The organism is Methylophilus sp. TWE2, assembly GCF_001183865.1.
Classification (GTDB): Bacteria; Pseudomonadota; Gammaproteobacteria; order Burkholderiales; family Methylophilaceae; genus Methylophilus.
Map to the genome: position 1 here is coordinate 2,061,347 of NZ_CP012020.1, position 57,671 is coordinate 2,119,017.

Consider the following 57,671-nt stretch of genomic DNA (forward strand, 5'->3'; position numbering starts at 1 on the left):
GCATATTGCATGGCAATCGCCGCGGTCAGCGCTTGCACGCAGCCTAACCACATTGCTTGCTGACTATTACGGGCAAAATCCTGCCACTCAATATCTTCAGGATAACTGTAATCCAGTTGTGCAGCCCCCTGCTGCAAACTTTGCCACATCAGCCGCAAGCCTGGCTGGATGCTGCCACCCAGAAAATCTGCTTCATGATTGTTGACCAGCAAGGCATCTATCGTCATGGCGGTGCCTGCGGTGACCACCAACGCAGACTGGCTGAATTGCCGCCAGGCTGACAGCAGGCTACACCAGCGGTCACTGCCTAATTGTGCCGGGTGGCTGTAATGGTTTTTTAAACCCAACGCAGAACCTACTGCCTGAATCACATGCAAAGACTTCACCATGGCTGGCAATCCCTGCAACCAGCGTTCACCGGCGACATTGCTGAGCCAGACCTGATCTGCCTCTAATACTGCCTGACGTAACAACCCCGTTTCACTGCTTGCAGCAAACCAGTGCGCATTTTCCAGCGTATGAATCTGCCAAGAAGTATCGTCATCTGCCGCGGGACACCATGCCCATTTGGTCCGGCTATTGCCCGCGTCTATCAATAATTTCACGCTGCGCTCCGCAGACTGATTTCACCGGCATTGAAGCGCTGTTGACCAGCTGCCGTTTCTACCAGCAGACTGCCCTCTTCTGCAACGCCTAACACTTGTCCTGGCACCACCTGCCCGCTTGCCAGCAACAGATTGACTGGTTGTTGATGAAACGCATGATAGGTGGTCCACTCAGACTGAAAATAGGCAAACCCGTGTTCCGCGAACTGGTTTAAATGCATGGCAAGCTGGTTCAGGCAACGGCCCAGCAACAAATTAGGATCCATCGCCTGTCCAAACAACGCATTGAGGCCCATCACAGGCTGGTCAATCTGCTGGCGCATGTCAGTTTCCATTTCCAGGTTCAGGCCTATGCCAATCACCGCCGCACTCGGACCTTCCATATCGCCTTGCAATTCAATCAAAATGCCACCCAGCTTATGCCACTGCCCTTGGTGCTTCACCAGCAGGTCATTCGGCCACTTGAGCTGCACATCCGTCAAGCCCAAGTCATGCAAGGCGCGCACCAACGCCAAGCCCACAACGAGGCTCAGGCCAGATAAACCAGCCGCTCCACATTGAAACCGCCACAGCAGCGAAAATGTCAGGCTACCGCCCAATTGCGACAACCAGCTGCGACCACGACGGCCACGGCCCGCAGTCTGGATCTGCGCTGCCACACAAGTGCCATGGGCGACACCTCGGGCACTTTCCTGCATCAGGTAACGGTTGGTCGAATCCACCTGTGCCATCACCTGCACATGAAACCATGGCGCATATTCGCCGCAGGCATGCACAATCTCATCCACATCTAGCAAGGTCACAGGCTTAGGTAAGCGGTAACCGCGTCCGCGTACTGAGAATACCGTGATCCCCAGCATTTCAACCGATTGCATGGCGTTATAGACTGTGGCGCGCGTCACCCCGAAGCGCTGTGCCAATGCCTCGCCAGAGTGAAATTTGCCATCGGCCAACACCGCCAATATCGGGAATGCTAATTTGTTCATTAAATACAGTTTTAAAGGAAACAGGATGCGTGAATCATAGGCCGCAGTGTAGCATATCGGCCTGGTAAGCCAGGCCGATAAAAGCCATAAAAGGCGTGCATTAAGCGTTTTGGTCAGGTCGTGAAGCGTGTAAAATAGACCATACTTTAGAAACCTCAAGAATCGCCATGTCGACAGAAAAAGAACCCATCCCCGCTGCCTCCAACTTTATCCGCGCCGTCATTGATAAAGACCTTGCAGAAAACAAATACGCGAACAAAAAATGGGCGGGCAGCCCAGGCGATGCAGCGCACCAGGCCACTGGCCAAGTAGACTTTGCCAAAATCCGCACACGCTTTCCGCCCGAGCCTAATGGCTATTTGCATATCGGCCATGCCAAATCCATCTTTTTAAACTTTGGCCTGGCACGTGATTACGGCGGCGTCTGCCATTTGCGTTTTGACGACACCAACCCGGAAAAAGAAAGCCAGGAATACGTAGACAGCATCTCTGACATGGTGCAATGGCTGGGCTTTGGCTGGGACAACACCACGCCCAATGGCAGCAAAGAGAGCAATCTTTACTTTGCCTCTGACTATTTCGGTGTCATGTACCAAGCCGCAGAAGCGCTGATCACTAATGGTCATGCCTATGTCGACGAGCAAACGGCCGAAGAAGTGCGTATCAACCGTGGCACGCTGACTGAGCCAGGCAAGGATTCGCCTTATCGCAACCGCAGCGTAGAAGAAAACCTGCGTATTTTCCGTGAAATGCGCGATGGCAAACACCCCGATGGCAGCATGTTGTTGCGTGCCAAAATCGACATGGCCTCGCCTAACATCAACATGCGCGACCCGGCCATTTACCGTATCCGTCGCGCGCATCACCATAATACGGGCGACCAATGGTGCATCTACCCGATGTATACCTTCGCCCACCCGATTGAAGATGCGCTGGAGCAAATCACCCACTCCATCTGTACGCTCGAATTTGAAGATCAACGCCCGTTTTATGACTGGCTGATGGCGCGTCTGGTAGAAGCTGGCCTACTGGCTAATCCGGTGCCTTACCAATATGAGTTTGCACGCCTGAACCTTACATATGTCGTACTCTCCAAGCGCAAGCTGATTCAACTGGTAGAAGAAAAACACGTCAGCGGCTGGGATGATCCCCGCCTGCCAACCCTGGCGGGTGCCCGCCGCCGTGGCTATACGCCAGAAGGTTTCAAGCTGTTTACTGACCGTATCGGCGTTTCCAAAGCAGATTCCTGGATCGACTACAGCATCCTAGAAGACTGCATGCGCGAAGTGCTCAACGAATCCGCACCCCGTAAAATTGGCGTGCTTGACCCGATCAAACTGGTCATTGATAACTACCCAGAGGGCCAAGACGAAGACTGCTACGCCCCTAACCACCCGCAAAAGCCAGACTTAGGCAAACGAGTGGTCAAACTCTCCAAAGAGTTATGGATTGAGCGTGAAGACTTTATGGAAGAACCTTCCAAAGGCTACTTCCGCTTATTCCCCGGCAATATGGTGCGCTTGCGCTATGGCTACGTGGTCAAATGTATCAGCTGCGAAAAGGATGCGGCTGGCAACGTGATTACCGTGCATTGCGAATACCTGCCAGACACCAAATCCGGCACACCTGGCGCTGACAGCGTCAAGGTCAAAGGTAATATCCACTGGGTCAGCGCCAACCACGCTTACACCGCCGAAATCCGCCTGTACGACCGACTGTTTAAAGACCCACATCCAGGTAGCGGCGACAAAGACTTTTTAGAAGATATCAACCCGGATTCAGTCAAAGTCATTACCGCCCAACTGGAACAAAGCGCCCAGGAAGCACAACCGGGTGACAGCTACCAGTTTGAGCGTCACGGGTATTTTGTCGCAGACAGAAAAGACAGCGTGGCTGGTAAACCGGTGTTTAATAGAACAGTGACGTTGCGAGATAATTGGCAGAAGTAATGGACAAGAGCCACGCCGATCATTCATCGTTCACTAATAATCGGGAACGTAGCTTGAATGAGCAAGCGTGGCTAAATGTTGCTAATCAATGTCTGGACGACATCCTTTTCAAAAAGGTAGAAATCATCCCAGCAGAAGTCGTTTTTGAAAGAACTGACCAAGTTCTAGACCAATGAAAAAAGTCATCATTATCGCAGGTCCAAATGGTGCAGGAAAAACCACTTTTGCCCGGGAATACTTGCCTAATGAGGCTAATTGTCCAATCTTCATTAATGCCGACCTCATTGCAGCTGGGTTGGCGCCCTTTTCCCCTGAAACGGCTGCGGTAAAAGCGGCAAGACTGATGCTGAAAGAAATTGAGTCAAATGTAAAAGCTGGAAATAGCTTTGCTATTGAAACAACGCTTTCAGGAAAAACTTACGCAAGAGATATTATCGAATGGAAAAAGGTTGGCTATCACATCACGCTTGCTTTTCTAAGCTTACCTGATCCAGAAATCGCGATAGCCAGAGTTGCCGCAAGAGTAGCCGCTGGTGGACACAATATCCCAGAAGGCACCATCAGGCGTAGATTCAAAGCAGGTTTAGAAAACTTTCATCAGCTTTACAGTCCTCTAGCAAATTCATGGTCTTTGTATGACAATTCAGGCGACGAACCTAAATTAATATCACGAGGCGTAAATCTATGACTGAAAAAGAAAAGTTGATAGAAAAAGAGTTTAAAGATATTGACCAAGCTCTTCGCCGTGCAGCTCAAACTGCAAAAAAACTGGCAGAGCAAACTGGTACACCTTATGTAGTCACAAAAAATAATACTGATAGCTTGCAACAACCTGTCATTACTTACAAAGAGTAATTTACAGTTGACTCTAGACTAGACCTTCCTAATCAGCTGACTCTTGAGCTATGACAACTGAAAAAATAAAACTCCACCAAGGACAAATAAACTGCCTTCGAGACTTCATAAAATCATTTGAATTCAAAAATGAAAGCCTAACTTCAAATGATTATTTAAGTTTCCAAAACTTGGAAGAAAGCCTGCTCAAAAACAAGGTATTACAGGAGCATTTTGACAAACATGAACTGGGCTTTTTTATCCAAAGGATAGCTGATGACTTTGTATCTGAAAAAACTGATAACTTAGATGAAAAAAAGAAACTTTATCAATCAGATGATTGGCTCAATTTATGTTTAGAAAGAGTTGTAAATCTAATTCAGTCAACTCCATTAGAGTACACGGGGTCCATTAGTTTCCCAGCATGTAGAACAAGATTTCCAGTGAATATATCTCTAAATTCACGATTATCCATAGATACCCCTCACAATATATCTTACCCAAACAGTTCACTCGTTACGGCTCTGCTTAAAATCAGTGAACATAGTATTTGGCAAACGGATTTGCTAAATGAAAAAACGTATCTTAATCTGAAAGTTCATGGATATTGCGACGGCAGCATAAACTGTACAGCTAGCATTGAATTTCTTTCATTACTTAAACAGTTTTTGGCCTTAGCTATGATTCAGAACCTTTTAGTGGCGGATAAATGGAAGTTGAGTTTACAAAATTGGCAGGAAATTGAAAAATCTGATAAAAAGGTAACTCCTCACTGGGTAATGAAAACTACAAACTCAGATCAGCAAAAACCATGGCATATGGAGGTTCCTCCTGAGCTAGCGGCCTTTATTAACGTAATAAATTTTAACTCTAATGATTTATCGATTTTAAGTGATTGCAAAAACACAAAATCAGCGTCTATAACTGTATTAGGTTCATTAGTTCAGAGAGAGCCTGAGAATGCATTGGAATTCAACGAGGCACTGCTTAATAAATTCAAGATAATATCTACGTTTTTTAGTACTGAAACATCTTTTGACAAAGAAAGAATATCAGCCGCCCTTGAATGGTATTTAGAGGCAAAGTCATCTAATAATCAATCTGTTTCACTTATTTATTTTTGCATAGGGCTTGAAGCTATTTTGAGTGACGGCACTAAATCTCGCGAACTTGGATTGAAAGAGAAGTTAGGTGATCGTGTCGCTTATATGATTGGCAACACACAAGAAGAACGAAAAAAATGGAAAGATAAATTTGAAAAAATATATGAGGCGAGAAGTAATCTTGTGCATGCTAAGCAGCCACGATTATCGAAACACGATCAAGAACTACTACGCTCAGCGGAAGTGATCCTTGAGTATTTGATAGAAAGAGAATTAAATGGATTATTGAAATCGCTTCAAAAAAAGAAGCCGTCTAACCATTAATAAAGCATTCGTAACATAATTAAGTTGATTTAAGTGACCAAAAATATTTCTTTGCTGCATTCTTATCGATTGCTAAATCACGGCTCGACAACCGTCATCACCTCCGCTCACGCTGGTCAACGAAACATTATGGCCGCCGCCTGGGTCTGCGCTTTAGACTTCAATCCACCCAAAGTCACTGTCGTCATTGATAGCAAAACCTACACCCGCGAACTGATGGAAGCCGAAGGCACATTTGCCATCAACCTGCCCTGTGTCAAACAAATTGAAATGGTGAAAAAAGTTGGAGGTATTAGCGGTCGTGATTTGCCGGGCACAGACAAATTTGTTGAATACGGCATTGAGACCTTTGCCGCACAGGAGATCAGCGCGCCGCTAGTGAAAGATTGCGTGGCGTGGCTGGAGTGCAAAATTATCCCCGAGCCGCATAATCAGAACACTTATGACCTGTTTATTGCCGAGGTGGTTGCGGCGCATGCCGATGAGCGTGTGTTTAGTGATGGCCGCTGGCATTTTGAAGGCCATGATGAGTTGCGCACCATTCACCATGTTGCGGGAGGCGTGTTCTACGCGACCGGCCAGCAATGCTAATTTACTAACCTTGATACTCTCTACAAAGCCCCGCGAATCACGCGGGGCTTTTTATTTTCAGACAATTCCTACACTGCAAAACTAAACTTATGCCTAGGCTGAATGTCAGGTTTATTGGGTTCTAAGAATTTTGTAAGTGAGCGGCACTGAGACCTGGAATTGAATCCTGTCATGAAAAGTCTTTCATCGTGAAAGCTGACACGGGCGTTGATGCCTCAGAATAAATCAAACAATGTTGCATTACGTTGTCTTCATTGTCGCGACCTGCGGCTAGCATTTGGCAATCGGCAGACCGGTCGGTTGCCCTCACGGTTCTCTTTGGTAGTAAGGGTAAACATGCGTACACAACATCAACAAAAAAATGATCAGCTCTATGTGTTACTGATCAGTGTTCACGGTTTAATCAGGGGCGAGCAGCTTGAACTTGGCGTCGACGCTGATACTGGTGGCCAATGCACCTATGTGCTGGATTTGGCGAGAGCTTTGGCTGAACACCCGCAGGTGGGTAAGGTTGAATTAATGACGCGCCTGATTGAAGATCCTAACATCTCGCCTGACTATTCCCTGCCTCAAGAGCAGCTCAGTGAAAAAGCCCGCATTATCCGCTTCCCGTGTGGGCCCAAGCGTTATTTGCGCAAGGAAACTCTATGGCCGCATCTGGACCAGATGGTAGACCGTTGTCTCCATTATTTGCGTCAGCAAGGCCGTTTGCCGGATGTGATTCACTCCCATTATGCCGACGCAGGCTATGTGGGCCGTCAGTTGTCCATGCTATTGGGTATTCCGCTGATTCATACCGGGCATTCGCTGGGTAAGCCCAAGCAGGATCGCCTGCTTTCAAGTGGACGTAAAGCTGCGAATATTGAAAAACAATTTAATTTTGAGCGGCGGATTGCCGAGGAAGAAGCGCTGATCCAACATGCTTCCATGATCGTCACCAGTACCCGGCAAGAAGTGGAATTGCAATATGGCATGTATTCGCAGCCAGACCTCAAGCATTTCCGCGTGATTCCTCCGGGTACAGATACTTCACGTTTTTCACCGCCTGGCAGGCGCCCGATTTCAGACACGGTAGAACACAGCATCAACCGTTTTTTGGAAAACCCCAAGAAGCCGATGATTTTGTGTATCTGCCGCCCGGAAGTACGAAAAAACATCAAAGGCCTGGTCGCTGCCTACGCCAATAACCAGGCACTGCAAAAACGTGCCAATCTGGTGCTGGTAGCAGGGAGCCGCGAGAATATCCGCGACCTGGAAAAATCGCAGGCAGCTGTGCTCAATGACCTGCTGCTGGACATTGATACCTATGACTTGTGGGGCAAGGTGGCGATTCCTAAAAACCATGCCCAGGAAGACGTGCCTGAAATGTACCGCATGGCAGCAAAAAGCCGCGGTATTTTTATTAATGCCGCCTTTACCGAACCGTTTGGATTAACCTTGTTGGAAGCTGGTGCTTGCGGTTTACCTGTCATTGCACCGGATGATGGTGGTCCGCGGGATATTTTAACGAACTGCCATCACGGCTTGCTGGTCGACACCCTCAGTAGTGAAGCCATTGGTGAGGCATTACTCTCTGCATTGACGGATAAAGCCCGCTGGCGCAAATGGGCTAAGAATGGCGTGCTAAACGTCAAGCGTCACTACACCTGGGAGGGTCACGTCAGCAAATATGTGAAAGAGGTAAATGCATTATTGCGCAAGCAGCGTAAAAACTTGCGTAAGCAACAGATTGCCCTGCATAGCGGGAAGTCTCCGATTCCTCTGGCACAGCATGCTTTTATCACCGATATTGATAATACCCTGCTTGGCAACCGTGCTGGACACGAAGCGTTGACCGAGTGGCTAATTGCCAACGGCAGTTATACCGTTTTTGGTATCGCCACCGGGCGCCCGCTCGAAAGCGCGATTGATATCTTGCGTAAAAACCGCATCCCAATTCCCGATGTGTTGATCACTTCGGTCGGCTCCGAAATTCATTATGGCATACGTCAGACTCCGGATATTGGCTGGGCTAACCATATCCGCCACTTATGGCGGCGTGACGATGTGTTGAAGGCCATGCAGGAAATCCCCGGCATACGCTTGCAGACACCTGAAAACCAACGTGAATTCAAGATTTCTTATGTGGTAGACCCAAAAAAAATGCCTGGAGCGGACAAAATCAACCAGCATTTACGTGGCCATGGTTTGCATGCGCAGGTGATTTACTCTCATGGCGAGTTTCTAGATATTTTGCCGATACGTGCTTCCAAAGGTCACGCTATCCGTTACCTCTCCTATAAATGGGGGTTGCCATTAACCAACTTCCTGGTTTCTGGTGATTCCGGCAATGATATTGAAATGCTCATCGGCGACACCATGGCGGTGGTAGTAGGGAATTACAGTGAAGACCTCTCTCACCTCAAGGGCATCCCCCGTATTTATTTTGCCGAAGCCACTCATGCAAACGGCATCCTGGAGGGCATGCAGCATTACAAATTTGGTAAGCCTATCAGCAAGGATCATGGTGGAACCCCAGACCACAAAAGTGAAACAGTTGTTGAAGGAGCCTAAGGCATGTATGAGCAAATCTCACATTCTTTGTTGAATGACATCCTGACCCAATTCAAACAACCCAAAGGCGAAGATTGGCAACATTTTTATACCCGGCTGGGGGCTAATTTCTATGCCATCCACTCGCTATTTCAGCACTTATACGGACAACGCGCCGACTTTAAAGAACAGCTTGGCAAGCTGGTGAATGTGCTGGCACAGCAATATGCGCAACGCGCTCCCCATTTAAGAGCCAAGGACCTGGAGCGCGAAAAAAACCATGACTGGTTCATGCAGCAGAAATGGGTCGGGATGGCGCTGTATTGCCAGGGCTTTGCCGGCAATTTGGCCAATATGCGCGACAGATTACCCTACATACAAGAGCTGGGCGTGAATCTGGTGCATATCATGCCACTCTGCGATTGCCCGGAACTACAGAACGATGGCGGTTATGCCGTGCGCGACTTCAGGAAGGTAGATGCACGTAATGGCACCATGGAAGATCTGGAACAGTTGATTGCGGCCATGCAACAGAGTGATATGTTGCTGACGCTGGATGTGGTCGTCAACCATACCTCGGACGAGCATGAGTGGGCCCTTAAAGCCAAGCAAGGTGACCAGCAGTACCAGGATTACTATTATATGTACCCTGACCGGACCCTGCCGGATATGTTTGAGGCTGCTATGCCTGAGGTTTTTCCCGAACAGGCACCCGGAAGCTTCACGTTAAACCCCGACACTGGCAAATGGGTGATGACAGTGTTCAACCATTATCAATGGGACTTGAATTACAGCAACCCGGCGGTATTCATCGAAATGGTGGATATTGTCCTGTTCTGGGCCAATAAGGGCGTGGATATCCTGCGGCTGGATGCGGTTGCCTTTTTATGGAAAAAAATAGGCAGCAGTTGCCAGAATGAACGGGAAGCCCACCTGATTCTGCAACTGTTGAAAGATTGTTGCCAGGTGACTGCACCAGGCGTCATCTTTATCGCAGAAGCCATTGTGGCGCCTACCGAAATCATCAAATATTTTGGGGAAGATGCGATTAATGCCAAGGAATGCGAAATCGCCTACAACGCCACCTTCATGGCCCTGCTCTGGGATGCAGTGGCGACCAAACAGACGGTGCTACTGACCAAAGGCGTGGAAGATTTGCCGGAAAAACTGGACCGCGCCACCTGGTTGAACTATGTGCGTTGCCATGATGATATCGGCTTAGGCTTTAGCGACAAAGCCATTATTGAGGCGGGTTTTGATCCAGTCTCACATCGTCGCTTCCTGGTGGACTATTACACGGGACGCTATCCTGAATCCAATGCCAGGGGCTTCGCTTTTGGCGTCAACAAGAAAACAGGGGATGCCAGAATTTCTGGTGCGCTCGCATCCCTGGCCGGCCTGGAAACTGCGCTTGCCACTCAGGATCAGTCAGCCATTGAAAATGCGATGATGACGATCATCCTGCTGCATAACTTGATCATGTCGTTTGGCGGTATTCCATTGATTTACTATGGCGATGCAGTGGGCACACTGAACAATGACAGTTATTTGCAAGATGAAAACAAAATGCATGATAACCGCTGGGTGCACAGGCCAACGCTGGATTGGGAGGTGATGGCGCTCAGGAATGAGCCCGGCACCGTTCAACAACGCCTGTTCAGCCAGATCAAGCAATTGATCGCCATCCGCAAGGAGATTTCTGCGTTTGCGGATTTAAATAACCGCGAATTGATTACCCTGGAAAACCCGCATTTGTTTGCCTTCCACCGTTTTGTACAAACCGGCATGCATTCCAAAGTAGTGGTGGTCGCCAATTTTGATACCTCACCACAATCCGTCCCTTTACAATCGTTCCGGCAAAAAGGCCTGTTTAAAGGCGCTGTACTGACAGAGTTATATAGCGGTCAGCAAATCATCCCGGAATCAGACTTCCTGACCATCCCTAAACTCACGGCTTACTGGCTATCTACCTAACCACTCATTTGAAAGGAATATTCAACACAATGTCTTGGTTTACTTATTTAGGCATCGAAAATCCAGCGGAAATGTTGGCACTGATCAAAACCCTGTTACGCATTTTCCTCATTATGGGGGTTGCCTACTTTCTCAATCGCCTTAGCAAAAAACTGATTGTTAAATTACGGGATAAGTTGAATGCCAGACAAGTGGACAACCTCGAAGAGATCAAACGCCTGAATACACTGAGCATGGTGCTGCGCTATATTGTCACTACGGTAATCCTGGCCATTACCGTGGTAGAAATCCTGCATGAGCTGGGCATTTCGATTGCCCCGGTACTGGCAGCAGCCGGTGTCGTAGGTTTAGCTGTCGGCTTCGGTGCACAAAGCCTGGTCAAGGATTACTTCAACGGATTCTTTTTATTGCTGGAAAACCAGATTCGCAAGGATGATGTGGTAGAGATTGCTGACAAAGCCGGGCTGGTCGAAGAAATTACCTTACGCTATATCAAAATGCGCGATTACGAGGGCAATGTCCATTATGTGCCTAATGGCCAGATTACGACTGTCACCAACCGCTCACGCGATTTTGCTTATGCGGTGATGGATATCCGCGTGGGCTATGATGAAAATATCGCCAAGGTCATGCAGATCATGCATGAAGTGGGGGCTGCTATTGTGCAAGATGAGGCATTGCAAAATAAGGTGCTCGACAAGCTAGAAATTGCCGGTGTCGATAACCTGGCGGAATCTGCTGTCATTATCCGTTGCCGTATCAAAGTCCGACCACTGGAACAATGGACAATTAAGCGTGAATACCTCAAACGTATTAAAAACGCATTTGATGCCCAACAGATTGAGATTCCTTTCCCTCACCTCACCGTTTATCAAGGTCAGGGGCAACTGGCTGCTTAATAAAAAACGGGCGATAAGCCCGTTTTATTTATGGCTGGCGTAATGCCCTGCGCTTTTGCCTGTCACGATAAGCCAGCAGGATAATGATGCCTGCAACATTTGGAAACCAGATGTACCAGTGCGACCATGGGATGCCGTCCATCCTGAAATCTGACACTGGCCAGAACATGGGCGTTGGAAAGTATTCCAGGCTATGGAAAGGAAAGTCCAGCGTAATATGGAATGGCCAAGCCAGCATGGCAAAGGCAATCTCTTTGCGCCAGATGGCTACCAGGCCAATCACGGTGAATGCAACCACAAAACTGTGTCCAACGTGATAGGCCGGGTAAATCCAGGCAGGCAAGCTTGCTAGCGCTGGTTTTCCCCACGTATAGCTGCCATCAATCACACGCATGAAAAAAAGCGCACCAAAGGAAATCAGATCTGGCATGGCACCCATCAGCGCGGCAAACTTTGGATAAGCTAATCGGGTAGATTTACGGAATCCAAACAGGCCGTAACCCCACAACGCGTGGCTAAAGGTGTCCATGATCGCTCCTGGAAGATTTAGGCAGCCAGCTGACGGATCACGTCTGCCAATTGCTCCGCCTGAGTTTGTACCAGGGTTGGATTAAGACCTTCGACCATGACCCTGATTTTAGGCTCGGTGCCAGAGGCACGTAACAACACACGCCCTTCACCATTGAGTGCCTGTTCTGCTTGCTGCACAGCGTTCTGCACGGCATCCTGGTTTAAATCCAGTTTTTGTTTGGTAGTCACGTTGATCAGCACTTGCGGATACAGGGTCAAATCAGCCCCTAACTGTTGCAAGGTTTTCCCGCTTTCACGCAAGGATTGTAGCACTTGCAAGGCGGCAATAATGGCATCGCCACTGGTGTGTTTGTCCAAGGTGAGGATATGGCCGGAGTTCTCGCCACCCAATTTCCAGTTTTTATCCTGCAGCAGTTCAAGGACGTAACGGTCACCTACTTTCGCCCGTGCAAACGGGATCTGGTGTTTCTGCAAGGCGTGCTCAAGGGCCAGATTGGTCATCAGGGTGCCTGCAACACCGCCTTTGAGTTTACCTTTGGCATACAGGCCCATGGCGATGATATACAGCAACTGGTCGCCATCCAGCAAGTTGCCTGCACCATCAACCATCATGACGCGGTCACCGTCGCCATCAAAAGCAATACCCAGGTCTGCGTGATGCTCGACCACGGCTTTTTGCAGGGCCTGCGGATGGGTGGAGCCTACATTTTCGTTGATATTGAGACCATCTGGCTGGTGACCGATGGTAATCACCTCGGCACCTAACTCATGAAACACATCGGGCGCAACGTGGTAAGTCGCACCATGGGCGCAATCGAGCACAATTTTCAAGCCACGCAGATCCAAGTGGTTAGGGAAAGTGCTTTTACAGAATTCGACATAACGGCCTGCCGCGTCGTCTACACGCTTAGCCTTGCCTAACTGTGCAGAATCCATGACCTGCATAGGCTTGCCTAGCTCGGCTTCAATCGCATGCTCAATGTCATCAGGCAATTTAGTACCTTGTGCTGAAAAAAACTTGATTCCATTGTCATAATAAGGGTTATGCGAAGCTGAGATGACGATGCCAGCCTGTGCACGCAAGGCGCGTGTTAAATAGGCAACGGCGGGCGTTGGCATAGGACCTGTCAGCAACACATCCACACCTGCTGCTGACAAGCCAGCCTCCAGCGAAGCTTCCAGCATATAACCTGAAATACGGGTATCTTTCCCTATGAGTACCGTTGGCCTTTTACCTGCAGGTAAATGCTCGTGATTGGCTAATACGCGTCCGGCAGCATAACCCAGCTTCATCACAAACTCCGGGGTAATGACAGATTCGCCGACACGGCCGCGAATGCCATCGGTGCCAAAATACTGTTTACTCATCGCTCTTATCCTTTACAATTTTTCTTGCTCTAATTTGTTGTGCTTGCTTATTTTTATCTGCTATTTAAGCGCAGCAACGACTTTAAGCGCTTCGACTGTCGCCTTGACATCGTGCACTCTCAGCAAATGCGCGCCATGCATGGCGCTAATCACCGCCGCAGCCACACTGGCATGCAAACGGGCATCGACATCGTTGCCAGTCATTTGTCCCAGGACAGACTTGCGGGATAACCCCACCAATAACGGGCAACCCAACTCCAGCAACTGCGGTAATGCTTTGGCCAGTGCGATATTATGCGCCCGGGTTTTGCCAAAGCCAAAACCGGGATCCAGCATGATGCGCTGAGGGGCAATGCCTGCCGACAAACAAGTATCGCGTTGTACACGCAAAAACTGCTTCACTTCGGCGACCACATCTTCATAGTGCGGGGCTATTTGCATGGTTTGCGGCGTGCCCTGCATATGCATGATGCATACGCCAGCATCGCTATTAGCCACAGCCTCCAGTGCGCCCTCTTCCTGCAAGCCTCGTATGTCATTCACGATGCTGGCACCAGCAGCAATCGCAGCACGCATGACAGCGGGTTTATAGGTATCAATTGAAATCGGGACTGGAATATCTCGTGCTATCAGTGCTTCAATCACTGGAATGACACGTCGCAATTCTTCTTCAAGGGGCACAGGCGTGGCATTTGGCCGAGTAGACTCACCACCAATATCCAATACGTCTGCGCCTTGTTCGATCAGCTCCAGCGCATGCGCGAGAGCTGCATCTCGATGGTCAAACTGGCCACCATCCGAAAAGGAATCAGGCGTGACATTGACGATACCCATGACTTTGGGTGACTCAACATTGAGATGAAAACGTCCACAGTGAAACAGCATGTCATTGAATTCCACAAAAACAAAAAGGCTGGCAACTGCCAGCCTTGTTATTTTAACTGAATGCCGGGGGATAAAACACCCGGCACATCATTCTAGACATTACTTTCGGTGCCATCACCTTTCGCCGTCGGTTGTGGCGTAGGGTTGACGATGGTACCGGTGCCGCTACCACCAGAAGTCATGGTTGGGCCATTTTTCTGTTTAGGCGCACGGACTGGTAAACCAGCCATGATGTCGTTGATCTGGTCAGCATCAATGGTTTCAAATTCCATCAACGCCTTGGTCATGGCCTCTACCTTATCACGGTTATCTTCCAGCAATTTACGCGCAATCGCATATTGCTCGTCGAGGATACGGCGGATTTCAGCATCCACTTTTTGCTGTGTCGCCTCAGACACGGTACGGGAAGACATGCTGCCCATCCATGAATCCTGTTCACTACCCGCGTAAACCATGGTACCCAAGGTGTCAGACATACCAAACTTGGTGACCATGTCACGTGCCATTTTTGTCGCACGTTCAAAGTCATTCGACGCACCAGTAGACATTTGATTCATGAAAATCTCTTCGGCAATACGGCCGCCGAACAAAATCGAAATGTCTTCCAGCATCTTGTCTTTGTAGTTGCTGATACGGTCGTGCTCAGGCAACTGCCAGGTCAGGCCTAACGCCCATCCGCGCGGCATAATGGTCACTTTGTGTACCGGGTCAGCCTTGGGCAACAGCTTGGCGACTACGGCGTGACCAGATTCGTGATACGCCGTATTCAAGCGCTCTTCCTCACGCATGACCATAGACTTGCGCTCAGGGCCCATGAAGATTTTGTCTTTGGCATCTTCAAAGTCCTGCATGTCTACGGTGCGCTTATTGCGGCGCGCTGCAAACAGGGCAGCTTCGTTCACCAGGTTGGCCAAGTCAGCACCACTAAAGCCTGGTGTACCACGGGCCAAGATATCGGCTTTGACGTCCGGGTCAATTGGTACTTTACGCATGTGCACGTTTAAGATCTGCTCGCGGCCTTTGATATCTGGCAAGCCAACCATCACCTGACGGTCAAAACGGCCTGGACGTAACAACGCTTTATCCAGCACATCAGCACGGTTAGTAGCCGCAATCACGATGACGCCTGAGTTTGCTTCAAAGCCATCCATCTCAACCAGCATCTGGTTCAGGGTTTGTTCACGTTCATCATTACCGCCACCGGTACCGGCACCACGATGACGACCGACGGCATCAATCTCGTCAATAAACACGATACAGGGCGAGTTTTTCTTGGCGGTTTCAAACATGTCACGCACACGTGCAGCACCCACGCCGACAAACATTTCAACAAAGTCTGAACCGGAAATGCTGAAGAATGGTACCTTGGCTTCACCCGCAATCGCACGAGCCAGCAAGGTTTTACCAGTCCCTGGTGGGCCTACCATCAATACGCCACGTGGAATGCGGCCACCCAGTTTCTGGAACTTGCTTGGGTCTTTCAGGAATTCGACCAGTTCAGCCACTTCTTCCTTGGCTTCGTCACAGCCTGCCACATCGGCAAAGGTTGTACTATTGTTAGACTCGTCCAATTGACGCGCCTTGCTCTTGCCAAATGAGAATGGACCACCGCCCTTGCCACCACCTTGCATCTGGCGCATGAAGAAAATCCAGACGCCAATCAGCAGAATCATCGGGAACCAGGACACGAAAATGCTCATGAGCATGGATTCATGCTCTTCTGGTTTGGCTTCCACAATCACGTTATTTTTGAGCAGGTCAGAAACCAGCCATGGATCTGAAGGCGAAAATGTATCGTAGGCTTTACCTTCATTGGTTGTCACATGCAGTGAGCGGCCATCAATTTGTACTTTTGCAACACGGCCATCTTTGACCTCTTGCATAAACTGCGAGTAAACCACCTGACCGCTACTCCTGCCCGTGCCGTTGAATTGATTAAATACCGTCATCAGCAACAAGGCGATAGCTACCCAAATCGCGATATTCTTCAGTAGATTATTCAAAGTGGTTCCTTAACTTTAAAAACAAAAGGCAGGGAGAATCCCTAAGAAAACAATGGAGGCAAAACCAAAGATTTCAAGCCTTGATGGCATTGTATACCCAATTTTTTGCTTGTGCGACGAAAACTAAACGTGTAAAAGCCCTGCATTTCAAGGTTTTCGATTTTGCCCCAGCAAATAGACTTCGCTGCTGCGATCACGTGAAGCTTTTGGCTTGCGCGTGACCACTTTTTCAAACTGGCCGCGCATCTGTTTCACAATTTCCTCAAATCCGCTGCCAATGAAAACTTTGACCAGAAAATTGCCGCCCGGTTTCAACCATTGCTGACAAAAATCGAGCGCGAGCTCGGTCAAATATGTTGCACCGGCCTGGTCCACATCCTTAACGCCGCTCATATTCGGTGCCATATCGGCAATGACCAGGTCCACTAGTTTGCCATTGAGTGAGGATTCGAGTTTTTTCAGCACCTCTTCTTCGCGAAAATCACCGCAAATAAAGTCCACCCCAGGGATAGGATGCATGTCCAAGATATCAAGTGCGATGACTCGCCCTTGACCCTTGATACGTTGCACTGCCACCTGTGACCAACTGCCAGGCGTGGATCCCAGATCCACCACCGTCATCCCTGGTTTGATCAGTTTGTCTTTATCGTCAATCTCCAGAAGTTTATAGGCGGCACGGGCGCGGTAACCATCTTTTTGTGCGCGCTTCACAAACTCGTCATTGAGATGCTCTTGCATCCATGCCTTACTGGTTTTGGAGGGTTTCATAGGGGGAATTCCTGCTTCATGCTAAAATGCGAACTGTTTTCAAGGAATATTTTTGCATGCAATTAAACAGCAAACAAATCGCTTATTTACGTGGCCTGGCACACAATTTAAATCCTGTGGTCATGATAGGCAACAATGGCTTGACCGAAGCCGTGTTAAAAGAAATTGATGTCAGCCTCAATGCCCATGAACTGATTAAAGTCCAAGTCGCAGGAGATGACCGCGAACTGCGCAAATCCCTGCTGGAAGAAATTGCCGACAAGGCGAATGCGATTGCGGTACACCATATTGGCAAACAACTGGTATTTTACCGTGCTAGCGAAACCGTTAAAGCTTCTGCCAAGATCGTCATTCCAAAACTGTAAATTCAGCGTCAATCAATAAAAAACGCGCATTTAATTGCGCGTTTTTTATTGGCCTTATCTGGATTTCACCACCAGCCAGACTCCCAGTAAACACTCTACCAGGTAAGCAATACTGGCAACGCCATGCCAAGTCCTGAATCGGCTGGCAAATACGCTTTGCATCACGTCATTAGGCAGGGCGCTGGCTTTCAATTGTGCCAGCAAGGGTTGAATGCCAAACTCACCAATCAGCACCAGCACCCACATCACGAAAACCACCCAGAACAACCCTTGCTTGAAGGCAGAAAAGCCTTCACTTGCCAAACGCTGCACTAGCAACCATAAGCCACTGCCCAGGCCGATATAGCTGACGATCGTAAACAATCTGCCAGCCACCTGCCCGGCAAGCTGGCGGTCAGGAATGGTCTGGAACAATACGCTGGCAGTGATGGCGGTCATCCATAAAGCACCAACCCAAAATGTTAGCAGCAAGGGATTCAACCAACCTGTCAGTCCTGATTGCCTGGCCATGCTTATGCACTCCTAAACAACATACGCTTAAACGTAAAGTACTTCGATAATTTCGTACTCTTTGATACCACCAGGTGACTGGACTTCCACCACTTCACCTTCTGATTTGCCAATCAGGCCACGTGCAATCGGTGAGCTAACTGAAATTTTACCATTCTTGATATCAGCTTCATCCTCACCTACGATCTGGTAAGTTTTGGCATCCCCTGAATCCAGGTCTTCAAAACGGACAGTGGCGCCAAACACCACGCGACCTTCAGCGTTCAAGGTGGTCGGATCGATGATCTGCAAATTGGACAGCTTTGCTTCTAGCTCAGAGATACGCCCTTCAATAAAACTCTGGCGCTCTTTGGCGGACTCATACTCAGCATTTTCAGACAAATCCCCCTGCGCACGCGCCTCTGCAATCGCCTGGATGATATTGGGTCTGTCCACAGCTCGTAAACGTTGTAATTCTTCCTTGAGCAATTCTGCACCTCTCACGGTGACAGGAATCTGATGTACTGCCATGTTGAAATACCTTCAAAAAATGAGTATAAAAAAAATAAACCACACCCGGATGAGCGTGGCTTATTTCAAATATCAATTAAGCCTAGTGTATGTTAAGCAAGGCGTTTGTGCAAGTCTTGCACCGAATAGACATCCATGTCCTTGCTTTGAGCCATCCCGATACACGCCGCACGTGCACCCGCCAATGTCGTGTAGTAAGTCACCTTGTTTTGCAAGGCACTACGGCGGATTTCGTACGAATCGGTAATCGCTTTTTTGTCTTCAGTCACATTGACAATCAAACTGATCTCATCGTTCTTGATCATATCGACAATATGCGGACGACCTTCGGCAACCTTGTTTACCGGCGTCACATCCAGGCCCTGTTCAGCCAGCGCCCGAGCCGTACCTTTGGTGGCCACCAGTGTAAAGCCCAGCTTGACCAGGTCTTTAGCAATATCGATCACTTTTTTGTGGTCTTCATTACGCACGCTGATAAAAGCCCTGCCGCCAGTAGGCATTTTGACAGATGCCCCCAATTGCGACTTCACGAATGCTTCTGCAAAGGTATTGCCAACCCCCATCACTTCGCCGGTCGATTTCATTTCCGGGCCCAGGATAGTATCCACACCTGGGAACTTGATGAATGGGAACACGGCTTCTTTGACAGAGTAATAAGGCGGAATCACTTCCTTGGTCACGCCTTGTGATTTCAGGGTCTGACCCGCCATACAACGCGCAGCAATCTTTGCCAGTTGCAAACCACAGGCTTTGGACACAAACGGGACTGTCCGTGATGCGCGCGGGTTGACCTCCAGCACATACACCACTTCGCCCTGCTCTGTATTCTGCACGGCAAACTGTACATTCATCAGACCTTTAACGCCCAACGCTTTGGCCATTTGCACGGTTTGTCTGCGTAATTCATCTTGCAGGCTATCGCTGAGGCTATAAGGTGGTAATGAACAGGCGGAATCACCGGAGTGCACACCGGCTTGTTCCACGTGCTGCATGATGCCGCCGATCAACACATCTTCGCCATCGCTGAGCGCATCCACATCCACCTCGATCGCATCATTGAGGAAGCGGTCCAGCAAGACTGGAGACTCGTTTGAAACCTTCACGGCCTCACGCATGTAGCGCTCAAGCTGGCTTTGCTCATGCACGATTTCCATCGCACGGCCGCCCAATACATAAGAAGGACGCACCACCAGTGGATAACCGATTTCGGTTGCCAGGCGGATCGCTTCTTCAGGTGCACGTGCCGTGCGGTTAGGCGGCTGCTTGAGGTTCAGGCTATGCAGCATCTGCTGGAAACGCTCACGGTCTTCAGCACGGTCAATCGCATCTGGGGTCGTGCCAATGATAGGCACACCGGCTTTTTCCAGGTCACGCGCTAGCTTGAGTGGCGTTTGACCCCCGTATTGCACGATCACGCCAACCGGTTTTTCGATGTTCACAATTTCCAGTACATCTTCCAATGTCACTGGTTCGAAGTACAGACGATCAGAAGTATCGTAATCGGTAGAAACAGTTTCCGGGTTACAGTTAACCATAATGGTTTCGTAACCATCTTCGCGCATCGCAAAAGCGGCATGTACGCAGCAATAGTCAAACTCAATACCCTGGCCGATACGGTTAGGGCCACCGCCCAATACCATGATTTTTTTCTTGTCGGTCGGATTGGATTCGCACTCTTCTTCATAAGTGGAATACATATAGGCCGTATTAGTCGCGAACTCAGCCGCACAGGTATCCACGCGCTTGTATACCGGACGCACATTCAGTGCCTGACGGAAAGCACGCACGGCATGCTGATCGGTATTCAGCAATTTGGCCAGACGGCGGTCAGAGAAGCCTTTACGCTTCAAGCGGAACAACGTGTCTTTATTGAGGTCAGCTAGGGACTTGGTAGACAAAGAAAGTTCAAGCTTGATGATTTCTTCAATCTGCACCAGGAACCAGCGGTCGATTTTAGTGATATCAAAAACTTCATCTACACTCATACCCAGGCGGAATGCGTCAGCCACATACCAGATACGCTCTGGCCCCGGCTCGCCCATTTCCTTGACGATACGGTCTTTGTCATCGGTGAGGGGATCCAGCCCATCCACGCCGACTTCCAGACCACGCAAAGCCTTTTGGAAAGATTCCTGGAAGCTGCGGCCCATGGCCATCACTTCACCCACAGACTTCATCTGCGTGGTCAAGCGGCTGTCCGCCTGCGGGAATTTTTCAAACGCAAACCGTGGCACTTTGGTGACCACATAGTCAATTGAGGGCTCGAATGAAGCCGGGGTCTGTCCACCGGTAATTTCATTACGCAACTCGTCCAGCGTAAAGCCGACGGCCAGCTTGGCAGCGACTTTGGCAATCGGGAAACCGGTCGCTTTGGAAGCCAACGCAGATGAGCGCGACACACGCGGGTTCATCTCAATGACAATCATGCGGCCATCATTCGGGTTAATGGCAAACTGAACGTTGGAACCACCGGTATCGACACCGATCTCGCGCAACACTGCCAAAGAAGCATTACGCATGATCTGGTACTCTTTATCAGTCAGGGTTTGTGCAGGCGCAACGGTAATACTGTCGCCAGTGTGCACACCCATAGGGTCCAGGTTTTCGATCGAACAGATGATGATGCAGTTATCCGCTTTATCACGGACCACTTCCATCTCGTATTCTTTCCAACCCAGCAATGACTCTTCAATCAATAATTCATTGGTTGGGGAGGCATCCAGGCCGCGCTCGCAAATGGCGATAAATTCTTCACGGTTATAGGCAATACCACCACCGCTGCCGCCCATGGTGAACGAAGGACGGATAATCGCTGGGTAACCAATCGTCGCTTGTACCTGCAACGCCTCTTCCAGGCTGTGCGCGATGGCAGAGCGTGCAGAACCCAGACCAATTTTGGTCATGGCTTCTTTAAACTTTTGGCGGTCTTCGGCTTTATCAATCGCCTCTTTGGTCGCACCAATCAGTTCTACATTGTATTTCTGCAACACGCCATGCTTGTCCAGATCTAAGGCACAGTTCAGTGCAGTCTGGCCGCCCATGGTTGGCAGCAACGCATCAGGGCGCTCTTTTTCAATAATCTTCTCGACAATTTGCCAGGTAATCGGCTCGATATAAGTCGCATCTGCCATTTCCGGGTCAGTCATGATGGTGGCCGGATTGGAGTTCACCAAAATGACACGATACCCTTCTTCGCGCAGGGCCTTACACGCTTGCGCGCCAGAGTAGTCAAACTCACAGGCCTGACCAATGACAATCGGACCTGCACCGATAATCAGGATACTTTTAATGTCGGTTCTTTTTGCCATTAGATGGACTTTCTTTCTTGCATTAACTGGATAAAGCGGTCAAACAACACGCTCATTTCTTGCGGACCCGGGCTGGCCTCAGGGTGCCCCTGGAAGCTGAATGCTGGTTTGTCAGTACGTGCAATGCCTTGCAAGCTACCGTCAAACAGCGACACATGCGTCACTTTCACATTCTCTGGCAATGTTGCCGGGTCAGCTGCAAAACCATGGTTTTGGCTGGTAATGTAAACGCGCTTGCTTTCCACATCCTGTACCGGATGGTTGGCGCCGTGATGGCCGAACTTCATCTTCAGTGTTTTGGCGCCACTCGCCAGTGCCAGCAACTGGTGACCCAGGCAAATACCAAAGGTTGGAATGCCGGTATCCACCAGGGTTTTGATGGCCTTGATTGCATAATCGCAAGGCTCCGGGTCACCAGGGCCATTGGAGAGGAAGATGCCATCTGGCTTGTAAGCCAAGGCCTGCTCGGCTGTGGCTTGCGCTGGCAATACCGTCACTTTACAGCCACGTGAAACCAGCATGCGCAGAATGTTACGTTTCACGCCATAATCAAACGCCACCACATGAAACTGGCCGCTACCCGTTTTACTAAAGCCTGAGCCTAGCTCCCATTCCGTTTCGGTAAACTGATAAGGCTGGGTACAGCTGACCACTTTGGCCAGGTCCATCCCGGCCAAACCAGGAAAACCCTTAGCCAAGGCTAGCGCCTGAGCTTCATCGACAGATTCGCCTGCCATGATACAACCGGCCTGTGCGCCTTTTTCACGAAGAATGCGTGTCAGTTTACGCGTATCGATATCTGCAATTGCCACCACGTTGTTGGCTTTGAGATAATCGGAAAGATTTTGTTCACTGCGGAAATTGCTTTCCAATAAGGGCAGGTCACGAATGATCAGACCCGCAGCATAGACTTTGCCTGACTCAACATCTTCACTATTGGTACCATAGTTGCCAATGTGAGGATAAGTCAGTGTCACGATTTGTTCGGTATAGGAAGGATCGGTAAGGATTTCCTGATAACCGGTGATGGAAGTGTTGAACACCACCTCACCGACCGTATGACCGGAAGCGCCAATGCTAATGCCCTTAAAAACAGTTCCATCTGCTAACACTAAAATCGCTGGAATTGTTTTTGACACCTTTAGCTCCTTAAGTTTGATACGAAACACATCTGGATGATGGCTCACAGTCAAGCTTTAGGGGATAAAGCCGCGGTGAGTAGATGTGCAAAACGGGAAAAGCTTGTTGGACTCTTCCCGTTTCAGAATTGCAGCATTATAGCGCAAATTGACAACCCACTCAAGGGCAACTCAGAAGCAAACATGGATTCAAGCCTGACGTTGATTAGGCAAGAAATCTATTGAAAATCAGGTTTTCTCAAACCCCAGCACATCACGCATGTCAAATAACCCCTTAGGTTTATCTGCCAGGAACTTGGCTGCACGCAATGCGCCTTGTGCAAATGTGGCACGGCTTGAAGCCTTGTGCGTCAACTCCACGCGCTCGCCAACTCCAGCCAGCACAACAGTATGATCGCCCACCACGTCGCCGCCGCGCAGCGTGGCAAAACCAATGGTGCCTGCTTCGCGCTCACCAGTCACCCCTTCGCGCGCATACACAGCACAATCGTTCAACGCTTTATCAATCCCTTTAGCAGCCGCCTCACCCAACCGTAAAGCCGTGCCTGAAGGTGCATCTATTTTATGGCGGTGATGCATTTCGACCACTTCAATATCATAACCTTCATTGAGCACGCGTGCGGCTTGCTCAACTAGGTTAATCAAAAGAGTGACCCCTACGCTCATGTTTGGCGCAAATACGATACCAATATTTTTGGACGCCGCCTCAATACTGGACTTTTCAGTCTCACTAAACCCGGTAGTACCAATCACTAATTTAACGTTGGCTTGCTGACAAGCTTGTAAATATTGCATACTGGCTTCCGGGCGAGTGAAATCCACCAGCACATCGGCACCGGCCAATGCGGCATGGATGTCAGCCGTGATTTTTACGCCACTGACCTTGCCAAACTGCTCGCCTGCATCCCGTCCTATCATGGCGCTTTCAGCACGATCAAGTGCCGCATGCAAATGCAAGCCGTTATCAGAAAAAACTCCATCCAGTAAGGCATGCCCCATACGACCAGACACGCCAGCAATCACTACTTTCAACATAACTCACTCAATTATTTTTAATACTTAAACCGCGACATCAGCAGGCCATTAAAATCCGATAGGCTCCAGAGCACCGTCCTGATGTTCCGAGTGCTCTTCTGGTGCATTCACTGACTGCTTGCCCATTGGCACCTCTGCCTCACTGCCTGTACTTTCGCGCACAATCAGCCAGCGATTGCTTGCGGCATCCAGTTTTAACTGCAGACGCTTAACTACTTCATCGCGATAGGCTTTAGACGCATATTTCTGCCTAAAGGTGGCCACGGCTGTTTCTCCGTCGCGGCTCACGCTTACATTCGTGATATCCAGACTGATCTTGCCCTGCTGTGGGGACAAGCGCTTTTTACGTTGCGCTTCCCAGACACTTCTGTTTGGCAATCCCTCCGGCACAAATTCTGGAGAATACGCCGCCAGGTAAGCATTGATGTTTTTACTGCGCCAAGCCTGTGCCCAAGCGTCAATCGCTGATTCAACACTCACTTCCGCCACAGGCGCAGATGATGTCGTCGGTGGCACAGCTGACTCGACCACATCCGTTTTGGATGACGCTGCAGCAACTGCTGGCAGACGGGTCGTTGGCACACTCGCAACTGGCAAACCTGTTACAGGAGCAACGCGTTCGCGTGTGATCAACCAGCGTTTCTGCGTTGGCTCGTAACGCATTTCCAGCGTTTTGACCAATTCATCTTTATAAGCTTTAGCAGCATATTTTTGCTCAAACTGTACGGCGGCAGTGGCACCGTCACGCTGGATCTGTACATTATTTAGTACGAGTGTAATCGCACCCTGGCCTGCAGATAAACGCTGTTTGCGTTGCGACTCCCATGCCTTTCTGGAAGGCAACCCTTCTGGCATGAAGTCAGGGGCATACGCAGCGAGGTAGTTTTTAATGTCCTTGCTGCGCCAAGCTTGCGCCCATGCCGCCACAGCCTGGTTGATTTCAGCATCACCAGCTGGCGCTTCTGCAGTCGCCACAGTTGAGGCGACCGATGCAGGCTCAACAACCTTGGCAGCCGGCTGCTCAGTCTCAGGTTGCGCAGCGACTGGTTTCTCTTCTTCTGCTGCCAGCGCAGCCACTGGCGCAACCTCTCTCACAACAGGCTTACTGACGGATGGTGGAGGTGGTGGTGGCAATTCAGGTTCCGGCTCTGGTTCTGGCAATTGCTCAGCGACAAATGTCGGTGATGGCTCTGCAGCCGCATCCGATGTGGGTGCCACCCCTTTTTCAGTCACCTGGCGCGCTTGGGCATCAGTCGCAGGTGCATTTGCCTCCGCCATATTGCCTTTAACCATTTCGGCTTCACTAGGAATGACAGGAGCCACGTATTCGCCTTCTGGAATATATGGGATGACCTCGTCATCTTCAATGGCCGCTGCCGCAGCAGGTGCCTGTGACACGGGTGTTTGTACTTCAGTTTTTGATACAGTGGTTTTTGCTTCCACAGGCTTAGGATCAACAGGCTTGGATTTAACTGAGTCAGATTCAGCAGTCTTGGTTGCCGCCGCTGCCACAGTGGCTGCGGCAACAACCGGCGCTGTGATATTCTTCGCAGCTGGCTCGGCTTTTACGGGGGGTGGCAATACAGGCTCGGGTTCAGCCGCTACAGGTTCTGCCATGGGTTCCTGCTGAAAAACGGGTGGTGGCTCTACCGTATCTGCAATTTGGGCAGCCATTTCCTTTTCATTCACAGGATGTGCTTTAGCCTCAGTGACCTGATTGGCACTGACATCCAGATTGCCCTTGGCCATCTCTTCGGGAGTGGGCGCAGCCTGATACTCCCCCTCCGGAATGTAGGGAACCACTTCTTCTTCAGCCAATGTCGCTGCGGCAGCTGCGTTATTTGTTGCAGTAGCCGAGGGCAATACCTCTTGTTCGGCCTTGACGGGTTCTGACGTGGTTGTCTGAGATTCGGCTGCCTCATCCTTGGCGAGTGCAGCGCCTTTGCTCTCATTCGTCGCTGCGGTTGCGGCAGTGGCTACAGATGACTCAGCTGTTTTATCACTCGCCGCAGCCTCTTCAGACTCCCAGAACTTCAGCCTGTCCGTCCAACTCTGATCTTTTGCTTCTTCAACCTTCTTCTGAGGTGTTTCTGCAATTGTTTTTACCTCAGGATTTTCAGCAGATGGAATCACATCACCGCGGACTGACACCAGGCTATCCTTGTCGAAATCAAGAATCACGCGGCGCTTTTCAACCACTTTTCCTTCCTTGCGCAGCTCGTAGAAATAATCCCAGCGGTTGTCACGGAAACTATCGACTACTAGCGGTGTCCCCATGATATAGCGCACCTGGGAACGCGTCATGCCCGGTCGCAACTGCAGCAACATCTTGGAAGTCACAACATTGCCTTGCTGAACTTCCATCTTGAAAGGCTTGACTGAAGGAAGCTTGGCACCGCACCCACTCTCCAGAGATGCGACAACCAACACAAATAAGATAGAATTACGCATTGGATTCACTTTATAATCGGTATATTCAGAAAACTTTGAGTAATATACCACGTAGTGTCGCCAATCAAATACGCCGGACGACTTAACCACAGACAAAACATGGACAAAACCTATGCATGATCCAAAAGACCTCAAAAATGCGGGCCTCAAAGCAACGCTGCCACGTCTGAAAATCCTTGAATTGTTCGAGAACAGCGAACAACGCCACCTATCAGCAGAGGATATTTACAAAGTCATGATCACCAATGGGGAAGATGTTGGGTTGGCCACTGTGTATCGGGTATTAACCCAGTTTGAGCAAGCGGGGCTATTGGTGCGCCATCACTTTGAAAGTGGCAAGGCGGTATTTGAATTGAACGAAGGTAGCCATCACGACCATATTGTTTGCGTCAAGTGTGGGCGCGTCGAAGAGTTTTACGACGAAGAAATTGAGAAAAGACAAAAAGCAGCCGCCGAAAAACACGGGTTCACCATGCAGGACCACTCACTCACCATTTATGGTATGTGCAAAAAACAATCCTGCACTGAATAAGGTCCCCGGGGTTATGTAAAAGCATGCGCATAGCCCCTTTACTACTTATCACAAGATTTGTCCGACTTAGTTCCTACCCAAGAACACTATGCTGCCGGATTTCCGCCCATTCTCGGCTTGAGCCCTCGCATATTGATTCTAGGCACCTTGCCGGGTGCTGAATCTCTCAAGCAACAACAGTATTACGCACATCCGCAAAATGCCTTTTGGAAAATGCTGGAAGCTTTGTTCAACATTCCGGCAAAAGCTACTTACACCGAACGTTGTGAAGGGGTGAAAGCAGCGCGTCTGGCGATTTGGGACGTTTGCCATTCTGCCTGCCGACCTGGCAGCCTGGATAGTGCCATTAGCGCAGAAACGGTGATCGTCAACGATATTACCGGCTTACTGAACGATACCCCTTCCATAGAACTGGTCGCATTTAACGGGAATACTGCAGCCACGCTATTTAAGAAACACATCAAAGCGTTGCCGCAGGTAGACACCATCACCTTACCCTCTACCAGTCCGGCCCATGCCAGCCTGCGCTTTGCAGAAAAACTGGAACGCTGGCAGGTATTACAAACTAGGTGATTAATCCTAACATTTCCCGGGCATGACTGCGGGTGGTCTCGGTGATATGCAAACCACCCAGCATACGGGCAATTTCTTCTATGCGCTCCTCTGCGCCCAATGGGCGAATGCGACTCAAGGTTGCACCCTGTTGCTCGGACTTGCTCACTTGTAAATGCTGCTGCGCCTGTGAGGCGACCTGTGCCAGGTGCGTAATCACCAATACCTGGCGGTGCTGACCCAATTCGTTAAGCAAACGTCCAACCACTTCGGCAACACCGCCACCAATCCCGACATCCACCTCATCAAAAATCATGCACGGCACCGTGCCCAAAGAAGCAGTCGTTACTTGCAAGGCCAAACTGATACGAGACAATTCACCACCAGAGGCCACTTTATTGAGTGGGCGCGGCTCGACGCCGGCATGACCGGCGACCAGAAACTCCACTTGCTCCAAGCCGTGAAGGGCGGCTTCACAAGGTGTTAAAGCCACTGCAAACTGGCCGCCTTTTAATGACAAAGCCTGCATTTGTTCAGTAATCGTTTGCGACAGTTTTTTAGCCGCCTGCTGTCTGAAACCAGAAAGCTCCGCGGCTTGTGTGTGATAATTTTGCCAGGCCGCTTTTACCTGCTGCGTTAAAGCCCCGTCATCAGCAAAGCCCTCCAACTCATCGACCCGTTGCAATTGCTGGACCAGTAATTCTGGCAATTCATCAGGCTTCACACGGAATTTTCGCGCGGCACCATGAATGGCCTGGATACGCGCTTCAACTTCTGCCAAGCGTTCAGGATCCAGTTCACTTTTTTGCAGATAACGATTCAGCGCCCTACTGGCTTCTTCTAGCTGCACGACAGCAGAGTCAAGATTTTCGGCAATCGGTTGCAATCCGGCATCCATTGCCTGAAGTTCGGCTAGCTTGGTTTGGGCCTGCGAGAGCAGATCTAGTGCATTAACTTCATCACCTTCGCTCATCATCTGCAGGCTTAATTCCATGCCACTCAACAGACTGGCGCCATTGCTTAAACGCACATGCTCCTGTTGTAGCGTTTGCCACTCCTCAGAGACAAACCCTAATTGCTTGAGCTCACGGGTACTATCCCTGAGCTCGGCTAACTCATCCGCAAACTGGCTGGCATTTTTCTCATACGCCAGTTGCTGCTGATGTAGCTGAGACCAGTCCTTATATAATTTGGCAACTTGTTTTGCCAGTGGTGACGCTTGTGCATAGGCATCCAGAATCTCGCGCTGCGTAGCCACTTTCAACAGGGAGTGATGCGCATTCTGGCTATAAATATCAATGAGGGTTTCGCCGATTTCGCGCAATTGGCCTACCGTTGCAGAGGCTCCATTAATAAAGGCGCGGCTACGGCCATCGGCATAAATCACACGTCGCAACACCAATGTATCGTCAACGTCCATTTCTTGCGCTTGTAGCCAGTCCTGGGCTGCGAGATTATCCGCAATAACAAAAGTCGTTGAGATTTCCGCCTTTTCACAGCCCTTGCGCGTCACATCGCCCTCGTTGCGTGCGCCCAGGCTTAAAGATAAAGCATCAATGAGGATGGACTTACCGGCACCCGTCTCACCAGTGAGCGCGGTGTATCCTGCTGAGAACTCAAGTTCCAGCGTATCAACAATGACAAAGTCTCGGATAGAAAGGGCTTGTAGCATGGTTAATGACAGGGCTTTATCAGCCCCAGTTTAATTTGTTGCGCAACATATCAAAATAACAGTAATCTTTGGGGTGCACCAACCTGATTTCCTGTGGCGCACGTTCAATCCGCACATCATCACCCACCGCCAGCGGATATTGGCCCTGACCATCGTAACTGATCTGGGCATCGGCAGCATTCACCACAATCACCTCAATCACGCTACTGGCAGGCACGGTAATTGGCCGGTAACTAAGCGTATGCGGGCTGATGGGGACGATCGAAATCGCTTCGAGATCCGGATGCATAATCGGTCCGCCCGCAGACAAACCATAAGCTGTAGTCCCCGTCGGTGTGGTTAAAATCAAGCCATCAGAGCGTTGGCGTGACACGAATTGGTTATCGACATGTACCTCCAGCTCAATCAAGCGGAAAGCGCTTTTGATGACTACATCATTCAATGCAACCGTTTGTTTAATCACTTGCCCGGCGCGCGTGACCGCAGATTGCAACAATATACGTGCTTCAAGCTGATGCTCACCCTGCAAAATCTTATCCAGATCATCCAGCATATGTTCGGTTTGCAAATCCGTCAGAAATCCGAGACGCCCCCGGTTAATGCCGATCAGTGGTACACCCGTATCCCGCAATGCACGACCAACGCTGAGCATGGTGCCATCTCCCCCCATGACAATCACCAGGTCAGATTTGCTACCGATATCATCCAGGCTAGCGAGCTCAAATCCTTTATCCTCCACAAACTGTGCAGTACGCTCTTCTATACAAACGTGTAAACCTTGAGACAATAAATGGTGTGCCAAACGGGTCAAATCACTTTGCATTTGCTGCAAGGCGATGGCGTCCATGTATTTTCCAACAATGGCGACTGAACGGAATGTAGATTGCATGGCCGCATTAAAGCATAGAAGCCTGGAACTGAAAAGCGAAAGGGGCTGTTATCGCGGACACAAATGGTGCAAAATTCAGTCACTGCAACAAGGTGCTCAAAAGTGGACAAACGCGCGCAAATTTTACTCAAAACCCTGGTGGAACATTACATCAGCGAAGGCCAGCCCATCGGCTCACGCACCCTGCTCCAACATTCAGGCCTGGACGTCAGCCCTGCGACGATCCGCAACGTCATGAGCGACCTTGAACAATTAGGATTTATCACCAGTCCGCATACTTCTGCTGGCCGCATCCCCACCAAAAAAGGCTACCGCCTCTTTGTCGATTCGCTCATGACAGTACAACCACTGGACCAGCGCGCGGTCACGCAACTCAAAACCGGGCTTACTTCGCCCAATCCACAAGCGTTGATTAACAGTGCTGCCGACATGTTGTCGCAACTGACGCAGTTTGCAGGCCTGGTCATGACGCCCAAACGGACGCGCAATGTACTTAAACATCTGGAGTTCCTGCATTTGAATGACAAAAAAATCCTGGTGATTCTGGTGACAGAAGATGGGCAGGTGCAAAACCGCATGCTGTTCACAGACAAGATATTTAGCGCCAGCGAACTCACCGCGGCCAGCAACTATGTCAACAGCCAGTGCCAAGGTTTAACGCTGGAAGAAGTGCAGGCCAAACTCAAACAGGAGCTGCAAGAGGTCCAGGCAGATATCAATCGCCTGATGACGGCAGCGCTGGAGGCGACCAGCCAGCCAGAGTCTTCAGAAAAAGAAACCGTTGTCATCTCAGGCGAACGCAACTTATTACAAGTGGACGACCTCTCCACCAATGTCACCAGCCTGCGTAAGCTGTTTGAGATTTTTGAACGACGTACAGCCCTCATGCAGTTGCTGGATCACAGCCAACGTGCAGATGGGGTACAAATTTTCATCGGTGGCGAAAGTGGCTACCTGCCCCTGGATGAATGCAGCCTGGTCACTTCGCCCTATGAGGTGGACGGACAAGTCGTGGGCACTTTAGGCGTTATTGGCCCTACTCGCATGGCTTATGAGCGGATTATTCCTATTGTTGATATCACCGCTAAACTCTTGTCTAACGCGCTTTCAAATTAAATATTCTCTGCAGATTTAAGGTTATTAATTCCGACACAGATATCAGCCAATCGCCGATAAACCTTACTCTGTATTTTTTTCACAATCCTGAGCTAGATGCTTAGTGATGTGCCCACAAAGCTCATCACAAGTGCGACTTTTTAATCACTCAGGAGTTTGTTATGAAAAAAACTGCATTGTTAATAGCTTTCGGTTTAAGTACTTTATTCATTAATCCGTCCTATGCTGCGACCTATGAGGCCACTCAAGCGGGTGGAGGATATATTTTCAGTAACTCATTTAGCGGCAGCACAAGCTTCGATGATTACATTTCATTTAGCACAGATGGGATGCAACAAGTACTCACCAGCATTTCTGGCACTGGCGACACTTTTAGTCTGAAAGAATTTAACTTGCTAGATGAAAACAAAAATCTGGTGATGAATGGAACCGTATTTAACTCAGGCTCCAATCTTTCCTTTGGATTCACAAACAGCATCCAACAAGGCAGCTATTATTTGCAAGTGATTGGAGAAAGCACCGGCACGAATGCGAGCTATGCGGGTACCATTACCTTAGCGAATGCTGTTCCAGAGCCTGAGACCATGGCATTAATGCTCTCTGGAGTGGGCTTAATTGGCGTGGCAGGCCGCAGGAAAATGCGTGAAAAAGCTTAACTAAATGCGATTAATCAGTCCCCGCTTCTCTGCGGGGATTTTTTTATTTCTTGTCCGATTCCTCTGACAAACGAATCAGTAGGATACCTCTGTTCATTTTGACTCCAGATTTTCATAATCCCTCCCACCAGATATCAAGGAGAAAAAAATGAATAATCTTCGCAAAGGCATTACATGGTCTATCTTATTAACATTATTCCTCAGTCTTTCTGCCTGTGGCTCTATGAGTACTCGAGGTAAGAACACAGCAATCGGTGCAGGTATTGGTGCTGTAGGCGGTGCAATCTTAACCGGCGGTAGCGCACTGGGTACCGTAGGTGGTGCAGCGGTTGGCGGTGTCGTCGGCAACCAGATCAACAAGAAGTAATTTGCTTTTGCTCCAGCTGGTCCCAAACTGGCTGGTATCGCACTTTTTTAGCTAGCATGCGTCATAAGGGCATTTATTCGCTTAAAATGCCCTTATGAGTTATTACGAACCTGAGCCTGCTTACACCCACGGCAGCCAACCAAAAGTGGGAATCCTGTTAGCCAACCTCGGTACGCCAGATGCACCGACAGCCAAAGCATTACGCCCTTATTTGCAACAGTTCCTCATGGACAGGCGTGTGGTTGAAATTCCACGCTTTATCTGGTGCTGGATTTTGCATTGCATTATCCTTGTAGTCCGCCCGAAAAAATCTGCCGAAAAATACGCCAGCATCTGGGGCAAAGAAGGCTCTCCCCTGATGGTGTACGCCCAGCAGCAAAAGAAACTGCTTCAAGGCTACCTGTCAGAAAAAATTAACTCGCCTTTTGCCGTTGAACTGGGCATGACTTATGGCAACCCCAGTATGAAAAGCGCCATAGAATCACTCAAAGCGCAAGGCTGTGACCGCATCCTGGTATTCCCGCTCTACCCGCAATATGCCGCCAGCAGCACCGCTGCTGCGCTAGACGCCGTGTGGCGCGTGCTGCTTAGAATGCGTAATGTACCCGCCATCCGCACCATTAAGCACTACCACGACCATCCTCTCTATATTCAGGCGCTGGCCAGCCATATCCAGGCGTACTGGAAGCAACATGGCAAACCCGAAAAACTGGTCATGAGTTTTCACGGCGTACCGAAATTCCACCTGCTCAAAGGTGATCCCTACCACTGCGAATGCCACAAAACTGCGCGCTTGCTGGCAGAAGCTTTGGGCTTAAAAAAAGAACAATACCAAGTTGCGTTCCAGTCCCGCTTTGGCCGCCAGGAATGGCTGCAGCCTTACCTCGCCAACACACTGGATGCCTTAGGCAAACAGCAACTCAAACGCATAGATGTCGTCTGCCCTGGCTTTAGCAGCGACTGCCTGGAAACGCTAGAAGAGATTGCCATGGAAGGCAAACACTTGTTCCAGTCAGTCGGTGGTGGCGAGTACCACTACATCCCGGCGCTAAATAGCGAAGCGGTTTGGATTGAAGCGATGCGAGATATTGCGTTGGAACATTTGCAGGGTTGGGTGAGTAATGATTTTAATCAGATGCAAGCTGAGGCTGAACTAAAAGCAACTAGGGAACGCGCTTTGGAGTTAGGTGCTGGACGCTAGTAGAAGTTGTAATAATAAATTAGCTAAGCAATGATCATTAGATCATCCATGAATCGAAATTAACAAAACAAAACCACAAATTTATTAGCCCATTAATGAGATGTGTGTTTAATAACCATAGGAGTAAAATTAAACTCTAATTCACGGTACTCATTCCCTGCTTTAAGATTGGCAAGCTTTAATATAAATTTGATTTCGGGATTAACAACCTCTTGGTATTCAAAAACCAAGCATGTTTTTTCTGGAGCTACCTGAACACTGTAGGACTCGCTTGCATCAGACACTCTTGAATCATAGACACTAACAACGCAAGAGGAAAATGATTTTTCAATATAAGTACGTATAGGTCTAATAACACGGCCATTAAGTAAATAAATAGCACCGCTGATATCACTCAATAAGTAATTAGTTTTTTCATTTCTTAATTGATATAAAGCTACGTTTACTTTTAAATGCTTATCTTGGCTATCTAAAGAAAAAGTGTCGTTCTTTATGTCAAACTTCAATTGATTATTGAGATCTATCTCACCTTCAACATCTGCATAAGTGAAGAAATTAGTATAATTTTTTGCAATTGGAAATGTACCGAAACTAGATGAAAAATTTCCTTCAGTTCTCGACTGTTTCACTTTGCTGTGCAATACAATCATTTCATTTGAACAGCTTGTAAGAAATACAATTAATGGTAAAGCCTTAAGCATCCTCATCATATTCAATCTGGATTACGGTTTTGTAGACACCTAGTCTTGTTTGCGCGAGACCTCTTCAAACGCTTCAGAATAAGGTCATGCAGAACTACTCCGCGCAATCTAACGAATCAACCTCAAACGCCTTACTAGTTTTCTAATAATAGCGTAAGAACACCAGATACGTCAGGCATGCAGACAACCATTGTTCCATTCCACTGCCAGCCCTCCCCGATTACGCGTTATAATCGAGTTTTAACGTTTTTATCGTTCCCCTATGATCATTATCACCGGTGGTGCAGGCATGATTGGTTCTATCATGGCCTGGCATTTGAACAACAAGCTGGGTCGACAAGACCTGGTGATTGTTGACCGCATCACGCATGAAAACCAGTGGCAAAACCTGGTACACCGCCACTATGCCGAATATCTGGATAAAGACCAGCTGTTTGAATTCCTGGAAGAGAATGACGGCATCACGGCGGTGATTCATATGGGGGCGATCAGCGCGACCACCGAGCGTGACTTTAACAAGCTGGTGGCAGATAACATGCATTACTCGCAGGATTTGTGGTCCTGGTGTACTGAGTATGAAGTGCCGTTTTTCTATGCCAGTTCTGCCGCGACTTATGGGGGTGGCGAACAAGGTTATGATGATGCCAGCATTGAGAACCTGCGCCCTTTGAATGGTTATGGTTATTCCAAGCATTTTTTTGACCAGTGGGTAATGCAGCAGGTGGCACAAAAACAGGCGACACCTCCAGCATGGGCCGGATTCAAGTTTTTTAATGTCTATGGGCCGAACGAATACCATAAAGAGCGCATGGCCAGCGTGGCATATCACACGTTTAACCAGTTTAGCGAAACCGGCACCATGCGCCTGTTTAAAGGCACCAATCCTGGCGTGGAAGATGGCATGCAGTTACGTGACTTTGTCTATGTGAAAGATGTGGCCGATGTGATGGGTTTCTTCCTCGAAGCGGCATTGAAAAACAAACCTGTGGCCAATGCGATTTACAACATAGGCACCGGCCAGGCACGTAGCTTTAAAGACTTGGCAACGAACGTGATGACCAGCATGGGCCGCGAACCCAACATCACTTACATTGACATGCCGCAAGACTTACAGGGCAAATATCAGTACTTTACGCAGGCAGAGATGAAAAAACTGCGCGATGCAGGTTATAAAAAGCCATTTACTACACTGGAAGAAGGCGTAAAGGACTACGTGCAGAACTATTTGCTGCAGGATGACCCTTACGCATAACTGGTTTCAGAGATTGTGAGCGATATGAATAATATTGAATACCTTAAAGGTGAACATGCTGCCCATATGGCGATGTTCCAGGCCCTGGAATCCTTATTCCCGTTGATCAGTGAAGTTGGCAACCTGCTGCGCGATTGTATCCAGCGCGGCGGCAAGGTGTTGTTGTGCGGTAACGGCGGCAGTGCGGCAGATAGTCAGCATATTGCGGCCGAGATTGTTGGCCGCTTTAAGAAAGAGCGTAAAGGATTGCCGTCTATCGCCCTGACGACGGATACGTCCATCCTCACTTCAGTGGGAAACGATTATGGCTATGACTATATTTTTGCGCGCCAGGTGGAGGCTTTGTGCCGTCCGGAAGATATATTGATTGGCTTGACTACTAGTGGCAATAGCGCGAATGTGGTCCGCGCCATTGAGACCGCCAATGAAATCGGCGCAACCACCATAGGTATGACCGGTGGCAGCGGTGGCAAAATGAATACCTTGTGCAAACACAACATTGTGGTCCCTTCCAGCGTCACGGCCCGTATTCAGGAGGCACACATTTTTATCGGCCACTGCCTGTGTGAGATTCTGGAATCCTGATGAATCCTATCATTGCTAAACTTGTTCCGCATTTTGGTGAAACCCAACAGCATGCACTGGTGATTGGCGATGTGATGCTGGATCGCTACCTGATGGGTGAAGTGAACCGGATTTCTCCGGAGGCTCCAGTGCCGGTGGTACTGATTAAATCAGAACAACAACGTGCAGGCGGTGCCGCCAATGTGGCTGCGAACCTGGTATTGCTAGGGATACAGACGCGCATGGTAGGCCTGATTGGCAATGATAATGAGGGTCAGCGATTGCTGGCAGCTATGTCAGAGTATGGCATCAACACCCAAGCCATGATCACCACCCCTTCACGCCCAACCATCGCAAAAACCCGTATTCTGGGTGGGCATCAGCAAATGATGCGCCTGGATCAGGAGATTGCTTCCGAGCTCACGGTGACTGAAGCCAGTCAGGTAATGCAAGCGATCCAGACGGCCTTGCAGCAGCAACCTGCGCTGATCATTTTATCGGATTACGCGAAAGGACTGCTCACTGAAGCAGTCTGCCAGCAAGTGATTGCGTATGGCCGCACACACAATATTCCGGTACTGGTTGACCCTAAAGGGCGCAACTACGATAAATACCGTGGCGCGACTGCCCTGACCCCAAACAAAAAAGAAACGGCTGAAGCATGTGACACTCAGGTAAATGATGCCGCCTTGATTGAGAAGGCGAGTAGGCTCAAAGCCGCGTTGGCTTTAGACTTTTTAGCAGTCACGCGCGGCGAAGAAGGTATTACGCTGATTGCAGAGCAAACCAGCCATCTGAGTGCAACAGCCAAACAGGTGTTTGATGTGTCTGGCGCTGGTGATACTGTCATTGCCACATTGGCCGCTGGATTAATGCATGGCTTAAACGCGCTCGATAGCCTATCACTGGCGAATATTGCTGCCGGGGTGGTTGTCGGCAAAGTGGGTACGGTACCAATCACCAAAGTCGACTTGATAGATGCCATCGCGACGGCGCAAGGCAGCGAGCAGGCGCATAAGGTAAGCGAATTACCCGATCTGTTGCATAAAGTAGCCTCCTGGAAACAGCAGGGGCAGAAAATTGTATTCACCAATGGCTGCTTTGATTTATTGCATGCAGGACATGTGACATACCTCGAAGGTGCAAAAAAACGTGGTGACCGGCTGATTCTCGGCCTGAACACCGATCGCTCGGTGTCTGCGCTCAAAGGCCCCACCCGCCCAGTGGTCAACGAACAAGACCGTGCACGGGTACTGGCAGCCCTGGAATCTATAGACGCGGTCATATTGTTTGATGAAGACACGCCACTCAACCTGATCAATGCAATCAAGCCTGATGTGATTGCCAAAGGCAGCGACTATACAGCCGACCAGGTAGTAGGTGGCCAGGAAGTGCTCTCCTGGGGCGGTGAGATTGCCCTGATTGACCTGGTAGAAGGCCGGAGCACCACTAACCTGATCAAAAAAATGCACGCATGAACAAGATACTGGTGATGGGCCCGTCGTGGGTCGGCGACATGGTGCTGGCGCAAAGCCTGTTCAAGCAACTGAAAACAGATCAAGCTGACTGCGAAATCACCGTCGCTGCACCTGCATGGACCTTGCCATTGCTGGAGAGAATGCCTGAGGTCACACATGCCATTGCCTTGCCATTTAAACATGGTGACCTGGCTTTGCGTGAGCGTTTCAAACTTGGACGACAACTAGCCAAACAAGGGTTTACCCAAGCGATTCTGCTCACCAACAGCCTGAAATCTGCCATTCTTCCATGGGCAGCCGACATTCCCGTTCGTACCGGTTTCAAGGGTGAGATGCGTTATGGTCTGGTGAATGATATGCGGCCACTGGACAAAAGTGTACTCAGGATGACTGTTGAGCGTTTTGTCGCGCTCGGACTGCAAAAAAACAAGCCACTTGCTGGTCAGATCCCGCAACCAGTGTTACGGGCAGACCCAGAGCATGCCAAAACACTGCTAACCAAGTTCAGTATTCCGCATACACAGCGGCCTGTACTGGGCCTGTGCCCGGGTGCAGAATATGGTGACGCCAAGCGCTGGCCGGCAGAATACTACGCTGAAGTCGCCAATCATGCCCTGAACCAAGGTTGGCAAGTGTGGTTATTCGGCTCGGTAAAAGACCAGCCAGTCACTGTCACCATTCAGCAACTCACCCAACAACGTTGTGTGGATTTGGCCGGCCAAACCAAACTTGGTGAAGCCATCGATTTAATGTCGCTCTGCCATACCGTGATCAGCAACGACTCCGGGTTGATGCATGTGGCTGCCGCCCTCGACAAAAAACTGATCGCGATTTATGGTTCGTCAGATCCAAAGCATACGCCCCCAATGCACCCGCAGGCAGTGATTGAATATTTGGGACTGGAGTGCAGCCCTTGTTTTGAACGCGTGTGCCCACTGGGTCACTTAAATTGCCTGAAACAGATTAAACCAGACCGGGTTATGCAGCATTTATTAATCTCTGCATGAACATACGTTTATGGCCTATCCTCTGCTCACCGCACAACATCTTACACAAGCCACTCTCGTAGAATATGACCCCCGTGGCATCAAGGTCATGCAACTGCCCAATGGCAACTACTTGAAAGTCTTCCGTCTCCGACATCTTTATGGTTGGGCGAGACTGCACGGGTATGCTCAAAGATTCTGCAAGCATGCTCGCAAACTCGAGAGCCTCGGCATCCCTACAGTCACAATCAAGCAGTGCTATCGGGTAGAAGATGCCAAGCTACTACGCGCACCTGGCAGCAACGGAGCTTATGGTGACAGGCAGCAAGGCATGCACCATACCTATGTTGTTGAATACGCCCCTCTGGCGGGAGAAACATTAAAACATCTACTGGAACACCAAATGCTCGAAAGGTCACTGATTGTAAAGCTGGGGGGCTTTATTGCTGAACTGCACGCTAAAGGCATTTATTTCCGCTCATTGCACTTGGGCAATATTGTATTGACCCCTCAGGGCCAATTAGGATTGATTGATATCGCCGATATGGATATCTACCCATGGTCTTTATGGTTTACGACAAGACTGCGTAGTTTCAGGCATCTGACACGCTATGCTAAGCTGAATGCGGCATTTGGCCAAGAAAACTGGCATTTGTTACTTGAAAGTTACCTGAATCAGGTGAGATTCGGGCTCTTTAAAACCACCTGGCTGACGAATAAAATGCACCACTTTCTTTTGCATCCCCCACATTAGATTAGTTTTTGCGCCTGAATATCAGTACCAGCTTTTTATTTTTGTGTCCGGAGAATGTTTTTTCTAATTGAAATCCATGCGACTGCAGATTCAAGTCTGAAAGACGGGATTGCTCCGCAGGATAAATATCCGATTTAATGGATATATAGCGGTATTGCTGAATATTGCCGGCTTCAATGCGCTTTTGCAGGTCTGTCCAGTCATAGTCGAACCGTGTATCAAACGGCGCTCCGGCATAGAAGCGTTGTTTGGCAGAAGTATAAAGTGCCTGTTCACCAGGATTTAACCTGTCCTGAACATAGTGGACGGCATCAATCTCATAATAAAAGCTTTCATGTTTTGGTTTGATATTACTGATAAAGCCGGCAATGACAATTAATCCAGTTAATCCTAGCAGTAGCTTCTTTGCGAGACTGATAGTGGTCTTTTGATGAAGCAGTCGATACAGTGCAAAACTAGCAAATACAATGAGTACAAAACCAAACAGCGCAACATAGCGGGGCGAAAGTAAATTGACTTTAAACGTGATCAAACAGCCAATCAACCATGAAATAATCAGCCAGAAAAACAATACTCGATACGCAACCGGCTGAACACTTTTCTTAACCGTCCGCCTTTCTGCCCATGCAAGTAATGTAGGCGCCCATCCGGCAACACTCAGGCATTTAAGGGTTGTAATGGAAAAATAAGCCAACAAGAATGTGAACCACGCATATTCTCGAAAAGGATCTCCAATCACATGAATATGCATCACTTCAACCCGGCGTACCAGATTCTGTTCAATATTGGCCTTAATATCGCTTAAACCAGTCACCAGCTCTTTGACTCTGCCAAGGTCATCCAGATTGATATGACCCAACAGCACGACCAGCGGGGATAAAAGAGCAGCAAATATCAGCAATACATACGGCATGACAATCCGCTGCAGAGTGGAAGATGCTGTAGATGAAATAAAAAAACCGACCAAGGGCAGAACCAGCAGGTGTACAGCCCCTTCAATCCTAAACAGCATTGCCAGCAATGCCAGCCCTTGCCAGTTAAGTGCGCTCCGCCAGCGGCCATGCTGATAAAAAAGAATCAACTGATTAATGGCGTGTATTATCATTGCCCAATAACCTAGGTCCCGGCTTGCCATCGGCAATACATCGCCGACAATATAGCCTGCACCAAGCAGCAAGAACACAGCGTAAGACTGCATATGCTCATTGCCTCCGGCAATACTGACCATTCGCATTAATCCCCAAACTATCAACATAAAGAACAGGACGATTAAAAGATTTGCCGAGGCTTGCAAACTGAGCCCGCTGACCACATGCACTAGAGCAATCAGTCCAGGATACAAGCCCCAGGTGAATCCCTCAACCGCAAAGGCCTTTTTGAACTCACCAACGGAAAAATGACGCGCCATTTCAAAATACAGCATGGAATCATTGGCAATCCAGCCGTGCTGAATCCATAACACGCGTAGACACGTGAGAAAGGATAGGACCAACGCCAGATAAACAAGTAGATTTTTACGATGAGTAGTCATTTTTATGGATTCTATGTGCAATAACAATAGACTCTGACGAATGTTTTCCACTTGTAATTTATCGTCAGAAATTCATGCAGACAAGCACTATAACGTCAGGTATTTAAATAAGCCTTGCCAACAATCGTTGAGCCAGGTCACGCAAATCTGCAAGCTCTTGCGCTACACTGAATCGATTTTTCAACAGGGCAATATTTTGATCAAAGCTTTCTACATCAATGCGTCCGCGATCAAAATCATTGATTTTATCCAGAGTCAATATTGCAAACTGTCTGATATCGCCACAATGCACTTCGTGAAACTGATTTTCAAGCCAATACTCTTTGCCTGCCTGACCAGTGTAGCCAATGACCAGATTGCCAGCCAAGGCTGCCTCCAGGGGCGGCAATCCCAGACCTTCCAACTCACTAAAAGACAAAAAAATCCTGGACTTTGCCAATGCTTGAGCGACTTCACTCTGATTCATGTTTTGAATAGGTAACAGACTCCAGGTATCCGGCAGCTTTCTGGCAAGATAGTTAACCACCAATCTCGAGTGTTTTTCGAGTTTGCGTGGCATATAGGTAATCAGATTCTGCTTTGGTTCACTCGGCTTGAAAACATCACTTTCTACGGATAAATGCAATCTGACAATTTTTTGCTTAAACTCAGGAAACAGAAAGACCAGACAGGCATGAATATCATCTGAAACACAAGTAATCAACTCTGCGTGCTCGTAAGCTGGATAAACCGATGCCATCGTGGCTTTTCTAAAAATTTCGTATCCATTCTGTACTTGAATAATGTAGCGTATGCCCTTATCACGCGCGATCCTGGCCTCTCTGGCTGCCCACATTTCGTGAATCACCAGGACTTCGTTGCTTTTATTGAAGCTAAAACTCTCTTTAAAGGCCAGATCATCAAAAGGCAGTTCACAACGAAAACCCAAATCCTTGGGATGAAAAATTTGCGCTTTCACCCCATCCAGGTGCATCTGGTTAATTTGCGATACGTGCCTGTAAATCACCTTGACACCGCCTGAAGCCCTTTTCGCATTAGGACAAAGATAGGTCAATATCAAGCGATCTGGGCAAGGTGCCTCATTCGTCCGGTATCTGAATCTGCGGAGTTTGAAAATCAAATGACTGAGGACTTTGGGAGTAAGGGAACTCATGCTTTTACCTTCCGGGTGAACAATAAATATTGTTCAAGCAACTGCATTCGCCATTGTTGATCCGGCTCAATCACATTACCTTCTGCCCACTCGTTCCAGGATTTGATAATCACCACTTGCGTGGAAAGTTGGTGTTTACGCTGCGCAAGCTGCGTGGCAATATTTGCAAGATGTATTTCAAAGCGATGAGGATCAAATCCCCGCAGTATAGTGCCACGACGTAAATGTCTGGGAGTGGTATCCCAGCCAGTGAATATAATAGGCACTTGATTCGGGTCGTCTGATAAAGGCTCATTGTTGATGACCAAGCCTTCATAACTGTATACAAACGGGCCTAGATTCTTGAACTGATAGTTGCGTGCCAGCTTTTCTCGTAAATAGGACCACAAGTTATCCCGCTTGCGCCATTTAAAAATACTGCCCGATTTGTTATACCCGTCGAAATAGCGCTTCCATGGCTGATGCGGTTCTGTATTGTCGGCCAGCCAGTAGATCCCAGGCAACCCATGAGCTTGCGCGCATTGCTTAAAGGTATCAATAAACACTTCAAGATCGGGAATATCCTTCGGACTAAAAATCGAGAAAACAGGCTTGCCATCGACTTTAATATAGTTAGCAGACTGAAAGTGCGGTAACAATTGGTCAAAATAAGCAGAATAGTCTTCTTTACCTAGATACAACTGCTCCTGCAAGGTAATATGTTGCCGCTTGTTATACCAGGTGTGATTCGCCCAGCAAAAAGCATATTTAAAATTGAGCTGCTGATCCAGCACGAGCTGCATCGGCTTTTCCAGTAACTTTTTACCTCTGCCAAACCAGTAATCGAACACCAAAAAACCGTCAATGCCGTGCTTTCCTGCGATGGCCTGCTGCCACTCAAAAACTGCGGGGTTTAACAGATCGTAGTCCCCAAACGGGGTATCCGGCTTGCGTATGTGCTGCCAGCTGAAATATGACTTTGCGCTATTAAGCTGCTGCCACTCCGTGAAACCAGGTCCCCACCAGCGGTTATTTTCTTCAATCTCGTGAAATTGCGGCAAATAATAAGCCAGGCTCAGTAATTTTGAACGCATGATAGGTTATTGATCCAGGCAGCTATCGGCGAGAATGGCCTCACCGTCTATTCCGCGTAGCTTGGCGTTAATGCGCTTGGTGCCTTCACGCATATTTTTGTCGCTGGTGCCTAATTGCGGATTAAAAATCAGCGTCGCATGATTGAGATGATCTACATACTCACCTAATTGCAATGAGTCTAGAAACAGCATCTGATAACCAGCGGCCACCATTTTTTCATGCATCACTTTACCTGCTGTCTGGTCACCATCAGAAAAACTGGTATTCAATGCACGAATCACGTCTGTACGATACATGGCACAGTGGCTGCGAAGATAGTATTTACTCTGGTCAAGCCGATTTGGATTATAGCCTCGGTAACCAAAGCATTGATGCAAGGCCTTTTTCCAGCATTGTTCAAACTGTATCCCCCAACGCTGCAATGCCGTTTTTGACTCCAGCTTCCATGAGCCCACACCGGCCAGCGCGGGCTGCTCGTCGAAAGGTTTTAATAGCACATCCAGCCAGTCACTGCGTTTGACAAATGTATCGGTATGAATGGATAAGACAAATGGCGTCTTGACTTCAGCAAGCGCAAGATCCAGCGCACGCGAATGCGATAAGGGGACGGTATCATCCGGGGCGGGTTGACGTTCAATCAACTTAATCCAGGATAAACCACGCAAATATGCCAAGGAAGCATCCTGAGAGTTGTTGTCTATCACCACCACTTCAACTTGACTGAAATCAGTAAATTTACGCAACAAGCGCAAACAGATTTTAGTGATTTCAGGCGTTTTGTAGTTGGGCACCAGTATGGTGACTTTTTTTTCTTTTGCCATGTTCGGTATTATAGTTGAGTAGACGCACCCTCTCAAAGGTGCTCAATTAATGGTGAACGTCGTTATTCAGGCACATTTCCAGATGGTGACACACGACTATGTGATGCTGTTTGCAGTAACTCTGCCAATCTGGCATATCCGTCCAGTCCGATACAAATATAAAATCTAGCCCGGCACCTGTCGACGCTTGGTGATCAAAGCGACTATCACCAATAAACAGGGCAGGAAACTGGATGGTGCCATCCGCAATCATGTTTGCCAGATGCTCATTTTTTTTGGTGGGGCCACCATAAATGCCCAGTTCGAACAAATTATCCAGGCCACGGCGCGGAAAAATGTTCCTGAGCTCTTCCTGGTCCCCTCCTGACATCAGCATCCATTTTGCTTGTGCAGTTTCTTGCTTCAGCTCGTTTAACGCCGGGGCAACCTCACATTGCATCAAGGTTTCGTCGAGGATCTCAGTAAAGGTATCCATAAAGGCCTGGAACAATTCCGGTGTCAGCGGCTGCTTGATGATCTCGGTAATGTAATAGCGGATTTTGTCATTACGCGGGATGCTACCGAGCTTGATATGGTAGTCGACAAACGCTTGCGCCTGTTCGTCTGTCCCACCCATCCGTTTGGCGGTATTGTAATAAGCATCCACTTTGGTCTGATTACTATTGAGGACGACACCATCGCAATCAAGCACGATGGTTTTGTATTGGGAAAGGTCTGGGCGCTGTGACATAGGCTGAATAATAAAAAAGGCTTGTATTACTACAAGCCTTCATTATAAACGATAGACTGAATGCGTCGCTTATTTCGCAGCGACAATCGCCGATGCTTCTTTCGCCAGTTTGGTGATATGCGCCCAATCTTTGTTTGCGACGGCATCTGCTGGCGTCAACCACGTGCCGCCACAGACGACGACATTAGGCAAAGCCAGGAACTGTGGTGCACTTTCAACGCTCACGCCACCTGTTGGGCAGAATTTCACATCAGCAAACGGGCCGGCAAAGCCTTTAAGCAAGTTAATACCACCCACAGCGACTGCAGGGAACAATTTCAGGAAGTAGTAATCATCGGCATTCGCCATCATGATCTCTGAGCCTGTAGACACGCCTGGCAGCAATGGCAGGCCGATTTCACGGGCATATTTACCCAACTCACTGGTGTAGCCTGGGCTGACTGCAAACTGGCAACCTACATCTTTTGAGTTCTTGGCATCCTTGAGGTTTCGCACAGTGCCGGAACCCAAAATCGCATCAGGCACATGCTTGGCAATTTCCTCCATGGCTTGCAAAGCCACTGGTGAACGCAAAGTCACTTCCAGCACCTTGATGCCGCCTTCCAGCAGGGCTTCTGCCATAGGCACGGCATCTTCCACTTTGTTGATGACAATGACCGGAATCACCGGGCCATGATTAGCTAACTCTAATGTACTCATAGTCTCTATCAGTTTGAATAAAATTTGAGAGGCTTCAAGTGCATTCACTCGCACTTAAAGAATTATTTTCTTTGGCATCCATTAAACTTTGACAATCAAGCGATAACGCGACGTACGAGCGCAGACAGTACAATAAGTACGGCAAGCGAGTACAACAAAGTTAGCGCTTGATTTGCAAAGTTTATAACCAGGTGACTGCGCCTTCTTCGGCTGACAATACATTCCTACGCATGCCACCGAACAATTCACGACCCAAGCCATGCGCATTGTAATGGCGCTTGGCATCACTCAATTCCTCAGCTTCACGTTCAGCCCAGGTATCTTCGTCTACCAGCACATTCAACTGACCGACGGTACCATTCAAGCGGATAATGTCGCCGTTGCGGATTTTGGCAATGGGGCCACCAGCGCTTGCTTCAGGACTCAAGTGAATTGCTGCCGGGATCTTGCCAGACGCGCCACTCATACGGCCATCTGTGACAATCGCCACGCGGAAACCCTTGTTCTGCAAAACCGCCAGTGGTGGCGTCAGTTTATGCAGTTCCGGCATACCATTGGCTTTAGGGCCCTGGAAACGCACCACGGCGACAAAGTCTTTTTCCAGCTCGCCACGGTCGAAGGCTGCTAGCAGCTCTTCCTGTGCATCAAACACAATCGCAGGCGCTTCAATAATATGACGGTCTTCTGGCACCGCAGAAATCTTGATCACGCTACGGCCTAAATTACCTTTAAGCAAACGCAGGCCACCTGACTCATTGAAAGGATGTGCTGCGGTACGTACGATGGTTTCGTCACCGCTTTCAGCCGGGTAGTCCTTCCAGACCAGCTTGTCACCTTCTTTTTCAGGTTTTTTGCCGTAAGAACGTAAATCGCCACCGTCAACAGTGTAGACATCAGGGTACATGTAGCCCCCCTCAATGAGCTCGCGGATCACAAAGCCAGGGCCACCTGCGGTCTGGAACTCGTTGACGTCAGCCTTACCGTTAGGATACACACTTGCCAGTAAAGGTGTGGCTTTTGCCAGGTAGTGAAAATCAGTCCAGTCAATGATGATACCTGCGGCACGTGCAACCGCTACCCAGTGGATCAAATGATTGGTAGAACCACCTGTCGCCAGCAAGGCCACCATAGCATTCACAATCACGTGCTCATCTACCAGGCGGCCAATCGGCACAAATTTGTCTTTCTTGGCATTTTGCAATACCAAGCGCACAGCCTCACGGGTCAAGTCTTCACGCATGCCATCATGCGGATGAATAAACGCCGCCCCTGGTACATGCAAGCCCATCGCTTCGAGTAGCATCTGGTTACTGTTGGCTGTTCCATAGAAGGTGCAGGTACCGGCGCCGTGATATGCCGCTGACTCACTGGCCAGCAACTCATCGCGATCACACAGGCCTTGCGCGTATTTTTCGCGTACTTTGGATTTGGAGGTGTTATCAATACCGGTGCTCATCGGGCCTGCTGGCACGAATACACATGGCAAATGGCCAAAGTGCAAGGCACCAATCAGCAACCCCGGCACGATCTTGTCACACACGCCCAACAGTAATGCGGCGTCAAACACGTCATGTGACAATGCCACAGCAGTACTCATGGCAATGGTATCGCGGCTGAACAGGCTAAGCTCCATGCCGGGCTCACCCTGGGTAATGCCGTCACACATGGCGGGCACACCGCCAGCAACCTGTACAGTGGCGCCGTGCTTGCGTGCTTCATCTCGAATAATATCGGGATAGTTCACATAAGGCTGGTGGGCAGACAACATCTCGTTGTAAGCGGTCACAATGCCGACATGGGTGGGCTTTTCAGCATAAATTTTGAACTTGTCGTTTTGTGGCATGGCCGCAAATGCGTGCGCCACATTGGCACAGCCCAGGCGGTCTGGGCCCTTTTCGCGGTTCAGGTAATCATCAATGCGCTGCAAATACGCCTTACGTGTCGGACGGCTACGCTCGATGATGCGTTCTGTTACTTCAATGTGAGATTGTTTCATTGACTATCGCTCAACTGTGTTTTAACTACCTGATGAACTATCCTAGATGAACTGCTTTGAACTTGCTATTTAGTCACAGTTTAGGGTCGTAATATATATGAATCCAAACAGGTTCCCTACCTGCGATTATCGCCAAACTGGTGCAAGACGTCAAACTGAATTACCAGATTTGATTGTTTTTTTAGAGGATTCAATGACTTAAAACAATATACACCGTTTGCAGAAACCAGCTTGAAGCGGTGTGCTTCAGGCTGGTTTTCAGGCAGACTTGGTGACCAGAATATCTTCCATCATCAGATATTCGAGATCGCAGCCATAAAACATGTTCAGGGCATCGGTCGGGCTGCAAATCATGGGTTCGCCACGCCGGTTGAGTGAAGTATTGAGCACCACGCCATTGCCGCGCAATTGCTCCAGATGTTCAATCAAAGCGTAATAGCGTGGATTGGTTGCCTTGGTAACGATCTGCGCGCGTGCCGTTCCGTCTTCGTGCACAACTTCTGGAATACGTGCTTTCCAGGCCGGGTTCACATCAAAGGTAAACGTCATGTATGGCGCCGGATGATCGGTTTGCAGGATATCTTCTGCCACACGGTCAAGCATGCTCGGGCAGAATGGCCGCCAGCGTTCACGGTATTTAATCTGCGCATTAATACGGTCGGCCACGCCAGGAAAGCTTGGATCCCCGAGGATACTGCGGCAACCCAACGCACGCGGGCCAAACTCCATGCGGCCCTGAAACCAGGCCAAAGGATTCCCTGCCGCCAGCAACTCGGCCGCTTTACGCGGGCCATCTTCTACGCGGGTAAAGACCGGCTTGGACGGATGGGCTTCACACGCAGCGATACATTCTTCGTTCGTGAAAGCAGGCCCGAGGTAGGCATGTTCCATTTTATGGATGGTTTCGCCGGCCAGGTGTGCAGCATACGTGGCTGCGCCCAGGCTGGTACCATTATCGCCAGACGCCGGTTGCACAAACAATTCTTTCACATGCGGCAAGGCGATAATGCGCTGATTGAGCTTCACATTAAGCGCCACCCCGCCCGCCATCACAATCTTACCGGTCTCGCGGATGATATCGCCCAGATAATACTCAATCATCTGCAAAGCCAAGTCTTCGAGTAGCTTTTGCACACTGGCCGCGTAGTGGATATACGGATCGTCGATCTCGTCACCTTCGCGCTTGGGCCCTAACCACTCAATGAGTTTAGGCGTGAAGTAATAACCCTTAGATTTGCCATCAGGACCTTGCTCCTTATAGCGACGCAAACCCACTACGTTCACGTATTCGGTATTGATGATGAGCTCACCATTTTCAAACTTGGCCAGGCGGCTTAAGTCATATTTATTAGGATCGCCATAAGGCGCCATGCCCATGACCTTAAACTCACCATCGAGCATTTCAAAACCCAGGTATTCCGTGATGGCGCCATATAGGCCACCCAGTGAATCCGGGTCATAGAATTCTTTTATCTTGTGAATCTTGCCGTTTTCGCCATAACCGAAAAAGGTCGTCGCATACTCACCTTTACCATCAATGCCGACAATCGCTGTTTTTTCTTTGAATCCACTCAGGTGATAAGCACTGGATGCATGCGCCAGATGGTGCTCAACCGGCACATATTTGGCTTTGGTCAAGCCCAATTCTTCCATCAGTTTGAGCGATTTGTCACGGTTGCGGCGGAAACGGCGGTTCCCGTTAAAAATTGCATCCAGCGAACGGTCGGGAGCATACCAGTAGCGTTTGGCATAATGCCAGCGCGCAGCAGAAGTCAACGGTATTTCACCATAAGGAAAAGCGACAATATCCACTTGGTCTGGCGTGATGCCTGCCTGCTTCAAACAGAATCTTGCGGCTTCATAAGGCCAGTGGTTTTTGGCGTGCTTGTCGCGGATAAAACGTTCTTCTTCCGCCGCAGCGACAATTTTGCCGTCCACCAGAATGGCAGCCGAAGCGTCATGCCCCAAGGCACCGGATAAACCTAAAACAATCATGCAGAAACTCGCGTAATGATCTTAATGGAAACAACTAAATGGAAATGCCTGCCAGTTTTAGTGGCGTATGGTCCTGATAAACCAGGCTAAACGACTTCACCAGCGCATTATACAGGGAAGTATCGGCTTGCCAATTTTGCAGCAGGCGGCGAATATCTTTGGCATGGGCCCGCAAAGCCATTTGTGTGCGGCGGTGCTGTTGCATGCTATCGAGGTCAATAACGACAATCTCACCCTGATCAGTCACCTGCAAATTGCTAGTTTTCATATCACCATGGGAAATCTTGAGCAAAAACCACTGGTAGCAAAGCGTGACCAGTTGCTCGATCACGCGCTGGCGCATATCTTGATCGCGGCATTGCTGAAAAAAAGTATTCGCATCAGGCCATGGACTATAGGCAGACACAAAATAGGCGCGGCCACGCAGACCATAAAAGCGGCGCTCGTACATCAATAGTGGTTGCGGAGTAAGCATGCCATAGTATCGCAGGCGATGTGCATTCTGCCATGAAGACATTGCTCGACTAGGCCGCCATGCACGGCTTAAAGCATGCCAGCAGTGCTTGATATTATACCGCTTAATGACGACCGCTCTGTCTTGCAACTGAGTATGGACAACGGTGCAGGTATTACCCGCCTTGAGCACCTGACCACAATGCATGGCAACCTCCAGCGCGGGTAGATCGGTGATGTGAAGTCCACCGGCAGTCGTCACTGATTGCGCAGACTGCGAATCTCGGTGCCAACTCACGTCACTGCAGTTACGCAAGAGTTTACGCGTCACAAACCGCTCGACTTCACGCGTTTTCATCTCACGAGCCGACGCCAGAACTTGAGTAGCTGGCAACGTCTCTGTCCAGCCACGAACTTTGAGGTAGGTTTGCAGCAACATTTCCGTCATCTTCATCTGATCCAGCACATGCAACTTTGCAATCAATTCTGAAAGTTGCATGTGTGACTGCTTCAGGCTGATGGATTGCTGCCGTATCCCGTCTCCATCAATCGCCCATACCAAGCCATCCGCCAATAAAAAATTCTTCAAGTGTAAGTCTGTTTGGCAGAGATTTGCCGCGTGCTGACGTGCAAGCACTTCCACTAGCTCGCACAACAAATGACAACGAGAGGCATCATCAGATTGCAGATAGGCCGCTTCAGCATCCATCGCATGGGGTACTTCCGCGTATAAAAGACCAAAGACCTGATCTGATTGATGATCAAAAGTCCCATGCCATAGCAAGTCCGGGGTGCGAATGCCCGCCTGCCCCATGGCCTGAGCGCCGTCTGCATCACGGCGGGCATAGCGAGCAGCATCCTTCCCCATAAAGAGCTTCGCATAAACAGCCTGACCGTTCCAACGCCCTTTGCAAACCAGCCGACGGCCTTTGAGCACACGGACCAGCGTATCCAGATACAGGATTGAGTGGTCTGCCAGTGTGATTGGTAGATGCAGTGGGCCAGGAGATGTCAATTGCGTCAGTATCATACTTGCGTCAAGATTCCTGGTTTTTTGCAGCCATGTGGCGTATTAACATACCAGCGTTGCTTGTTGCTTATAAGCATAAAGGATGAATACATAAGTCATGTTTATCTTGGTACGATGATTCTTTGCCCGCGAGGCTACCAGGCAAGATAGCGTTCATGCATAGACTCAAAAATCGATTAATCCAAGCAATATCGCTCATAGTGACCTGCCATGATCAGTCGCGTTTATTTACAAAATAAATCAATCAATGGCAGGCTAACAAACCATGATTTGTTAATATGATGCGTTTACGGCGTGGATTTTAACAGAATGCACCCGAAATGAGATTTTCGACAAGGCAGATTTTTGATGTTGGCACTTTTTTGCAAATGGCTTTCCAAATTGCCACTTGGCTACATCCAAGGCTTGGGCGCAATGTTGGGGAGGTTGAATTGGTGGCTGGATCAAAAAAGTACCCGCATAGCCATTGAGAACATCCAGCAGAGCGGTCTTTGCAACGATATCAAGGCTGTTCATCAACTGGCCAAACATAGCTGGATAGAAGCGGGTAAATCCTTGATGGAATCACTATTTATCTGGGGCGCCCCGCAATCCGGTTTACTGCCTTTGGTGAAGGCAGCAACTGGCTGGCACCTCGTAGAGGAAGCACAACGTGCGGGCAAAGGCCTGATTTTCCTCACGCCACATCTGGGCTGTTTTGAGATCACCTCGATTTATTATGGCAGTCAACACCCAATCACCGTGCTCTATCGCCCCCCAAAACTGACTTGGCTGGAAGACTTACTGCAACAGGGCCGGCAAAAAGGCAATGTTTCCCTGGCGCCAGCCAATGCCGCCGGGGTTAAAAAATTGCTGCAAGCCCTAAAACGTGGAGAAGCGATTGGTATTTTACCCGACCAGATTCCCAGAAAAGGCGAAGGCGAATGGGCTGATTTTTTTGGCAAACCGGCTTATACCATGGGGCTAGCGAGCAAACTGGCGGTTAAATCTGGAGCAACAGTGATTATGGCGTTTGGCGAACGCTTAGCCGCAGGCGAAGGGTTTCACATTCACCTATCCAAAGTGGACGATATCCACACCCCCGGCTTGCTTAACCAGGCAATTGAACGTCAGATTGCACAATGCCCGGGGCAGTATTTATGGCAATACAACCGTTACAAAAAAAGGCGTTACGCCATGCGTAAACTGCAACCTCACCAAAGCGAACACGCGGATTAATCGGTGACTGTGAGCTGGGCTTGATTATGCCAGCCCCTGTATCCAGCGGCTGTAGACCCTATCGGCAACGGCATGTAGCACGTCGCAATCCTCGTTCACTTTTGCCAGCATGGTATCCGCAGACTGTACAGCCGGGCTGGCTGCAGACGTGGCAATATCGTTCTTCCATTGTTCCGTCCAAATCTTGACCATCTCCGGCATCATCTCAATATGGCATTGCAAACCGATGTGTTTGCCCATGACATAAGCCTGGTTGATGCAATACGGGCTGGATAGCACGTGTGTCGCCCCTTGCGGCACCGAAAAAGTTTCGCCATGCCAGTGAAAGCTGTTAAAGCCTTGCAAGTCACCAAACCAATCTCTAGCGACAGGATGATCTGCCACCTGCACTTGCCCCCAGCCTATTTCTTTAACCGGGTTTTTACTGACCACACCGCCCAATGCCTTGCTGATTAACTGCCCTCCCAGGCAGTGCCCAAGCAAAGGAACATCTTTTTCTACTGCCTGGCGAATTAATTGCAGTAAGGGCGGAATCCAGGGCAAATCATCGTTGACACTCATGGGGCCGCCCATCAACACAATGCCACTATATGCATCGACTGAGTCAGGCACGGGCTCGCCTTTATCAATACGCACCTCGCACCAAGGAATGGCATGCCGCGCTAAAAAAGTGCCCAAATAACCAGCACCCTCGCAGCAAGCGTGCCTGAATACCACCACCTGTTTCATGACATTACCTTCTTATAACTGACTTCCTGGTATTGCCCAAGCAAGATTCCGTCCAACGTGTACGGGCCTATGGCATAACGGATCAGGCGCAAGGTCGGAAACCCCACATGGGCGGTCATTCGCCGCACCTGGCGGTTCTTGCCTTCACTGATTTTAATCTCCAGCCAGGTCGTCGGGATATGTTTGCGTTCGCGTATGGGTGGCTCGCGCTGCCACAAATGGTCAGGTTCGGCGATGATTCTGACCTGCGCTGGCTGCGTGACAAAATCCCCTAAATCGACGCCCTGCTTTAATGGCATCAATTCTGCTTCTGTAGGAGTACCTTCGACTTGCGCCCAGTAGGTTTTGACCTGTTTATGTTTGGGATGGCTTAAACGATGTTGTAATCCGCCGTCATCGGTTAAAATAAGCAATCCTTCAGAATCGGTATCTAACCGCCCGGCAGCATACACGTTGGGAATCGGAATATAGTCCTTGAGCGTCGCATGCTTCTCGTGAGCAGTGAACTGGCAAACGACGTTAAAGGGTTTGTTAAACAGTAATAACATGGAAAGTGCTATGTCTAAAATCAAGGTGCCCGCCACAGGCAGCAAAATCACCGTCAATGCTGATAATACCCTAAATGTTCCCGACCAACCTATTATCCCGTTTATCGAGGGCGATGGTATCGGCGTTGACATTACGCCGCCCATGATCAAAGTGGTGGATACCTCTGTTGAAAAAGCCTACGGCGGCAAACGCAAGATTTCCTGGATGGAAGTCTACGCCGGCGAAAAATCGACGACGGTTTATGACAAAGATACCTGGCTTTCAGATGAAACCATGGCGGCCTTGAAAGACTATGTCATTTCGATCAAAGGTCCGTTGACGACTCCAGTCGGCGGTGGCATCCGTTCATTGAATGTGACTTTGCGCCAGGAACTGGATTTATACGTCTGCTTGCGCCCTATCCAGTATTTCACAGGTGTCCCCAGCCCGGTCAAGCATCCTGAAAAAACCGACATGGTGATTTTCCGTGAAAATACGGAAGATATTTACGCCGGCATCGAATGGGCCGCTGGCACTGAGGAAGTGAAAAAAGTCATCAACTTCTTGAGCGACATGGGCGTACGCAAGAAAATCCGTTTCCCTGAAGCGTCTTCCATCGGCATCAAGCCAGTGTCTATTGATGGCAGCAAGCGCCTGATCCGCAAAGCAATCCAATATGCGATTGATAACAACCGCAAATCGGTGACCATCACCCACAAGGGCAACATCATGAAGTTCACCGAAGGTGGCTTCCGTGACTGGGGTTACCAGCTGGCTAAAGAAGAATTTGGTGCCGAGCTGATTGACGGTGGTCCATGGTGCAAATTGCCTAACGGCATTGTCATCAAAGACTGTATCGCAGATGCCTTCCTGCAAGAGATTTTGCTGCATCCGGAAGATTATGATGTGGTTGCTGCCTTGAACCTGAATGGTGACTACATGAGCGATGCTTTAGCCGCACAAGTGGGCGGCATCGGCATTGCCCCAGGCGCGAACTTGAGCGACACCGTTGCCATGTTTGAAGCCACCCATGGCACTGCGCCTAAAATTGCCGGTAAAAACCTGGCCAATCCGAGCTCACTGATTCTGTCAGCCGAAATGATGTTGCGCCACATGGGTTGGGTTGAAGCCGCAGACCTGGTATTGAATGGCGTCGCCAAAGCAATTGCCAGCAAGCGCGTGACCGGCGACTTTAGCAGCCAGATGGAAGGCGCCACGCAAGTAGGCACCGCTGAATTTGGTGACGAGATCATCAAGCAAATGGCTTAATGCCTTACCGGGCCTTCGGCTGATGGCATAAAAAAACGGCTCGCACTGCGAGCCGTTTTGCATTTGGTGCCCCTAAACAATCATTATGCTTTTTGGATATTGCTTGCTTGCTTGCCTTTTGGACCTTCAGTCACATCGAAAGACACACGCTGGCCCTCTTTCAGGCTTTTGTAACCAGATTCTACAATTGCGGAAAAGTGTGCGAACAAATCATCACCACCATCATCCGGCGTAATAAATCCAAAGCCCTTAGAATCATTGAACCACTTTACGGTACCTGTTGCCATTTTACTTCCTTACTTTTTTACTTAACAGGGAGGCGCCCCAAAAGTTTGTCTCAAGTACTCCAGTCGCAATAAACAAGCTTTGCTTTACTTAAAGACGGCTACAAAAAACCTGAACCCAAACGCCTTAAGGATTTATAAGTGAGCATTATTTAAATGTCAAGTGCATTTTTGTATCTTTTAACGAAAGCTAAAAAATCCAGTTAAAATTTGTATAAATGCCGCACCAGAGGCCGTCTATTCTACGATTTGAATTCATGATGAAAAACGTATACTCAAAGGAAAAGTATTGGTATATCAGTTAATTAACACATTTATCACGGTTTAACAGAGGCCTTTGAAACGTTTATGGCAGCAGTGGAAAGTACAAAGAAACTTGGTGGTATGGCACGCATGCTGGTGCAATCTTCGCTCATGAGTGAAGAAGACGCCTCAGCATTGCAGGAAAAATCATACGCCCAGAAAATCAGTTTCCTGGCTGCCGCACTGGCGCAAAAGAAGATATCTTCCCGGGACATTGCGCAATCGGCATCAAATGCTTTTGGCTTTCCTTTTTTTGACCTGGACGTACTAGACCAGGACTCCCTCCCTGAGAAAACCATCGATATCAAGCTGATGCAATCGCATCGCGTGATGCTGTTACAGCAGAAAAACAACGTCGCTTATATCGCCCTCTCCGATCCCACCAACCTGCACTCACTGGATACCATCCAGTTCCAGATGGGCGCTACGCTGTTCCCCATCGTGGTCGAAGATGACAAGCTGGGTAAATGGATAGATAAAATCGTCGAATCCAAAGACACCAGCATGTCTAGCCTGAATAGCGGTGCGGACGATTTTGACTTGGGGCTGGAAGAATCTAACCAGGAGCAAGAAGTAGAAATACAGCAGGAGGTGGACGATGCACCTGTCGTCAAATTCCTGCAGAAGGTATTGATGGATGCCATCAATATGGGCGCATCTGACTTGCACTTTGAACCTTATGAGAAGTTTTACCGGATCCGCTTCAGGGTAGATGGCGTATTGCGAGACATGTCGCAGCCACCCCTGGCGATTAAAGAAAAACTGGCTTCGCGCATCAAGGTCATTTCCAATCTGGATATTTCCGAAAAAAGAATCCCGCAAGATGGCCGCATGAAGCTGATCCTCAGCAAAACCCGCGCCATCGACTTTCGTGTCAGCACATTGCCATTAATCCATGGTGAGAAAATTGTGATGCGAATTCTGGACCCGACCAGCGCAACATTGGGCATTGAGGCATTAGGTTATGAGCCTGAACAGCAGGATGCTTTGCTTAAAGCAATTCATCGCCCTTATGGCCTGGTATTAGTGACGGGGCCGACGGGTTCCGGCAAGACAGTATCACTGTATACCTGCCTCAACCTGCTCAATAACCCCGAAGTCAATATTTCCACTGCAGAGGATCCGGCAGAGATCCCCTTACCTGGCATCAATCAGGTGAACGTCAATGACAAACAGGGCCTGACATTTGCTGCAGCGCTAAAGTCTTTCCTGCGCCAGGATCCTGACATTATCATGATTGGTGAAATCCGTGACCTGGAAACGGCTGACATGGCCATCAAGGCGGCCTCTACCGGGCACATGGTGTTATCCACATTGCATACCAATGATGCGCCCACCACCTTATCGCGATTATTAAATATGGGCGTAGCCCCCTTCAACATTGCCTCGGCGGTGACGTTAATTACGGCACAACGCCTGGCCAGGCGCTTGTGTAAGCACTGCAAGGTACCCTTGGATCTACCGAAGGAAGCATTATTGAATGTAGGCTTTAACGAGACGGATCTTGACGGCAGCTGGCAATTATATGGCGCCAAGGAAGGCGGCTGCGAGCATTGTAATAACGGCTATAAGGGTCGTGTCGGGATTTACCAGGTGATGCCCATTAGCGAGGAAATGACGCGTATTATCATGACCAATGGCAATGCGCTGGATATTGCTGCACAGGCCAAAAAAGAAGGCATCAAAGACCTGAGGGAATCAGGCCTGCTCAAAGTAAAACAAGGACTAACCTCCATTGAGGAAGTAGAAGCCGTGACGAATGAATAACTGTTGTCACTGATCAAATATTCTTGAAGAAAACATTATGGCGACTGGCAATATCAAACAATCCGTGTATCAGTGGGAAGGCAAGGACCGTAAAGGCAAGCTGGTTAAAGGCGAAATGCGCGCCAATGGCGAAGCGGTCGTCAATGCCACTTTGCGTCGCCAGGGCATTACCATCATCAAGGTAAAGAAGCAAAGCGCACTGGTCACCAAAGGTAAAGTCACCGAAAAAGATATCACCTTATTTACGCGTCAGCTGGCCACCATGATGAAAGCAGGCGTGCCTTTATTGCAAGCCTTTGATATTGTTGGCAAAGGACATCACAACCCTGCAGTCTCCAAACTATTGAGCGACATTAAAGCCGATGTCGAAACCGGTAGCAGTCTGAGTGCGGCTTTCCGTAAATACCCTTTATATTTTGATCAATTGTTCTGCAACTTGGTGGGCGCGGGTGAACAAGCCGGTATCCTGGACAGTTTACTGGAGCGATTGGCCACCTATAAAGAAAAGATTCTTGCCATCAAAAGCAAAATCAAATCCGCCCTGGTTTATCCTACCTCGATTATCGTGGTAGCTTTTGTCATCACCGCCGTCATCATGATTTTTGTCGTGCCCGCGTTTAAAGATCTGTTCAGCAGCTTTGGGGCAGACTTGCCGGGCCCCACTGTAGTGGTCATTAATATATCCGACTTTTTCGTTAAAT

The 57,671-nt window shown here is 49.1% G+C and carries 52 protein-coding genes (2 of these 52 running past the window's edge); 24 read left to right on the forward strand and 28 right to left on the reverse strand.

All coding sequences use genetic code 11. The features are described 5' to 3' along the window. Positions 1–605, reverse strand: the 5' portion of a protein-coding gene (locus ACJ67_RS09795; RefSeq protein ID WP_049638916.1) for a type III pantothenate kinase. 166 nt of this gene lie to the left of the window's left edge; only the first 605 of its 771 coding nucleotides appear in the window; it begins with the start codon at positions 603–605; the stop codon falls past the left edge of the window. Then, positions 602–1,591 carry a biotin--[acetyl-CoA-carboxylase] ligase gene (locus ACJ67_RS09800; RefSeq protein WP_049638917.1) on the reverse strand — a complete coding sequence of 330 codons (990 nt, stop codon included), beginning with the start codon at positions 1,589–1,591 and terminating at the stop codon, positions 602–604. The genes ACJ67_RS09795 and ACJ67_RS09800 overlap by 4 nt, the downstream gene beginning before the upstream one ends. A 167-nt stretch (positions 1,592–1,758) precedes the next feature. Here ACJ67_RS09800 and ACJ67_RS09805 point away from each other — a divergent pair, with 167 nt between their 5' ends. The 8 genes from ACJ67_RS09805 (at position 1,759) to ACJ67_RS09835 (ending at position 11,797) form a co-directional block, all read left to right on the forward strand. Further along, positions 1,759–3,540, forward strand: coding sequence for a glutamine--tRNA ligase/YqeY domain fusion protein (locus ACJ67_RS09805; RefSeq protein WP_049638918.1), 1,782 nt, complete (start codon positions 1,759–1,761; stop codon positions 3,538–3,540). Positions 3,541–3,712: 172 nt separating this feature from the next. Then, complete coding sequence (locus ACJ67_RS09810) at positions 3,713–4,228, forward strand: AAA family ATPase (protein WP_049638919.1); 516 nt, start codon at positions 3,713–3,715, stop codon at positions 4,226–4,228. Then, the gene (locus ACJ67_RS14845; RefSeq protein WP_156171667.1) at positions 4,225–4,395 is read left to right on the forward strand and encodes a hypothetical protein; all 171 of its coding nucleotides are present in this window, start codon (positions 4,225–4,227) and stop codon (positions 4,393–4,395) included. Before ACJ67_RS09810 ends, ACJ67_RS14845 begins: the two co-directional genes overlap by 4 nt. A 50-nt stretch (positions 4,396–4,445) precedes the next feature. Then, the gene (locus tag ACJ67_RS09815) at positions 4,446–5,801 is read left to right on the forward strand and encodes a HEPN domain-containing protein (protein WP_049638920.1); all 1,356 of its coding nucleotides are present in this window, start codon (positions 4,446–4,448) and stop codon (positions 5,799–5,801) included. Between the two features lie 33 nt (positions 5,802–5,834). Further along, complete coding sequence (locus tag ACJ67_RS09820) at positions 5,835–6,392, forward strand: flavin reductase family protein (protein ID WP_049638921.1); 558 nt, start codon at positions 5,835–5,837, stop codon at positions 6,390–6,392. A gap of 336 nt (positions 6,393–6,728) precedes the next feature. Then, positions 6,729–8,945, forward strand: coding sequence for an HAD-IIB family hydrolase (locus tag ACJ67_RS09825; protein ID WP_049638922.1), 2,217 nt, complete (start codon positions 6,729–6,731; stop codon positions 8,943–8,945). Positions 8,946–8,948: 3 nt separating this feature from the next. Beyond that, the gene (locus ACJ67_RS09830; protein ID WP_049638923.1) at positions 8,949–10,898 is read left to right on the forward strand and encodes an alpha-amylase family protein; all 1,950 of its coding nucleotides are present in this window, start codon (positions 8,949–8,951) and stop codon (positions 10,896–10,898) included. 29 nt (positions 10,899–10,927) lie between these two features. Next, positions 10,928–11,797, forward strand: coding sequence for a mechanosensitive ion channel family protein (locus tag ACJ67_RS09835; RefSeq protein ID WP_049638924.1), 870 nt, complete (start codon positions 10,928–10,930; stop codon positions 11,795–11,797). Between the two features lie 28 nt (positions 11,798–11,825). On the opposite strand, the gene ACJ67_RS09840 is transcribed toward ACJ67_RS09835, so the two are convergent. From ACJ67_RS09840 to rlmE, 5 genes are all read right to left on the reverse strand, one after another. Then, positions 11,826–12,326, reverse strand: coding sequence for a hypothetical protein (locus ACJ67_RS09840; RefSeq protein WP_049638925.1), 501 nt, complete (start codon positions 12,324–12,326; stop codon positions 11,826–11,828). A 17-nt stretch (positions 12,327–12,343) separates the two neighbouring features. After that, on the reverse strand, positions 12,344–13,696 hold the full coding sequence (glmM, locus tag ACJ67_RS09845) for a phosphoglucosamine mutase (protein ID WP_049638926.1): 1,353 nt from the start codon (positions 13,694–13,696) through the stop codon (positions 12,344–12,346). Positions 13,697–13,756: 60 nt separating this feature from the next. Further along, a complete protein-coding gene (folP, locus tag ACJ67_RS09850; protein ID WP_049638927.1) occupies positions 13,757–14,581 on the reverse strand; it encodes a dihydropteroate synthase in 825 nt (274 codons plus the stop codon). Between the two features lie 92 nt (positions 14,582–14,673). Continuing rightward, positions 14,674–16,584 (reverse strand): ATP-dependent zinc metalloprotease FtsH, encoded by a 1,911-nt coding sequence (ftsH, locus tag ACJ67_RS09855; protein WP_049638928.1) that lies wholly within the window; start codon positions 16,582–16,584, stop codon positions 14,674–14,676. Between the two features lie 147 nt (positions 16,585–16,731). Beyond that, on the reverse strand, positions 16,732–17,352 hold the full coding sequence (gene rlmE, locus ACJ67_RS09860) for a 23S rRNA (uridine(2552)-2'-O)-methyltransferase RlmE (protein WP_049638929.1): 621 nt from the start codon (positions 17,350–17,352) through the stop codon (positions 16,732–16,734). 56 nt (positions 17,353–17,408) lie between these two features. Between rlmE and yhbY the strand changes: the two genes are divergently transcribed. Next, on the forward strand, positions 17,409–17,717 hold the full coding sequence (gene yhbY / locus ACJ67_RS09865; protein ID WP_049638930.1) for a ribosome assembly RNA-binding protein YhbY: 309 nt from the start codon (positions 17,409–17,411) through the stop codon (positions 17,715–17,717). A 54-nt stretch (positions 17,718–17,771) separates the two neighbouring features. On the opposite strand, the gene ACJ67_RS09870 is transcribed toward yhbY, so the two are convergent. The 6 genes from ACJ67_RS09870 to bamE form a co-directional block, all read right to left on the reverse strand. Next, a complete protein-coding gene (locus ACJ67_RS09870; protein ID WP_049638931.1) occupies positions 17,772–18,227 on the reverse strand; it encodes a DUF4149 domain-containing protein in 456 nt (151 codons plus the stop codon). A gap of 27 nt (positions 18,228–18,254) precedes the next feature. Then, entirely contained in the window at positions 18,255–18,737 is a 483-nt protein-coding gene (gene greA, locus ACJ67_RS09875) for a transcription elongation factor GreA (RefSeq protein WP_018986500.1), read from the reverse strand. Between the two features lie 92 nt (positions 18,738–18,829). Further along, positions 18,830–22,045 (reverse strand): carbamoyl-phosphate synthase large subunit, encoded by a 3,216-nt coding sequence (gene carB, locus ACJ67_RS09880; protein WP_049638932.1) that lies wholly within the window; start codon positions 22,043–22,045, stop codon positions 18,830–18,832. After that, entirely contained in the window at positions 22,045–23,184 is a 1,140-nt protein-coding gene (carA, locus tag ACJ67_RS09885; protein ID WP_049638933.1) for a glutamine-hydrolyzing carbamoyl-phosphate synthase small subunit, read from the reverse strand. The genes carB and carA overlap by 1 nt, the downstream gene beginning before the upstream one ends. A 228-nt stretch (positions 23,185–23,412) precedes the next feature. Next, the gene (gene dapB, locus ACJ67_RS09895) at positions 23,413–24,219 is read right to left on the reverse strand and encodes a 4-hydroxy-tetrahydrodipicolinate reductase (protein ID WP_049638935.1); all 807 of its coding nucleotides are present in this window, start codon (positions 24,217–24,219) and stop codon (positions 23,413–23,415) included. Between the two features lie 48 nt (positions 24,220–24,267). Further along, entirely contained in the window at positions 24,268–26,670 is a 2,403-nt protein-coding gene (gene bamE, locus ACJ67_RS09900) for an outer membrane protein assembly factor BamE (protein WP_049639865.1), read from the reverse strand. A 112-nt stretch (positions 26,671–26,782) separates the two neighbouring features. Between bamE and fur the strand changes: the two genes are divergently transcribed. Both fur and ACJ67_RS09910 read left to right on the forward strand, forming a co-directional pair. Further along, entirely contained in the window at positions 26,783–27,202 is a 420-nt protein-coding gene (gene fur, locus ACJ67_RS09905) for a ferric iron uptake transcriptional regulator (protein ID WP_049638936.1), read from the forward strand. Positions 27,203–27,259: 57 nt separating this feature from the next. Next, positions 27,260–27,775 (forward strand): DNA-deoxyinosine glycosylase, encoded by a 516-nt coding sequence (locus ACJ67_RS09910; protein ID WP_049638937.1) that lies wholly within the window; start codon positions 27,260–27,262, stop codon positions 27,773–27,775. On the opposite strand, the gene recN is transcribed toward ACJ67_RS09910, so the two are convergent. Both recN and ACJ67_RS09920 read right to left on the reverse strand, forming a co-directional pair. Further along, on the reverse strand, positions 27,768–29,426 hold the full coding sequence (recN, locus tag ACJ67_RS09915) for a DNA repair protein RecN (RefSeq protein WP_049638938.1): 1,659 nt from the start codon (positions 29,424–29,426) through the stop codon (positions 27,768–27,770). The genes ACJ67_RS09910 and recN overlap by 8 nt on opposite strands. Before the next feature lie 19 nt (positions 29,427–29,445). Continuing rightward, on the reverse strand, positions 29,446–30,315 hold the full coding sequence (locus ACJ67_RS09920; protein WP_082163999.1) for an NAD(+) kinase: 870 nt from the start codon (positions 30,313–30,315) through the stop codon (positions 29,446–29,448). 63 nt (positions 30,316–30,378) lie between these two features. Here ACJ67_RS09920 and hrcA point away from each other — a divergent pair, with 63 nt between their 5' ends. From hrcA to hemH, 4 genes are all read left to right on the forward strand, one after another. Then, complete coding sequence (hrcA, locus tag ACJ67_RS09925; protein ID WP_197080597.1) at positions 30,379–31,431, forward strand: heat-inducible transcriptional repressor HrcA; 1,053 nt, start codon at positions 30,379–30,381, stop codon at positions 31,429–31,431. Between the two features lie 161 nt (positions 31,432–31,592). After that, complete coding sequence (locus ACJ67_RS09930) at positions 31,593–32,087, forward strand: FxDxF family PEP-CTERM protein (protein ID WP_049638940.1); 495 nt, start codon at positions 31,593–31,595, stop codon at positions 32,085–32,087. A 148-nt stretch (positions 32,088–32,235) separates the two neighbouring features. Beyond that, positions 32,236–32,454, forward strand: coding sequence for a glycine zipper 2TM domain-containing protein (locus ACJ67_RS09935; protein WP_049638941.1), 219 nt, complete (start codon positions 32,236–32,238; stop codon positions 32,452–32,454). 94 nt (positions 32,455–32,548) lie between these two features. Continuing rightward, entirely contained in the window at positions 32,549–33,655 is a 1,107-nt protein-coding gene (hemH, locus tag ACJ67_RS09940; RefSeq protein WP_049638942.1) for a ferrochelatase, read from the forward strand. A 92-nt stretch (positions 33,656–33,747) separates the two neighbouring features. Here the strand turns inward: hemH and ACJ67_RS09945 are convergent, their stop codons facing one another. Next, complete coding sequence (locus ACJ67_RS09945) at positions 33,748–34,365, reverse strand: hypothetical protein (protein ID WP_156171668.1); 618 nt, start codon at positions 34,363–34,365, stop codon at positions 33,748–33,750. 253 nt (positions 34,366–34,618) lie between these two features. On the opposite strand from ACJ67_RS09945, the gene rfaD reads away from it, so the two are divergent. The 5 genes from rfaD to ACJ67_RS09970 are packed head-to-tail and all read left to right on the forward strand — an operon-like array spanning position 34,619 to position 39,390. Further along, positions 34,619–35,608 carry an ADP-glyceromanno-heptose 6-epimerase gene (gene rfaD / locus ACJ67_RS09950; protein WP_049638944.1) on the forward strand — a complete coding sequence of 330 codons (990 nt, stop codon included), beginning with the start codon at positions 34,619–34,621 and terminating at the stop codon, positions 35,606–35,608. Positions 35,609–35,632: 24 nt separating this feature from the next. Further along, positions 35,633–36,193, forward strand: coding sequence for a D-sedoheptulose 7-phosphate isomerase (gene gmhA / locus ACJ67_RS09955; RefSeq protein ID WP_049638945.1), 561 nt, complete (start codon positions 35,633–35,635; stop codon positions 36,191–36,193). Then, positions 36,193–37,650, forward strand: a complete 1,458-nt coding sequence (gene hldE / locus ACJ67_RS09960; RefSeq protein ID WP_049638946.1) for a bifunctional D-glycero-beta-D-manno-heptose-7-phosphate kinase/D-glycero-beta-D-manno-heptose 1-phosphate adenylyltransferase HldE — start codon at positions 36,193–36,195, stop codon at positions 37,648–37,650. The genes gmhA and hldE overlap by 1 nt, the downstream gene beginning before the upstream one ends. After that, a complete protein-coding gene (gene waaF, locus ACJ67_RS09965; RefSeq protein ID WP_049638947.1) occupies positions 37,647–38,657 on the forward strand; it encodes a lipopolysaccharide heptosyltransferase II in 1,011 nt (336 codons plus the stop codon). Before hldE ends, waaF begins: the two co-directional genes overlap by 4 nt. Before the next feature lie 10 nt (positions 38,658–38,667). Next, positions 38,668–39,390, forward strand: a complete 723-nt coding sequence (locus ACJ67_RS09970; RefSeq protein WP_049638948.1) for a hypothetical protein — start codon at positions 38,668–38,670, stop codon at positions 39,388–39,390. A 1-nt stretch (position 39,391) separates the two neighbouring features. Here ACJ67_RS09970 and ACJ67_RS09975 read toward each other — a convergent pair whose 3' ends face one another. The 9 genes from ACJ67_RS09975 to ACJ67_RS10015 form a co-directional block, all read right to left on the reverse strand. Further along, complete coding sequence (locus ACJ67_RS09975) at positions 39,392–40,852, reverse strand: hypothetical protein (RefSeq protein WP_049638949.1); 1,461 nt, start codon at positions 40,850–40,852, stop codon at positions 39,392–39,394. 172 nt (positions 40,853–41,024) lie between these two features. Then, on the reverse strand, positions 41,025–41,927 hold the full coding sequence (locus ACJ67_RS09980; protein ID WP_156171669.1) for a glycosyltransferase: 903 nt from the start codon (positions 41,925–41,927) through the stop codon (positions 41,025–41,027). Positions 41,928–42,070: 143 nt separating this feature from the next. Further along, the gene (locus tag ACJ67_RS09985) at positions 42,071–43,147 is read right to left on the reverse strand and encodes a glycoside hydrolase family 99-like domain-containing protein (protein ID WP_049638951.1); all 1,077 of its coding nucleotides are present in this window, start codon (positions 43,145–43,147) and stop codon (positions 42,071–42,073) included. Between the two features lie 6 nt (positions 43,148–43,153). Then, entirely contained in the window at positions 43,154–43,969 is an 816-nt protein-coding gene (locus ACJ67_RS09990; protein ID WP_049638952.1) for a glycosyltransferase family 2 protein, read from the reverse strand. Between the two features lie 46 nt (positions 43,970–44,015). Beyond that, positions 44,016–44,699 carry an HAD family hydrolase gene (locus ACJ67_RS09995; RefSeq protein WP_049638953.1) on the reverse strand — a complete coding sequence of 228 codons (684 nt, stop codon included), beginning with the start codon at positions 44,697–44,699 and terminating at the stop codon, positions 44,016–44,018. 69 nt (positions 44,700–44,768) lie between these two features. Then, entirely contained in the window at positions 44,769–45,398 is a 630-nt protein-coding gene (gene eda / locus ACJ67_RS10000) for a bifunctional 4-hydroxy-2-oxoglutarate aldolase/2-dehydro-3-deoxy-phosphogluconate aldolase (RefSeq protein ID WP_049639867.1), read from the reverse strand. Between the two features lie 181 nt (positions 45,399–45,579). Then, positions 45,580–47,394 carry a phosphogluconate dehydratase gene (edd, locus tag ACJ67_RS10005; protein ID WP_018986474.1) on the reverse strand — a complete coding sequence of 605 codons (1,815 nt, stop codon included), beginning with the start codon at positions 47,392–47,394 and terminating at the stop codon, positions 45,580–45,582. A gap of 258 nt (positions 47,395–47,652) precedes the next feature. Then, positions 47,653–49,389 carry a carbamoyltransferase gene (locus ACJ67_RS10010; protein ID WP_049638954.1) on the reverse strand — a complete coding sequence of 579 codons (1,737 nt, stop codon included), beginning with the start codon at positions 49,387–49,389 and terminating at the stop codon, positions 47,653–47,655. Between the two features lie 34 nt (positions 49,390–49,423). Next, positions 49,424–50,872, reverse strand: a complete 1,449-nt coding sequence (locus tag ACJ67_RS10015) for a lipopolysaccharide kinase InaA family protein (RefSeq protein WP_049638955.1) — start codon at positions 50,870–50,872, stop codon at positions 49,424–49,426. Positions 50,873–51,220: 348 nt separating this feature from the next. Between ACJ67_RS10015 and ACJ67_RS10020 the strand changes: the two genes are divergently transcribed. Then, positions 51,221–52,090, forward strand: coding sequence for a lysophospholipid acyltransferase family protein (locus ACJ67_RS10020; RefSeq protein ID WP_049638956.1), 870 nt, complete (start codon positions 51,221–51,223; stop codon positions 52,088–52,090). 24 nt (positions 52,091–52,114) lie between these two features. Here the strand turns inward: ACJ67_RS10020 and ACJ67_RS10025 are convergent, their stop codons facing one another. Continuing rightward, complete coding sequence (locus tag ACJ67_RS10025; RefSeq protein WP_049638957.1) at positions 52,115–52,819, reverse strand: type 1 glutamine amidotransferase; 705 nt, start codon at positions 52,817–52,819, stop codon at positions 52,115–52,117. Beyond that, the gene (locus ACJ67_RS10030; protein ID WP_049638958.1) at positions 52,816–53,367 is read right to left on the reverse strand and encodes an rRNA large subunit pseudouridine synthase E; all 552 of its coding nucleotides are present in this window, start codon (positions 53,365–53,367) and stop codon (positions 52,816–52,818) included. Before ACJ67_RS10030 ends, ACJ67_RS10025 begins: the two co-directional genes overlap by 4 nt. A gap of 10 nt (positions 53,368–53,377) precedes the next feature. On the opposite strand from ACJ67_RS10030, the gene icd reads away from it, so the two are divergent. Then, positions 53,378–54,616, forward strand: coding sequence for an NADP-dependent isocitrate dehydrogenase (gene icd, locus ACJ67_RS10035; RefSeq protein ID WP_369799079.1), 1,239 nt, complete (start codon positions 53,378–53,380; stop codon positions 54,614–54,616). 83 nt (positions 54,617–54,699) lie between these two features. Here the strand turns inward: icd and ACJ67_RS10040 are convergent, their stop codons facing one another. Next, a complete protein-coding gene (locus ACJ67_RS10040) occupies positions 54,700–54,903 on the reverse strand; it encodes a cold-shock protein (RefSeq protein ID WP_013441419.1) in 204 nt (67 codons plus the stop codon). 345 nt (positions 54,904–55,248) lie between these two features. Here ACJ67_RS10040 and pilB point away from each other — a divergent pair, with 345 nt between their 5' ends. After that, entirely contained in the window at positions 55,249–56,970 is a 1,722-nt protein-coding gene (gene pilB / locus ACJ67_RS10045; RefSeq protein WP_049638960.1) for a type IV-A pilus assembly ATPase PilB, read from the forward strand. Between the two features lie 37 nt (positions 56,971–57,007). After that, on the forward strand, positions 57,008–57,671 hold the 5' portion of the coding sequence (locus ACJ67_RS10050; protein ID WP_049638961.1) for a type II secretion system F family protein. It continues 560 nt past the right edge of the window; only the first 664 of its 1,224 coding nucleotides appear in the window; the start codon lies at positions 57,008–57,010; its stop codon lies beyond the right edge, outside the window.

Coding starts and splice junctions, on each gene's coding strand:
- pilB (WP_049638960.1), top strand. CDS start 55,249: ATGGCAGCAGTGGAAAGTACAAAGAAACTTGGTGGTATGGCACGCATG.
- ACJ67_RS10030 (WP_049638958.1), bottom strand. CDS start 53,367: ATGTTATTACTGTTTAACAAACCCTTTAACGTCGTTTGCCAGTTCACT.
- eda (WP_049639867.1), bottom strand. CDS start 45,398: ATGAGTACATTAGAGTTAGCTAATCATGGCCCGGTGATTCCGGTCATT.
- ACJ67_RS10020 (WP_049638956.1), top strand. CDS start 51,221: ATGTTGGCACTTTTTTGCAAATGGCTTTCCAAATTGCCACTTGGCTAC.
- ACJ67_RS09930 (WP_049638940.1), top strand. CDS start 31,593: ATGAAAAAAACTGCATTGTTAATAGCTTTCGGTTTAAGTACTTTATTC.
- ACJ67_RS09815 (WP_049638920.1), top strand. CDS start 4,446: ATGACAACTGAAAAAATAAAACTCCACCAAGGACAAATAAACTGCCTT.
- ACJ67_RS14845 (WP_156171667.1), top strand. CDS start 4,225: ATGACTGAAAAAGAAAAGTTGATAGAAAAAGAGTTTAAAGATATTGAC.
- waaF (WP_049638947.1), top strand. CDS start 37,647: ATGAACAAGATACTGGTGATGGGCCCGTCGTGGGTCGGCGACATGGTG.
- ACJ67_RS09825 (WP_049638922.1), top strand. CDS start 6,729: ATGCGTACACAACATCAACAAAAAAATGATCAGCTCTATGTGTTACTG.
- ACJ67_RS09805 (WP_049638918.1), top strand. CDS start 1,759: ATGTCGACAGAAAAAGAACCCATCCCCGCTGCCTCCAACTTTATCCGC.
- ACJ67_RS09840 (WP_049638925.1), bottom strand. CDS start 12,326: ATGGACACCTTTAGCCACGCGTTGTGGGGTTACGGCCTGTTTGGATTC.
- folP (WP_049638927.1), bottom strand. CDS start 14,581: ATGCTGTTTCACTGTGGACGTTTTCATCTCAATGTTGAGTCACCCAAA.
- hemH (WP_049638942.1), top strand. CDS start 32,549: ATGAGTTATTACGAACCTGAGCCTGCTTACACCCACGGCAGCCAACCA.
- ACJ67_RS09990 (WP_049638952.1), bottom strand. CDS start 43,969: ATGGCAAAAGAAAAAAAAGTCACCATACTGGTGCCCAACTACAAAACG.
- hrcA (WP_197080597.1), top strand. CDS start 30,379: ATGGTGCAAAATTCAGTCACTGCAACAAGGTGCTCAAAAGTGGACAAA.
- ACJ67_RS10010 (WP_049638954.1), bottom strand. CDS start 49,389: ATGATTGTTTTAGGTTTATCCGGTGCCTTGGGGCATGACGCTTCGGCT.
- yhbY (WP_049638930.1), top strand. CDS start 17,409: ATGCAATTAAACAGCAAACAAATCGCTTATTTACGTGGCCTGGCACAC.
- ACJ67_RS09945 (WP_156171668.1), bottom strand. CDS start 34,365: ATGATGAGGATGCTTAAGGCTTTACCATTAATTGTATTTCTTACAAGC.
- dapB (WP_049638935.1), bottom strand. CDS start 24,219: ATGTTGAAAGTAGTGATTGCTGGCGTGTCTGGTCGTATGGGGCATGCC.
- ACJ67_RS09935 (WP_049638941.1), top strand. CDS start 32,236: ATGAATAATCTTCGCAAAGGCATTACATGGTCTATCTTATTAACATTA.
- edd (WP_018986474.1), bottom strand. CDS start 47,394: ATGAAACAATCTCACATTGAAGTAACAGAACGCATCATCGAGCGTAGC.
- icd (WP_369799079.1), top strand. CDS start 53,378: ATGTCTAAAATCAAGGTGCCCGCCACAGGCAGCAAAATCACCGTCAAT.
- fur (WP_049638936.1), top strand. CDS start 26,783: ATGCATGATCCAAAAGACCTCAAAAATGCGGGCCTCAAAGCAACGCTG.
- ACJ67_RS09985 (WP_049638951.1), bottom strand. CDS start 43,147: ATGCGTTCAAAATTACTGAGCCTGGCTTATTATTTGCCGCAATTTCAC.
- ACJ67_RS09810 (WP_049638919.1), top strand. CDS start 3,713: ATGAAAAAAGTCATCATTATCGCAGGTCCAAATGGTGCAGGAAAAACC.
- carB (WP_049638932.1), bottom strand. CDS start 22,045: ATGGCAAAAAGAACCGACATTAAAAGTATCCTGATTATCGGTGCAGGT.
- ACJ67_RS09800 (WP_049638917.1), bottom strand. CDS start 1,591: ATGAACAAATTAGCATTCCCGATATTGGCGGTGTTGGCCGATGGCAAA.
- bamE (WP_049639865.1), bottom strand. CDS start 26,670: ATGCGTAATTCTATCTTATTTGTGTTGGTTGTCGCATCTCTGGAGAGT.
- gmhA (WP_049638945.1), top strand. CDS start 35,633: ATGAATAATATTGAATACCTTAAAGGTGAACATGCTGCCCATATGGCG.
- ACJ67_RS09920 (WP_082163999.1), bottom strand. CDS start 30,315: ATGCAATCTACATTCCGTTCAGTCGCCATTGTTGGAAAATACATGGAC.
- ACJ67_RS09970 (WP_049638948.1), top strand. CDS start 38,668: ATGGCCTATCCTCTGCTCACCGCACAACATCTTACACAAGCCACTCTC.
- greA (WP_018986500.1), bottom strand. CDS start 18,737: ATGGCAGTACATCAGATTCCTGTCACCGTGAGAGGTGCAGAATTGCTC.
- ACJ67_RS09995 (WP_049638953.1), bottom strand. CDS start 44,699: ATGTCACAGCGCCCAGACCTTTCCCAATACAAAACCATCGTGCTTGAT.
- rlmE (WP_049638929.1), bottom strand. CDS start 17,352: ATGAAACCCTCCAAAACCAGTAAGGCATGGATGCAAGAGCATCTCAAT.
- ACJ67_RS10025 (WP_049638957.1), bottom strand. CDS start 52,819: ATGAAACAGGTGGTGGTATTCAGGCACGCTTGCTGCGAGGGTGCTGGT.
- recN (WP_049638938.1), bottom strand. CDS start 29,426: ATGCTACAAGCCCTTTCTATCCGAGACTTTGTCATTGTTGATACGCTG.
- ACJ67_RS10015 (WP_049638955.1), bottom strand. CDS start 50,872: ATGATACTGACGCAATTGACATCTCCTGGCCCACTGCATCTACCAATC.
- ACJ67_RS09870 (WP_049638931.1), bottom strand. CDS start 18,227: ATGGCCAGGCAATCAGGACTGACAGGTTGGTTGAATCCCTTGCTGCTA.
- ACJ67_RS09830 (WP_049638923.1), top strand. CDS start 8,949: ATGTATGAGCAAATCTCACATTCTTTGTTGAATGACATCCTGACCCAA.
- ACJ67_RS09835 (WP_049638924.1), top strand. CDS start 10,928: ATGTCTTGGTTTACTTATTTAGGCATCGAAAATCCAGCGGAAATGTTG.
- glmM (WP_049638926.1), bottom strand. CDS start 13,696: ATGAGTAAACAGTATTTTGGCACCGATGGCATTCGCGGCCGTGTCGGC.
- hldE (WP_049638946.1), top strand. CDS start 36,193: ATGAATCCTATCATTGCTAAACTTGTTCCGCATTTTGGTGAAACCCAA.
- ACJ67_RS10040 (WP_013441419.1), bottom strand. CDS start 54,903: ATGGCAACAGGTACCGTAAAGTGGTTCAATGATTCTAAGGGCTTTGGA.
- rfaD (WP_049638944.1), top strand. CDS start 34,619: ATGATCATTATCACCGGTGGTGCAGGCATGATTGGTTCTATCATGGCC.